Source organism: Pseudarthrobacter sulfonivorans (assembly GCF_024391045.1).
In the GTDB taxonomy this organism is placed as follows: Bacteria; Actinomycetota; Actinomycetes; order Actinomycetales; family Micrococcaceae; genus Arthrobacter; species Arthrobacter sulfonivorans_B.
The window spans coordinates 115,343-171,271 of the sequence record NZ_JANFCZ010000002.1 but is presented as its reverse complement, the minus strand read 5'-3'; the positions used below and the strand labels follow the sequence as shown (position 1 = coordinate 171,271).

Genomic DNA, 55,929 nt, shown 5'->3' with positions numbered 1-55,929 from the left:
GATGAGGCTCCAGACGATGGTGCCCACACGGGCGGCTGGCTGCTGCGGTGCGTCGGCCGCGGACTGGCCTGCCGCCGTCGTGCTTTCCGACTTGTGTGAATCCGGTGCCGGATCGAAGCTGCTCATGTCAGTTTCCTTCCTGGATGGTGATGTTGCTGAAGGTGCCGCCGATCTGGACGATCAGGCTGGCTCCGGGCTTGTCGGTGTTGTAGTTGCTTTCGCGGGTGGTGATTCCGCTGCGGCTGCCGGCGCCTTCATGGATGTTTCCCATGGTCATGTCGGCCCGCACCTTGACGGGGACGTCCTTCGGGATGACCACGGTGACGTTGCTGGCAGTTACGTCGAGGGGAACCACGACGTCGGACACCAGCGGGGCGGCGTGCAGACCGGTGAGGTCAAGGGTGCCGCGTCCCCCGGTGACGTTGTAGCCGTCCTCGGCCTGCGTGATGCTCGCCGGCGTCCAGCTCACGTCGGTGAAGCGGACCCTGTCGCCATTGCCCACGACGTTGAAGATGCCGCCGATGATGAGGGCCACCACGGCGAAAAAGCCGAGGATGCCGGACGTTCTTCCGCGGAGTCCCGCGATGAGGATGCCCAGGCCGATGACGGCTGCACCGCTGGCCCAGACGATGGCGTTGGCCGAGGCGCCGAGGTTTATCGCGTGCACGGCATCGAGGGCTTTCAGGCCGCCGCCCACCAGGAGCGCCGCACCGGCGGTGACCGCCACGGCAGGGGCGCCGGGGCCGGAGGGACGCACCCGGGGTGCCTGGGCGGGGCCCGGTGCCGGGTAGTTGCCACCGCCGCTGTAGCCGCCATAGGAGCCGGTGTCCGTCGCAGCGTCGTAGGGCGTGGTGTAGGGCGCCGTGGGGTAGGTGGTTCTCGGGTAGGGGGCCGTGAAGGCGGCATCTCCGCCCGGGCTGGCGGTCCGGGGCGCGGCATTCATGGGTGCTCCGTTCCTGGCTTTGTTCCGTTGGGTGAGGTAGTAGATGAGGTAAACGGCGCCGCCCACCCAGAAGACGGTCCAGAGGAATCCGCCGAAGCCGTCGTGGCTCCAGCCCCAGAAGCCGCCGCCGAGGCCGGTAAAGCCGAGCACGGTGGTGATCAGCGCGCCCGTCATGCCGCCCGACCAGCGGCCTGCGCCGGCCTCTTGGACGTGGATGCGCCCGTCGGGCTCGGGGAGGAAGGCCCAGGCCAGGCCGTAGAGGAGGACACCGATTCCGGCGAAGAGGGTCAGGACGATAAAGATGCCGCGGACGATCAGGGGGTCGATGCCCATCCGGTGTGCGATGCCGCTGGCGACGCCGCCGATCCAACGGTCCCGGCCGCGGTAGATGCCGTGGCTCCGGATCCAGGGGAAGAATTCAGTCGGCTGGCCGGGTGCCTGCGCCCCGGCGTACTGGCCTGCGGCCGGGGGCGGCGGCAGGAGGGGTTCGGTGGGCTGGTCCGGTCCGCCTGGTGGTACGGGTTCGGTGGACTGGCCGTCATCGGGGGTGGGGGTCTGCGAGTTCATACTTCGATCCTGCCGCCAGCGCGGCCCGGGCTCTACTGGGGAACACCCTGACTCGTCCCTGAGTGACCCCCGGTTCCGGCCGGAACCCGGCCCGGGGGACCCTGATCCGTGCTTGGATTGACTCATGACCACCGCATTTACCCGCCCTCCGCTGGTCCGCAGCACGGACCGCGTCATCGCGGGCGTGTGTGCCGGCCTCGCGGCTCATCTGGGCTGGCCGGTGCGAAGTGTCAGGATCGGCATGGCGCTCGCGACGCTCGCCGGCGGTGCCGGGCTGGCGTTCTATGCATGGCTATGGATCATGGTCCCCACCGCGGACGAAAGCGCCCGGCGGAATGCCCGGCGCCCGGCGTCGCCCATTGCCCCCGCGGTGAGCATCGCACCCGAGCCAGGAGCGGTGCCGCACTTTCCCGGCCATTCGCCGTCGGCGTCCCTGTGGGGAACGCCCGACGCCGGCGCTTCCGGGGCGCGGGTGCCTTTCGGCGCGGGGACGGCCGGTGCTGCTGTCCCGGCCTCTGCTGTCGCGCCCGCTGCGGCCCGGCCGCAGGCCGACCCCCGTGGGGCCGCCGACACGGCGGCCCCACGGCCGCCGTGGTTCAACGTCCGGGGCGTGCCCTATGGCAAGGAGATCCTGCTGGGCGCCGGGCTGCTTCTGGTTGCCGGCATCATGATTGCCCAGCTCCTCGGCGTGGATGTGCCGTTGGGGACGCTCATTCCCGCCGCCGCCGTGCTGGGCGGTGCAGCCATCGCCTGGATGCAGCTCGACGAAAGCCGGCGTGCGGGGCTGGTGGACAAAACCAAGGCGGACCAGGCCGGTGGCTGGGGGCGCCTTGCTGCCGGGCTGGCGCTGGTGGTCGCGGGTGTGCTGGTGATGGTTTCCGGCTCCGGATCATGGGAACAGACCTGGCTGGCGCTGCTGGCATCGGTGGCGGTCCTGGGCGGGGTGGTGCTGGTGCTGCTGCCGTGGGCATTGAAATTCTGGCGGGACCTGGAAGCGGAGCGCTCGGGCAGGATCCGTGAAACCGAGCGGGCCGAGATCGCTGCGCACCTGCACGACTCGGTGCTGCAGACCCTGGCCCTTATCCAGCGCCGCGCCGCCAATGAGCATGACGTGGTCCGCCTGGCCAGGGCGCAGGAGCGTGAACTGCGGGGCTGGCTGTTCCAGGATCCGGGCAAGGAAGCAGGCCAGCTCTCGGACCGGATTAAGGCGGCGGCCGCCGAAGTGGAAGACCTCCTTGGCAACGCCGTGGAGGTGGTCAGCGTGGGGGACACCGCCATGACCGAAGCCCACGAAGCCCTGGTCCAGGCCTGCCGCGAGGCGATGCTGAATGCCTCCCGGCACGGCGGTGGAACCGTTTCCGTGTACCTTGAGGTTTCGGACGGCCGCGCCGACGTGTTCATCAAGGACCGCGGACCCGGCTTCGACCTGAACGACGTTCCCGAGGACCGCCTGGGCGTCAGGGAATCAATCGTCGGCCGCATGAAACGCCACGGGGGGACCGCCGCCATCACCAGCACCCCCGACGGCACCGAGGTGCGTTTGGGCTTGCCGGCGCGTCAGCCGGACAAAGTGTTTCGGCCGGACAACGGAGAAGGAAGATAATGAACAACGCTCATGGCACCGGGACCAGCCGGCCGGCGCAGTCCGTACGGGTAGTGATTGTGGACGATCACGCCATCTTCCGGTCCGGGCTTAAAGCCGACCTCGACGCCAGCATCCAGGTGGTGGGCGAGGCCGCCACCGTGGAGCAGGCCATCGCGGTGATCGCCCGGGAACAGCCCGAGGTGGTGCTCCTGGACGTGCATCTCCCCGGCGGCCTGGGCGGCGGCGGGCGTGAAGTGATCGCCGGCTCCGCGGCGCTCCTGGGGTCCACCAAGTTCCTGGCGCTGAGTGTGTCGGACGCCGCCGAGGACGTGGTGGCCGTCATCCGTGCCGGAGCCCGCGGGTACGTCACGAAAACCATTTCCGGCGCCGAAATCACGGACGCCGTGTTCCGCGTAGCCGGGGGAGACGCCGTCTTTTCACCCCGTTTGGCCGGTTTTGTGTTGGACGCCTTCGGCACCGCCCCGGCTGACATCGCCGACGACGAACTCGACAAGCTCTCGGCCCGTGAACTCGAGGTAATGCGTCTGATCGCCCGCGGCTACAGCTACAAGGAGGTCGCCAAGGAGCTGTTCATCAGCATCAAGACCGTGGAAACCCACGTGTCCGCGGTGCTGCGCAAGCTCCAGCTTTCCAGCCGCCACGAGCTGACCAAGTGGGCCGCAGAGCGCCGCCTCCTCTAACCCTTTTAACCAAAAAATGCTCTATCACTTTTGGTCCCCATCTGACGTGAATGGGAACCAAAAGTGATAGAGCATCGGCTGGTTGGTGAGGGTTTACTGGGCCTTGCCGAGGAACTCCTGTAGCCGGCCCACACCGGTGGCCAGGTCCTCGTCGCCCAGGGCGTAGGAGAGCCGCAGGAAGCCGGAGGGGCCGAAGGCCTCGCCCGGGACCACGGCAACCTCGACCTCGTCCAGGATCAAAGCAGCCAGCTCGGCGGAGGTCGTCGGCGTGGAGGTGCCTGCCGCCGACGGGAATTCCTTCCCCAGCAGCCCGCGGACGTCCGCGTACACATAGAAGGCGCCCTTCGGCGTCGGGCACTCGACGCCCTCAATGGCGTTGAGCCCGGCGACGATCGCCTTGCGGCGGCGGTCAAAGGCCACCTTCATCTCGTCAACGGCAGTCAGCGGCCCGGACACGGCGGCGAGGGCGGCGATCTGCATGATGTTGGCGACGTTGGAGGTTGCGTGGGACTGCAGGTTGGTGGCCGCCTTGATGACATCGGCCGGGCCGATCATCCAGCCGACACGCCAGCCGGTCATGGCGTAGGTCTTGGCCACACCGTTGAGGATGACCACTTTGTCGCCGAGCTCCGGGGCTGCCGTAGCGATGGAGGTGAACGGCACGCCGTCGTAGGTCAGGTGCTCGTAGATCTCGTCCGTGACCACCCACAGCCCCTTGGAAGCTGCCCATTTGCCGATTTCGGCGACCTGCTCGGGGGAGTACACGGCGCCGGTGGGGTTGGACGGCGACACAAAGAGGAGAATCTTGGCCTTTTCCGTGAGCGCCGCTTCGAGCTGATCCACGGTGACCAGGTAGTCCTGCTCCGGGCCGGCGAAGACCTCTACAGGAACGCCGCCGGCGAGCCGGATGGCTTCGGGGTAGGTGGTCCAGAAAGGGGTGGGCACGATGACTTCGTCGCCCGGATCCACCAGCGTGGCGAACGTGTTGTAGACGGCCTGCTTGCCGCCGTTGGTCACCAGCACCTGGGACGGTTCAACGGAGTAGCCGGAATCCCGCAGGGTCTTTTCCGCGATGGCCTTCTTCAGCTCGGGCAGGCCGCTGGCCGGTGAGTAGCGGTGGTACTTGGGCTGGCTGGCTGCCTCAATGGCGGCCTTCACAATGTAGTCCGGGGTGGGGAAGTCCGGCTCGCCCGCACCGAAGCCAATAACCGGCCGGCCGGCCGCCTTCAGCGCCTTGGCCTTGGCGTCAACGGCCAGGGTTGCGGATTCGGCAATGGCGGATATGCGCTTGGAAACGCGGGCGGAAGACATGGCGGGTCCGTTCTTCGCTGGCAGCCCAAGGGCTGAATGATGGATTTCGACGTGATCTACTCTATGCTGTTCAGCGGATCGTTCGGATTTACCGGCGTGCATGTGACTACAGCGTTTTGGTCACCAGCCATGACGGGCTGAACGGTCCGGAAAATGAGGGCTGGTTCGACGTAAGCGAAGTTGTTGCGTAGACTGGTTCTCCGGTGTTGAAAACACGGACGATTGCCTGCGCCCCAGTGAAAGCTGGTCAACGCGGCAAGGATCGGGTTTTTGATCCATAGGGTAGTGGCGCAATTGGTAGCGCAGCGGTCTCCAAAACCGCAGGTTGCAGGTTCGAGTCCTGTCTGCCCTGCGCAAGCTGTTCCGGCGGAAAGCCGGAGCAAGCGCAGTAACCATGGTTCTGATCTGGACCGGGTAATCCAACATTGCAAAGATGAGCGAGGACCAGGTGACCGAAACAGCTGCCAGCAGCTCCAAGGGCCGCCCAGCTAAGAAGGCCGCCAAGGCGAATTTCTTTGCTCGCATTGCACTCTTTGTTCGCCAGGTCATCGGCGAACTGAAGAAGGTTGTTGCACCAACCCGCAAGGAACTGATCAATTACACGCTCGTGGTGCTGGTGTTCGTGGCCATCATGATGGTCATCGTCAGCCTGCTGGACATCGGTTTTGGAACCGTGGTCAGCTGGGTCTTTGGCGGGGTCGCTCCAGGGAACCGCTAAGGCGCACCGTCCGCAGGCCACGTTGGACCGACCGGAAAACCGGTAAGAATCCACGGGGTGTGCGGAATTGAGCCATTTAAATAGGCATGTTAGGCAATGAGGAAGCAGGAGACCAAGTGTCTGAGCAGGAGCTCGAGGTAACCGAGACTGAGCTGGAAGAGTCCACGGACAACACGGCGGCCCCCACGGTCGAAGCCGGTGAAGAGTCCGAGGTTGAGTCCGCTGCGCCCGAAACCGCCGACGACGACTCTGACGCTGCCGACGACTCCGCCACGGACGATGCCGCCGCGGACGAAGCCGCCGAAGCGGATGCTTCCGCGGAAGATGCCGACTCGGAAGGCGACAACGCTGAGTCCGACGCCCTCGCAGCAGCAGCCGCCAAGGCCGACGTCGACCCCGCCGAGGAATTCAAAGCCAAACTGCGCCGCCAGGAGGGTGACTGGTACGTCATCCACTCCTACGCCGGCTACGAAAACCGCGTCAAGGCCAACCTTGAGACCCGCATCCAGACCCTGGACATGGAAGATTACATCTTCGAAATCCAGGTTCCCATGGAAGAAGTCGTGGAGATCAAGAACGCCCAGCGCAAGATCATCAACCGCGTCCGCATTCCCGGCTACGTGCTGGTCCGCATGGACCTGACGGATGCCTCCTGGGGCGCCGTCCGCCACACCCCCGGTGTCACCGGCTTCGTGGGCAACGCCCACAACCCGGTGCCGCTGCGCCTCGACGAAGTCTTCTCCATGCTCGCGCCGGTCTTCGAAGAAGAGCAGGCCGAAAAGGGCAAGCCGGTCAACAAGCAGCAGCAGACCCCGGTTGACGTCGACTTCGAGGTCGGCGAGTCGGTCATCGTCAAGGAAGGCCCGTTCGAGACCCTCCCCGCCACGATCTCCGAGATCAAGGTCGAATCCCAGACGCTCGTGGTCCTGGTCTCCATCTTCGAACGTGAGACCCCCGTTACCCTGGCGTTCAACCAGGTCAGCAAGATCTAACAACCCGCACAGAATTCGTTCCAGGACTGCCCGCTTAGCAGCCCCGGAACGGCCGGCCGCCTCGCCATGGCGGCCAACAACCTGAGGCACGCTCCTGTGTCCCAGGAAGATATTGAGAGAAGGACCTTACATTGGCTCCCAAGAAGAAGGTCACCGGCCTCATCAAGCTGCAGATCCAGGCAGGTGCCGCTAACCCGGCTCCGCCGATCGGTCCTGCACTTGGCCAGCACGGTGTCAACATCATGGAATTCTGCAAGGCGTACAACGCTGCAACAGAAGCCCAGCGCGGCAACGTTATTCCCGTGGAAATCACGGTCTACGAAGACCGTTCATTCACGTTCATCACCAAGACCCCGCCGGCTGCAGAGCTCATCAAGAAGGCTGCAGGCGTTGCCAAGGGTTCATCCACCCCGCACACCGTCAAGGTTGCAAAGCTGACCCAGGCCCAGGTCAACGAGATCGCCACCACCAAGATGGAAGACCTCAACGCCACCAGCCTCGAAGGCGCAGCGAAGATCATCGCCGGCACCGCCCGCTCCATGGGTATCACCGTAGAAGGCTAGTCAGCCACGGCCACCCAGATTCGGGCAATTGACGACGACGGGCGGCACCGCCGGGGAACCGGCACCACCGAAACTGAAATGTTGGGAACCGGGCGAGGGTAACGAGCCCGTTCACCAACTGTGGCAGGGCCCAGCGCGGTCCGCAGACCACAACTGCACAAGGAGAAATAAGCAGCATGGCAAAGCGCAGCAAAGCATATGAGGCAGCAGCCGCCAAGATCGACGCGGAGAAGTTCTACGCGCCGTTCGAGGCAGTAACGCTCGCCAAGGACACCAACCCGTCCAAGTTCGACGCCACCGTTGAGGTTGCCTTCCGCCTGGGCGTTGACCCCCGCAAGGCTGACCAGATGGTCCGCGGCACGGTCAACCTGCCCCACGGCACCGGCAAGGTCTCCCGCGTCCTGGTTTTCGCAACGGGCGACAAGGCTGAGGCAGCAATCGCTGCCGGCGCCGACTTCGTTGGTTCCGATGACCTGATCGAAAAGATCGCAGCCGGCTGGACCGACTTCGACGCCGCCGTTGCCACCCCTGACCTCATGGGCAAGGTTGGCCGCCTCGGTAAGGTCCTGGGTCCGCGTAACCTGATGCCGAACCCGAAGACCGGCACCGTGACCGCTGACGTGACCAAGGCTGTCAACGACATCAAGGGCGGCAAGATCGACTTCCGCGTCGACAAGCACTCGAACCTGCACTTCATCATCGGCAAGGTTTCCTTCGACGCCGTCAAGCTGGCCGAGAACTACGCAGCAGCACTGGAAGAGGTCCTTCGCCTGAAGCCGTCCGCTTCCAAGGGCCGCTACATCCAGAAGGCCACCGTGGCCACCACGTTCGGCCCCGGCATCTCCGTTGACCCGAACGTCACGAAGGTGCTGACCGAGGTCTAATCCTCAACAGCGACTCCGCCGGTCCTGACCGGCACACGCAAGGACCGCCCGGCATTCTGCCGGGCGGTCCTTGCGTTTAAGCGACGCTCCACTGCGCGGCCCGGATGGCTAGGCTGGGGTGATGACCGCGCTGGCTATCACTCCGGTACTGATGCCCGGCTACCGGCGTCGGGGTTGGGGACGCACGCTCCTGGCGCACGCGGAAGCCGTGGCCACGGCACATGGCAGGACATCGCTGGACGCCTGCTGTGAGTTGCCCGCCGCCAAGGTGGAACAGGGCGGACGGCTTGTTCCAGCCAAATCGGGCGCCGGCGGACTTCCCGTAGATGATGCCGCCGTAGTTTTTGCCATCGCCTGCGGCTACGAACTGGAACAAGTGGAGAGGGCCAGCCGGCTGGCACTGCCGCTCCCGGCCGGCGAACTCCCGGAACTGGAGACCGCGGCCCGGGCCGCCGGCTACGCATTAGTGGCTTGGTCTGACACCTGCCCGGAGCAGCTTGTCGCCGAGTACGCCATCCTGAAGAACCGGATGAGCACCGACGTGCCCATTGCCGGACTCGGCTGGGAAGCCGAGGACTGGGACCCGGCCAGGGTGCGGCATGAGGCGCGGACCAGCAGCCGCGCAGGAGTGCAGGTGCAGGTCGCGGCCGCCCTGCACACGGCATCCGGCCGCCTCGTCGCCTATACGGTCCTCAACTGGCGGTCGGACGTGCCGGCGACCATGACCCAGCAGGACACCCTGGTTACCGCCGACCATCGGGGGAAGGGACTCGGGCTGCTGGTCAAGACCGCCAACCTGAGGGCCGCCCAAGGCCGCTGGCCCGCGGCGCATTCGGTGCTGACATGGAACGCCGTGGAAAACCGGCATATGCTGGCGATCAATACAATGCTTGGTTTCAAGCCTGCGGGTTATGAGGGTGAATGGCAGAAACGGCTGGGATGATGCCCTTTATGGCAAAAGACGTGCGGATCGAGCAGCTCTGGATCCCGGATTCCCTTGACGCCCCGGATGCAGCGGATTTCCTGGCTGCGGTGGAAGTGGGCCGCAAGGTGAGGATGCAGACGTGGGGGAGTGATGACCTCGCGTATACGCCGCTGGAAAAGCTCCTTGAGCTGGCCGACCCTTACGAGCGCCAGGTCATTCTCGTGGCCAAGGTGGACGGCGAGATCGTGGGCGCGGTGGACATTGCCCTGCCGCTGACGGACAACCTCGACCTCGCGGAGTTCACCCTGGACATCCTGCCCGAAATCCAGCGGCACGGTGTGGGCCGCAAGCTCCTCCAGGCTGCTGAGCACCTGGCCCGCAGTGAGGGCCGTACGCAGATCCTGGTGGACACCAACCACCCTGGCGCGTCACTGCATGAGTTCGAGAAGGCGCAACTGGTCCCGGGATCGGGGCAGGGGTTTGTGCCGCTGGAAAGCCGGGAAGTCGAGTTTGCCCGGAAGACCGGATACACCCTCCAGCACATCGAGCAGTTCAGTTCCTGCGCACTGCCGCTGGACACCAAACTGGTGGCTGACCTGCAGGCTGAGGCCGATGAAGCAAACAACGGCCGCTACCGGCTGCATCACTGGACGGACCGCTGCCCGGATGAGTGGCTGGAAGCGGTGGCCATGCTCGAGAACCAGGCGGGCGCCGTCGTCGACCCCTCCCTGGAACCCCCTGTCGAGCCGGATATGGTGTTCGACGGCGGGATCCTCCGCGAAGCGGAAGGGGTCACCATCGCGCAGGGGCGGCGGACGGTGGTCACCGCCGTCGAGCACCTCGCCAGCGGATCCCTCGTGGGTCTCACCACGATCAGTGTCCTGGCCCACCGGCCGGACGTGGTGTTCCAGGACGACACGTTGGTCCTGCAGGCGCACCGCGGAAACAAACTGGGCCTGCTGATCAAGGTGGCCAACATGGAGCGGCTCACGGAGCAGTTCCCCGACGCCCGCATCATCTACACGTGGAACGCGCCGGAGAACAGGTATCTGCTGACGGTCAACCAGCAGCTGGGCTTTACAACGGCGGGCGTGACGGGCATCTGGGAGAAGGAACTGCCCAGCCTGAAGTCAAGCGTCAGTTGAGGCAGCGCTGCCCCGATTTGGTCCAGGGGCGGGGCGTCCCGTAGGCTTGAACTACCAAAGACCGTCGGTTGTTGGAAATCCATTCTCCTGAACGCAACTCAACTCTGTAGTTGTGTGCCTGAGGCCCAGTGGATTTTCTGAACGAAGGCCCCTCAACGCAGGGCGGCCGGCGCAGGTGAACGAAGCAAACGCTCCACGGTACTAACCATGTTGAGCCAAGCCCCGTGCATCTGCGCGGGGCGTTTTTTGTTTTAGCGATCCTGAGGGGACCGTCGCATACCGGCACTATCCCCGGAAGGAGGGTTATGGCAACGCCTACAAAGGTTTCAGCAGTAGCTGAGATCGCTAACGATTTCAAGGAATCGAACGCCGCTGTCCTGACCGAATACCGTGGGCTCACCGTTGCACAGCTCAAGCAGCTGCGTGTTTCTCTCGGCCAGGACACCAAGTTCTCGGTCGTCAAGAACACCCTGACCGCCATTGCAGCCAAGGAAGCCGGCGTTGAAGCATTCAACGACCAGCTCTCCGGCCCCACTGCAATCGCGTTCATCAAGGGTGACGCAGTTGCAGCTGCCAAGAGCCTGACGGATTTTGCCAAGGCCAACAAGCAGCTGGTCATCAAGACCGGTTACTTCGAGGGCAAGGCACTGAACGCCGCCGAAGTTTCTGCTCTGGCAGCGCTCGAGTCCCGCGAGCTGCAGCTCGCCAAGGTCGCAGGTGTCCTCAAGGCACCCGCCGCCGCAGCTGCACGCATCATTGACGCACTGCGCCTGAAGCTTGAAGAAGAGAACGGTGCACCGGCAGCTGCCGAGGCTCCCGCGGCTGAAGAAGCTCCTGCAGCTGACGAAGCCCCCGAAGCAGCTGCAGAGGCTCCCGCCGAAGCTCCCGCTGCCGAAGAGAACTAGTTTCTCTTTACCCACCAGACTCCGGTGTGAAGGCAACGGCCCCGGCCGCCAAGCACCACCTATAGGAAGGACGCCACACCATGGCGAAGCTCACCAACGAAGAGCTCATTGAAGCTTTCAAGGAACTGACCATCATCGAGCTCTCCGAGTTCGTCAAGCTCTTCGAAGAGACCTTCGAAGTTACCGCAGCTGCTGTTGCTGTTGCCGGCCCCGCCGGTGGCGGCGCTGCTGAAGAAGCTGAAGAGAAGACCGACTTCGATGTCGTTCTCGAATCCGCTGGCGAAAAGAAGATCGCAGTCATCAAGGAAGTACGTGCCATCACTTCCCTGGGTCTGAAGGAAGCCAAGGACCTGGTTGACAGCGCTCCCAAGGCTGTTCTCGAAGGTGCAACCAAGGAAGCTGCCGAAAAGGCAAAGGAGCAGCTCGAGGCTGCCGGCGCAACCGTTACCCTCAAGTAACTCACGCTGCTTTCCGGAAAACCCCGCCCCGCTGCCAAGCAGTTGGGCGGGGTTTTCTGCGTCCGGGCTTAGGCCGGCTCGGAGATATCGGCGACCACCGCGCCGAGGGCCGAGGTGAGCTCGTCCGCTTCAACAAAGGCGCTGTAGCCGTGCTCACCGGCGCCCATCGAAATCCGCCGGCCCGTGATGGTGGCGTCCGCATATACCGGCCAGGCCGTGGTGCTCCCGAGCGGGGTGATGGTGCCGCGCTCGTACCCCGTTGCATCAAGGGCAACGTCGGCCGGCGGGAGCGACAGCTTGTTCACGCCCACCAGCGCACGCAGCTTGGGCCAGGAGATCTGCCGGTCGCCCGGAATCAGCGCAAACAGGAACGTGCCGTCCTTGTGCTTGACCACCAGCGATTTCACGATGTCCGCCGGCGTGATGCCCAGGATTCCGGCCGCCTCCTCCAGGCTGCGCGCGGCAAACCGCTCCACAACCTGGACGTCCAGACCGCGCGCCGCGGCGTCAGCAAGGAAACGCTGACGTCCGACGGCGGCGCTTCCGTTTTCGGGGTGCCCCGCCATTAGGTGCGCCCCACCTCAGTCGCGGTACAGCAGGAGGGCTTCGCCCTGGCCGCCGCCGCCACAGAGGGAGACCGCGGCCTTGCCGCTGCCCCGGCGCTTGAGTTCATGGGCTGCATGCAGGGCGAGCCTGGCGCCGGAGGCCCCGATGGGGTGGCCCAGGGCAATGGCACCGCCGTGGATGTTGCACTGCTCCAGGGGATAGTCCAGGTCCTTCAGGGACTGCACCGCCACCGAACCAAAAGCCTCGTTGATTTCGATGAAGTCGAGGTCCTTGGTGCTCCACCCCGCCCGCCCCAAGGCGTTCCTGATGGCGTTCGACGGCTGGGAATGCAGGGAGTTGTCCGGGCCGGCGACCTGGCCCGGCTTGCCCACCACAGCGAGGTATTCCAGGTTGTTGTCCTCGGCGAACTGGCGGGAGGCCAGCACCAGTGCGGCGGCGCCGTCGGAGAGCGGCGAAGAGTTTCCGGCGGTGATGGTCCCGTCCGTGACGAAGGCAGCCCGGAGGCCGGCGAGGGTCTCGATCGACGTGTTGGGGCGGACACCTTCGTCGGCGGCAACCACCAGGGGATCGCCCTTCCGCTGCTTGACGCTGATGGGGGCGATCTCGTCGTCGAAAATTCCGTCCTTGGCCGCCAGCGCGGCACGCTGGTGCGACTGGGCGGCCACGTTGTCCTGGGCTGTCCGGCCGATCCCCAGGGTCAGGTTCCGGGTTTCGGTGGACAAGCCCATGGACTGGCCGTCGAAGGCGTCCGTGAGGCCGTCGTGGGCGGCAACATCCAAAGCCTGGATGGCACCGTAGCTCCAGCCCTGACGGGAACCGGGCAGCAAGTGCGGTGCGCGGGTCATCGACTCCTGCCCGCCGGCCACCACCACGGTGGCGTCACCGCTGCGGATCATGCGGGCGGCGTCGATCACGGCCGTCAGGCCGGACAGGCACACCTTGTTGATGGTAACAGCGGGGACGTTCCAGCCGATGCCTGCGCCAATGGCGCTCTGCCGTGCCGGGTTCTGTCCCGCGCCGGCCTGCAGGACCTGGCCCATGATGACCGCGTCCACTTTGCCGGCGTCCACGCCGCTCGCGGTGAGCGCGGCCTTGATGGCGTGCGCACCGAGTTCGACGGCGGTGAAGCTCGCCAGTTGCCCGTTGAGGCGGCCTTGCGGGGTCCGCGATGCCGCCAGGATGACAACGTCGGTGTTGTTCATGGAGTTGCCCATTGTGATCTCTTCCGCTCTGTAACGTGTAAGCCAAGGCTATCGTGAGGCTCCTCACACGTTAATCCAACGCTGAACCGGTTCCCGGGATTCCGTCCGGTTGGCGTCAGGGCAGGGGAGAACTACCCATCGCCCCGATGTGCACCGTCCCGGCGCGGTGCGTAGGGTGGACGGCGAACGCAAAGCCTCACCGCAACGCAAAAACAGGGAGCCGAAATTTTGAAGAACATCCTCTCCGCGGCGGCGGCCGCCGCCTGCGTCGCCGGACTCGCGGCCTGCAGCGTCACCACGCCTGCGCCGAACGAGGCCACTTCGACGACTCCACCGGCGACGTCCAGCGCCGCACCCTCGCAGGCATCGCCGTCGCGCTCCACCGGCACCTCCGCTGCCCAGGCCGGAGAGGTGAAGGAAGCCTGCGAACTGTTCAATTCGCTCTTCGCCGAGTACCGGGCCAGCGAGCCCACGTCCAACGCCTACGAGGAGATCTACGCGAAGGCGTGGAAAGCCAAGGACGCGTACACGGGAAACCTCAGGGGACTGTTTTCGTCGCTGAGCGCCCTGACCATCAGCCACTCTGCCGTCGTCGAGAAGGGCGGCCAGCCGGATCAGGCCACCAGGGATGCCGTGCGCGACGCCGTCTTTGCGAACGCCGGCGCCTGCACGGCCGAGGGCGTGACGCTGACGCTCTGATGCCGGATTAGGGTGCCTGATACCTGCCGAAAAATCGGTGCTTGCAAAACGTGCGGTTGTGGGGTAGACACGTAATGGGTTTTGCCGTATCGTAGATATTTGCGTCTTCCCTGTTTACCTTCAGCCTTCATATAGCGGTGGGCTTTGCCTGGCAGCTGACCATCAACGTGCCGTCAACAACGTCATTGTATGGTCGGCCCCGGCCCCGGGTCATATAGCGGAACCGGATGGTAGCACTGCGAAGTCATTTCGCAGGGTGCACAGCGGGGGAGATCTGAAAACGCCTGAAGGTCTGTGGAAGGATCCCTCTTGGTCGCCTCGAGCACCTCTAATAACCAAACCGCTAACACCGCCGACAGCACTGATGGTGCCACTCGCCGGCTCTCATTCGCAAAGATTCACGAACCGCTTGACGTTCCGAATCTGCTTGCCCTCCAGACGGACAGCTTCGACTGGCTGGTCGGAAACGAACGCTGGCAGGCACGCGTAGCGAAGGCCGTTGAAGAAAACGACCTCAGCGTCGCCACCACGTCCGGACTGTCGGACATCTTCGAAGAGATCTCCCCGATCGAGGACTTCCAGGGCACCATGTCCCTGAGCTTCTCCGATCCGGAGTTCGCTGATCCCAAGTACACCATGGCCGAGTGCAAGGACCGGGACGCGACTTACTCGGCTCCGCTGTACGTCAAGGCCGAGTTCATGAACAACAACACGGGCGAAATCAAGCAGCAGACCGTGTTCATGGGCGACTTCCCGCTGATGACCGAGAAGGGCACCTTCGTCGTCAACGGCACCGAGCGTGTGGTCGTCTCCCAGCTGGTCCGTTCCCCGGGCGCCTACTTTGAGCGCACCGCTGACAAGACCAGCGACAAGGACATCTTCACCGCCAAGATCATCCCGTCCCGCGGTGCATGGTTCGAACTGGAAATCGACAAGCGCGACCAGGTCGGCGTTCGCCTCGACCGCAAGCGCAAGCAGTCGGTCACCGTTCTGCTGAAGGCCCTCGGCTGGACCGAAGGCCAGATCCTCGAAGAGTTCGGCCAGTACGACTCCATGCGTGCAACGCTGGAGAAGGACGCCACCGAAACCCGCGAAGACGCTTTGCTGGACATCTACCGGAAGCTGCGACCGGGCGAGCCGCCCACAGTCGAGGCTGCCCAGTCCCTGCTGGACAACCTGTACTTCAACTCCAAGCGCTACGATCTGGCCAAGGTTGGCCGTTACAAGATCAACCGCAAGCTGGGCATCGACCGCTCCCTTGGCGACAAGGAAGCTTCGGTCCTGCACGTTGAAGACATCGTGGCCATGATCAAGTTCCTGGTTGCCCTGCACGCCGGCGAGAAGACCCTCACGGGCAAGCGCGACGGCCAGGACCACGAGCTGCGCGTCGAGATCGATGACATCGACCACTTCGGCAACCGCCGCATTCGCGCCGTCGGCGAGCTCATCGAGAACCAGGTCCGCACCGGCCTGTCCCGTATGGAGCGCGTTGTCCGCGAGCGGATGACCACCCAGGACGTCGAAGCGATCACGCCGCAGACCCTGATCAACATCCGCCCCGTTGTTGCAGCGATCAAGGAGTTCTTCGGAACCTCCCAGCTGTCGCAGTTCATGGACCAGAACAACCCGCTTTCGGGTCTGACCCACAAGCGCCGTCTGTCCGCGCTTGGCCCGGGTGGTCTGTCCCGTGACCGTGCAGGCATGGAAGTTCGAGACGTTCACCCGTCCCACTACGGACGTATGTGCCCCATCGAAACCCCCGAAGGCCCGAACATTGGTCTGATCGGTTCGCTGGCATCCTACGGCCGCATCAACCCGTTCGGCTTCATCGAGACTCCTTACCGTCTCGTGTCCGAGGGCGTTGTCTCCGATGAGGTCCAGTACCTGACGGCCGACGACGAAGCTGAGGTCCTGATCGCACAGGCCAACGCTCCGCTGGACGAGAACAAGAAGTTCGCCGAAGAGACCGTCCTGGTCCGCGCCCGTGGTGGTGGAGGCGAGCCCGTGCTCGTTCCCGCCGCCGACGTCGAGTTCATGGACGTTTCCCCGCGCCAGATGGTGTCCGTGGCTACGGCCCTGATCCCGTTCCTCGAGCATGACGATGCAAACCGCGCACTCATGGGTGCCAACATGCAGCGCCAGGCCGTGCCGCTGGTCCGTTCCGAGGCCCCTTTCGTGGGCACCGGCATGGAGCGTGCAGCCGCTGTCGACGCCGGTGACGTCACCATCGCCAAGAAGGCCGGTGTGGTCACCGAGGTCTCCGCTGAGCTGGTCATCATGCTCAACGACGACGGTACGGAAACCAACTACCGCATCAACAAGTTCGCACGCTCCAACCAGGGCAACTGCTACAACAACCGCGTCCTGGTCAACGAAGGCCAGCGCCTGGAAGTTGGCGGCATCATCGCCGACGGCCCGGCAACGGACCAGGGCGAGCTCGCCCTCGGTAAGAACCTGCTCGTGGCATTCATGTCATGGGAAGGCCACAACTTCGAGGACGCCATCATCCTCTCGCAGCGCATTGTTGCCGAGGACGTCCTTTCCTCCATCCACATCGAAGAGCACGAGATCGATGCCCGCGACACCAAGCTTGGTGCCGAGGAAATCACCCGTGACATCCCCAATGTGTCCGAGGAAGTCCTGGCAGGCCTGGACGAGCGCGGCATCATCCACATCGGTGCCGAGGTTGAAGCCGGCGACATCCTGGTCGGAAAGGTCACCCCGAAGGGTGAAACCGAGCTGACCCCGGAAGAGCGCCTGCTGCGCGCCATCTTCGGTGAGAAGTCCCGCGAAGTGCGTGACACGTCCCTGAAGGTTCCGCACGGCGAGTCCGGCACCGTCATCGGTGTCCGCGTCTTCGACCGCGACAACGACGACGAACTGCCCCCGGGCGTGAACCAGCTGGTCCGCGTCTACGTGGCCGCCAAGCGCAAGATCACCGACGGCGACAAGCTCGCCGGCCGTCACGGCAACAAGGGTGTTATCTCCAAGATCCTTCCGATCGAGGACATGCCCTTCCTTGCCGACGGTACCCCCGTTGATATCATCCTGAACCCGCTGGGTGTTCCGGGCCGTATGAACGTGGGCCAGGTGCTCGAAACGCACCTCGGCTGGGTTGCGAAGACCGGTTGGAAGATCGAAGGCGAGCCCGAGTGGGTCAAGCAGCTGCCGAACCTGCCGCGCGAGAGTGGCCAGACCACTGTTGCAACGCCGGTGTTCGACGGCGCCCGTGAAGAGGAAATCACCGGTCTGCTGGACTCCACCAACGTGACGCGCGACGGCGACCGCCTGATCAACTCCTCAGGCAAGACCCGCCTGTTCGATGGCCGCTCCGGCGAGCCGTTCCCGGATCCGATCGCCGTGGGCTACATGTACATCCTGAAGCTCCACCACCTGGTGGACGACAAGATCCACGCCCGCTCCACCGGCCCGTACTCCATGATCACGCAGCAGCCGCTGGGTGGTAAGGCACAGTTCGGTGGCCAGCGCTTCGGTGAAATGGAAGTGTGGGCGCTCGAAGCTTACGGCGCCGCGTACACGCTCCAGGAGCTCCTCACGATCAAGTCGGATGATATCCACGGTCGTGTGAAGGTCTACGAAGCCATCGTCAAGGGCGAGAACATCCCCGAACCGGGCGTTCCTGAGTCCTTCAAGGTCTTGATCAAGGAAATGCAGTCGCTGTGCCTGAACGTGGAAGTGCTTTCCACGGACGGAACCACGATTGAAATGCGTGACTCTGATGACGCAGTCTTCACGGCTGCGGAAGAACTGGGCATTGATCTGTCTCGTGCAGAGCCCAGTTCCGTAGAAGAGGTCTAGCAGGGGGTTTACCGGGAATGGCAGGCGGCACCGCCGCAGTGACTATTCCCGGTAAGCCACCTCCCTCCTCCCGCAACCCAAGACTTCAGAATTTAGAGAACAAGAGAGAACAGGGACCATATGTCCAGCGAATCCTCCTTCGGCCTCATGCAGATCGGCCTCGCCACCGCGGATGACATCCGTGGCTGGTCTTACGGCGAGGTTAAGAAGCCGGAAACCATTAACTACCGCACGCTCAAGCCTGAGAAGGACGGCCTCTTCTGCGAGAAGATCTTCGGCCCGTCCCGCGACTGGGAATGCTACTGCGGCAAGTACAAGCGCGTGCGCTTCAAGGGCATCATCTGCGAGCGGTGTGGCGTTGAAGTTACCCGCGCCAAGGTCCGCCGTGAGCGCATGGGCCACATCGAGCTGGCCGCCCCGGTCACGCACATCTGGTACTTCAAGGGTGTTCCGTCCCGCTTGGGCTACCTCCTTGACCTGGCGCCGAAGGACCTCGAAAAGGTCATCTACTTCGCTGCCTACATGATCACCAGCGTTGACGCTGACGCCCGTCACGAGGAACTGCCCAACCTCCAGGTTGAGCACGACATCGAGAAGAAGCAGCTGATCGACAACCGCGACTCCGACATCGCCACGATCGCCCGTGACCTCGAAAACGAGATCGCGCGCCTCGAAGGTGAAGGTGCCAAGGCTGCCGACAAGAAGAAGGCCCGCGACTCCGCCGACCGCCAGATGGCGAACGTGCGTAAGCGTGCCGACGCCGAAATCGAGCGCCTCGAGCAGGTCTGGGACCGCTTCAAGAACCTCAAGGTCGCTGACCTCGAAGGTGACGAAGGCCTGTACCGCGAACTGCGCGACCGCTACGGCATGTACTTCGAAGGCTCCATGGGTGCCGAAGCCATCAAGAAGCGTCTTGAGAACTTCGACATGCAGGCCGAGTCGGACCTGCTGCGCGACATCATCGCCAACGGCAAGGGCCAGCGCAAGACCCGCGCCCTGAAGCGCCTGAAGGTGGTCAACGCGTTCCTGACCACCAACAACAGCCCGCTCGGCATGGTGCTGGACGCCGTCCCGGTGATCCCGCCGGAACTGCGCCCGATGGTCCAGCTGGACGGTGGCCGCTTCGCGACCTCCGACCTCAACGACCTCTACCGCCGCGTGATCAACCGCAACAACCGCCTCAAGCGCCTGCTTGACCTCGGCGCGCCGGAGATCATCGTCAACAACGAGAAGCGCATGCTTCAGGAAGCTGTTGACAGCCTCTTCGACAACGGCCGCCGCGGCCGTCCGGTCACCGGACCGGGCAACCGTCCGCTGAAGTCCCTGAGCGACATGCTCAAGGGCAAGCAGGGCCGTTTCCGCCAGAACCTCCTTGGCAAGCGTGTTGACTACTCCGGCCGTTCGGTCATCGTGGTCGGCCCGCAGCTGAAGCTGCACCAGTGCGGCCTGCCCAAGCAGATGGCTCTGGAGCTATTCAAGCCGTTCGTGATGAAGCGCCTGGTTGACCTCAACCACGCCCAGAACATCAAGTCGGCCAAGCGCATGGTTGAGCGTTACCGTCCGCAGGTCTGGGACGTGCTGGAAGAGATCATCACCGAACACCCGGTGCTGCTCAACCGTGCACCTACCCTGCACCGCCTCGGCATCCAGGCGTTCGAACCCCAGCTTGTTGAAGGCAAGGCAATCCAGCTCCACCCGCTGGTCTGTGGCGCCTTCAACGCTGACTTCGACGGCGACCAGATGGCAGTCCACCTGCCGCTGAGCCCGGAAGCCCAGGCTGAGGCACGCATCCTGATGCTGTCCTCGAACAACATCCTGAAGCCCTCGGACGGCCGCCCGGTTACCCTGCCGTCGCAGGATATGATCATCGGCCTCTACCACCTGACCACCAAGCGTGTCGGTTCAGCTGGCGAAGGCCGTGTCTTCTCCTCGGTTGCCGAGGCCATCATGGCCCACGACCTCCGCGAACTGCACCTGAACTCGCAGGTCAAGATCCGTCTTGAAGGCTTCGTTCCTTACGCAGGTTGGGAAGCGCCGGAAGGCTGGGAGCCCGGCCAGCCGGTGCTCGTCCAGACCTCCCTGGGCCAGGTTGTGTTCAACCAGACCCTGCCCGCGGACTACCCCTGGGTTGAGAACGTTGCTGACAAGGGCGAACTGTCCACGATCGTCAACGACCTCGCCGAGCGCTACCCGAAGGTGGTCACGGCGGCAACGCTGGATAACCTCAAGGATGCCGGTTTCTACTGGGCCACCCGGTCCGGCGTCACCGTCGCCATCTCGGACATCGAGGTACCCAAGGACAAGCCGCAGATCCTTGCCGGCTACGAAACCATGGCTGCCAAGATCCAGGGCCAGTACGACAAGGGCCTGATCGACGACGACGAGCGTCGCCAGGAACTGATCGAGATCTGGAACAAGGCAACGAACGAAATCGCCCAGGCGATGCGCGACAGCCTGTCCCCGATGAACACCATCAACCGCATGGTGTCCTCCGGTGCACGTGGTAACTGGATGCAGGTCCGTCAGATCGCGGGTATCCGTGGCCTGGTGGCCAACCCTAAGGGTGAGATCATTCCGCGCCCCATCAAGTCCTCCTACCGCGAGGGCCTGTCGGTGCTGGAATACTTCATCGCCACGCACGGTGCCCGTAAGGGTCTGGCTGATACCGCACTGCGTACCGCCAACTCGGGTTACCTGACCCGTCGCCTGGTGGACGTTTCGCAGGACGTCATCGTCCGTGAAGAGGACTGCGGCACCGAGCGTGGCCTGGTCACGCCCATCGCCGTCGCCGATTCCAATGGCGAGCTGGTTCTGGACGAGAACGTCGAGAACAGCGCCTACGCACGCACCCTGGCTGTCGACGTCGTCGATTCCAAGGGCAACGTGCTGGCCGCTGCCGGCACCGACTGCGGCGACGTCGTAATTGCTGAGCTGTTCGCAGCCGGAATCACCGAGGTCAAGGTCCGCTCCGTACTCACCTGTGAGTCCAGCGTCGGCACCTGCGCCCTGTGCTACGGCCGTTCCCTGGCCACCGGCAAGACCGTGGACATCGGTGAGGCCGTTGGCATCATCGCGGCACAGTCGATCGGTGAGCCCGGCACGCAGTTGACCATGCGTACGTTCCACACCGGTGGTGCTGTTTCCGCCGGCGGCGGCGACGACATCACCCAGGGTCTGCCCCGTATCCAGGAGCTCTTCGAAGCCCGTACTCCGAAGGGTGTCGCACCGATTGCTGAAGCAGCCGGCCGCATCGCCATCGAAGAGTCCGAGCGCCAGATGCGCCTGGTCATCACCCCGGATGACGGATCTGAAGAGATCGCCTACCCGGTACTGCGCCGTTCCCGCCTCCTCATTGAGGATGGCGAGCACGTCACGGTTGGCCAGAAGCTCATCAACGGTCCGGTGGATCCCAAGCAGGTTCTGCGCATCATGGGTCCCCGTGCCGCGCAGAAGTTCCTGGTGGACGAGGTCCAGGGCGTGTACCGCAGCCAGGGCATCGGTATCCACGACAAGCACGTCGAGGTTATCGTTCGCCAGATGCTGCGCCGCGTCACGGTTATCGAGTCCGGCGAATCCGATCTGCTGCCCGGCGAGCTCGCCGAGCGCAGCCGCTTCGAGGAGGCCAACCGCCGCGTTGTGTCCGAGGGCAAGGCTCCGGCTTCCGGACGTCCCGAGCTTATGGGCATCACCAAGGCGTCCCTGGCCACCGAGTCCTGGCTGTCCGCAGCTTCCTTCCAGGAGACCACCCGCGTCCTGACGCAGGCGGCCATGGAAGGCAAGAGCGATCCGCTGCTCGGCCTCAAGGAAAACGTCATCATCGGTAAGCTGATCCCGGCCGGCACGGGTCTCCCGCGCTACACCGAGGTCACAGTGGAGCCCACTGAGGAAGCGAAGGCCAACCTGTTCACCGGCCCCAGCGCATTCAGTGACTTCTCGTACGATTCCCTGGGCGGCGACGGAGCTCCTGAGTTCCACGCCATCCCGCTGGATGACTACGATCTCGGCAACGACTTCCGGTAGCCGTTACTGAAAGGCCCCGTCTCCCTCTGCTTCAATGGCAGAGGGAGGCGGGGCCTTTCGTATACACCCGATTAAGGCTCAGGATCAAGCCGTGCTAGAATTTTGGTAATTGTTCTGTGTGGCAGTGGATGAAGGCCGCCGCAGCATTCATTTTGGTTTTGTTCTCATGATGCTGGGTGTGAGCTTGTTTCCGGGTTGCGGGCTAGGTGCGCAACGAATGCCACTCTTTTGCACGCCTAGGTAAGGTTCGAGACGCCAGGGCTGCAGGGACAACGCCAAAACCGGTGCAGTGACGGCTGACGCCCGAATGTGCCGGTAGAGATCAAACCAACGGAGAACACGAGAGTGCCTACGATTAACCAGCTGGTCCGCAAGGGCCGCACGCCTAAGGTCAAAAAGACCAAGGCTCCTGCCTTGAACGGCAGCCCGATGCGCCGCGGTGTTTGCACCCGCGTTTACACCACCACCCCCAAGAAGCCGAACTCGGCTCTGCGTAAGGTCGCACGTGTGCGCCTCAACGGTGGCGTTGAAGTTACCGCTTACATCCCCGGTGTAGGCCACAACCTGCAGGAGCACTCCATTGTGCTCGTTCGCGGTGGTCGTGTTAAGGACCTTCCGGGTGTCCGCTACAAGATCGTCCGTGGCGCCCTCGATACCCAGGGCGTGAAGAACCGCAAGCAGGCGCGCAGCCGCTACGGCGCAAAGATGGAGAAGAAGTAATATGCCTCGCAAGGGTCCGGCCCCGAAGCGGCCGCTCGTACTAGATCCCGTTTACGGCTCCCCGCTGGTCACTCAGCTGATCAACAAGGTGCTGGTTGACGGCAAGAAGTCCACCGCAGAGCGCATCGTTTACGGTGCCCTCGAAGGCGCCCGCGCCAAGTCCGGCGGCGACCCCGTGGCAGCCCTCAAGAAGGCCATGGAGAACGTCAAGCCTTCCCTCGAGGTCCGCTCACGCCGCGTTGGCGGCGCCACCTACCAGGTTCCGGTTGAGGTCAAGCCGGGTCGCTCCACCGCCCTCGCACTGCGCTGGCTGGTTGGCTACTCCAAGGCCCGCCGGGAGAAGACCATGACCGAGCGCCTCCAGAACGAAATCCTGGATGCCTCCAATGGTCTCGGTGCCGCTGTGAAGCGTCGCGAAGACACCCACAAGATGGCCGAGTCCAACAAGGCCTTCGCACACTACCGCTGGTAATACTTCCCGGACGCCGCCGGCTCACCTGAGCCGGCGGCGAACGTGTAGTCCATCCGAAAGGGAGACACCGTGGCACAGGACGTGCTTACCGACCTTAGTAAGGTCCGCAACATCGGCATCATGGCCCACATTGATGCCGGCAAGACCACCACCACCGAGCGCATCCTGTTTTACACGGGTGTGAACCACAAGATTGGCGAAACGCACGACGGCGCTTCGACCACTGACTGGATGGAACAGGAAAAGGAACGCGGCATCACCATCACGTCTGCCGCCGTGACCTGCTTCTGGGAAAACAACCAGATCAACATCATCGACACCCCGGGCCACGTTGACTTCACCGTTGAGGTAGAGCGCTCACTGCGCGTCCTCGATGGCGCTGTCGCCGTCTTCGATGGTAAGGAAGGCGTTGAACCGCAGTCCGAGACCGTCTGGCGCCAGGCTGACAAGTACAACGTTCCGCGTATCTGCTTCGTCAACAAGATGGACAAGCTGGGCGCTGACTTCTACTTCACCGTCGACACCATCATCAGCCGCCTCGGTGCCAAGCCGCTGGTCATGCAGCTGCCGATCGGTGCCGAGAACGACTTCGTCGGCGTCGTTGACCTGCTGTACATGCGTGCACTGGTGTGGCCCGGCGACTCCAAGGGTGACGTCACCATGGGTGCGAAGTACGAGATCCACGAGATCCCGGCTGACCTCAAGGAAAAGGCCGAAGAGTACCGCGCAGCCCTCGTTGAGACGGTTGCAGAGTCCTCTGAAGAGCTCATGGAGAAGTACCTCGAGGGCGAAGAGATTTCGATCGACGAGCTCAAGGCCGGCATCCGCAAGATGACCATCAACTCCGAGCTCTACCCGATCTTCTGCGGTTCCGCGTTCAAGAACCGTGGCGTTCAGCCGATGCTCGATGCAGTTGTCGACTACCTGCCGAACCCGCTCGACGTCCCGCCGATGGTCGGTCACGATCCCCGCGACGAAGAGAAGGAACTGACCCGCAAGCCGTCCGCCGACGAGCCGTTCTCGGCCCTGGCGTTCAAGATTGCTGCACACCCCTTCTTCGGCCAGCTCACCTTCATCCGCGTGTACTCCGGTCACGTGGAAGCAGGCGCGCAGGTGGTCAACTCCACCAAGGGCAAGAAGGAGCGCATCGGCAAGCTGTTCCAGATGCACGCCAACAAGGAAATGCCCGTTGAGGGCGCTACCGCCGGCCACATCTACGCAGCGATCGGTCTGAAGGACACCACCACCGGTGACACCTTGTGTGACTCCGCCAACCAGATCGTTCTCGAGTCCATGAGCTTCCCGGAGCCCGTGATCTCTGTTGCCATCGAGCCGAACACCAAGGGTGACCAGGAGAAGCTCTCCACGGCCATCCAGAAGCTCTCCGCTGAGGACCCGACCTTCCAGGTCTCCCTCAACGAAGACACCGGCCAGACCATCATCGCCGGCATGGGCGAGCTCCACCTGGACATCCTGGTGGACCGCATGCGCCGCGAGTTCAAGGTCGAAGCCAACGTCGGCAAGCCGCAGGTTGCTTACCGCGAAACCATCAAGCGCGCTGTAGAGCGTCACGACTACACGCACAAGAAGCAGACCGGTGGTTCGGGTCAGTTCGCGAAGATCCAGATCGCGATCGAGCCGATGGACACGTCCGAGGGCGAGCTGTACGCGTTCGAGAACAAGGTCACCGGTGGCCGCGTTCCGCGCGAATACATCCCGTCCGTTGACGCGGGTATCCAGGATGCGCTGAACGACGGTGTCCTGGCCGGTTACCCGGTTGTTGGCATCAAGGCAACGCTGATTGACGGCGCTTACCACGATGTTGACTCCTCGGAAATGGCGTTCAAGATCGCCGGCCGTATGGCTTTCAAGGAAGCCGCACGCAAGGCGAACCCTGTTCTGCTCGAACCGCTGATGGATGTCGAAGTCCGCACCCCTGAGGAATACATGGGTGAAGTTATCGGCGACATCAACTCACGCCGTGGCCAGATGCAGTCCATGGAAGATGCACAGGGTGTCAAGGTCATCCGTGCGCACGTCCCGCTGTCCGGCATGTTCGGCTACATCGGTGACCTGCGTTCGAAGACCCAGGGCCGCGCTGTGTACTCCATGACGTTCAACAGCTACGCCGAGGTCCCGAAGGCAGTTGCCGACGAGATCATCCAGAAGACCCGCGGCGAATAGTCCTTCGGACTTTCACAGCGACAAACTCGGGTGCGTTTCCGGTCGACGGAAGCACGCCTGGTGCGGATGGCCGGAACACGGTCGGATGCTATCCGGTCAGCCGGGTTGCGGCCATCTGCACGAACAGGCACTAGGCACTAGTATTAGTTCCTGAATCTGCAATTTCACCAATCCAAAGCCCCCCAAGTAGACTTACCTGAGTTTCTGCCGCGATAAGCGCGGTTGAAGGGTAAGCCATTTGAAAACGTTCTAGGAGGAACCTGTGGCAAAGGCAAAGTTCGAGCGGACTAAGCCGCACGTTAACATCGGCACCATTGGTCACGTTGACCACGGTAAGACGACGTTGACGGCCGCCATTTCCAAGGTGCTGTACGACAAGTACCCGGATCTCAACGAGAAGCGTGACTTCGCGTCCATTGACTCTGCTCCCGAAGAGCGTCAGCGCGGCATTACCATCAACATCTCCCACGTTGAGTACCAGACCGAGAAGCGCCACTACGCACACGTAGACGCTCCGGGTCACGCTGACTACATCAAGAACATGATCACCGGTGCTGCCCAGATGGACGGTGCAATCCTCGTGGTTGCCGCCACTGACGGCCCGATGGCTCAGACCCGCGAGCACGTTCTGCTCGCCCGCCAGGTTGGCGTTCCCTACCTGCTGGTCGCGCTGAACAAGTCCGACATGGTTGACGATGAGGAACTGCTGGACCTCGTTGAAATGGAAGTTCGTGAGCTCCTGAGCTCGCAGGGCTTCGATGGCGACGAAGCACCGGTTGTTCGCGTTTCCGGCCTCAAGGCCCTGGAAGGCGACCCGGAGTGGGTCAAGTCCGTTGAGGACCTGATGGCTGCAGTGGACGAGTCCGTTCCGGACCCCATCCGCGACCGCGACAAGCCCTTCCTGATGCCGATCGAAGACGTCTTCACGATCACCGGCCGTGGCACCGTTGTTACGGGCCGCGCCGAGCGTGGAACCCTCGCCATCAACTCCGAGGTCGAGATCGTCGGCATCCGCCCGGTCCAGAAGACCACGGTTACCGGTATCGAGATGTTCCACAAGCAGCTCGACGAAGCATGGGCCGGCGAGAACTGTGGCCTGCTGCTCCGCGGTCTGAAGCGTGATGACGTAGAGCGTGGCCAGGTTGTCGTCAAGCCGGGTTCCATCACCCCGCACACCGACTTCGAGGCCAACGTCTACATCCTTTCCAAGGACGAAGGCGGACGTCACAACCCGTTCTACTCGAACTACCGCCCGCAGTTCTACTTCCGTACAACGGACGTAACCGGCGTTATCACCCTGCCGGAAGGCACGGAAATGGTTATGCCTGGCGACAACACTGAGATGACCGTTGCGCTCATCCAGCCCATCGCTATGGAAGAGGGCCTCGGCTTCGCTATCCGCGAAGGCGGCCGCACCGTTGGTTCAGGACGCGTTACCAAGATCATCAAGTAATTACTTGCTGACCTTGTGTCAGCAGGCTGTTTGACGGTCTGCCGGCACTTATCAACAGCCCCGCAGCGTATCTACGCTGCGGGGCTGTTGTTTGCTATTATTAGTCCAATCACTGGATTAATTGTGCACCCCTGTTCTGCCTGGAGGTAACACCGTGAGGGACGAATCGTATGAGGCGGGCTACCGCGCCGGTCATCTCCAAGGGTGGATCGACGCCGTGGCCAAACTCCAGGCGCAAGGCGAGCCGGATGCGGCGCTTCGCCGGCCGCCGGGAACTGCTCCCACCGAGCCGATTCCAACCTGGCCGATTCCAGGGGAACGCACGACGACGGCACGCGCCGGTGTGCCTGCGCCGGCGCCGGTTCCCGCCGTCGCTGTCCCCGTTTCGTTGGTGCCGCCGTCTCCGCTAACCGTCCAGGCCCCGGTCGCAGCTCCGGGGGCGGCTCAGTCGCGGGCGGCGGCGATGGTCCGGCCTCCGGCCCTGGCGCAGGGCTCTCCGCCGCTGCCGCCGCAGTCCCCGGCCGCGGCCTTCCGGGACTACCCGGAGTCGCCGGCCGAGCGGCAGATGCGGCGGGAAAAGCGTGACCGGCAGAACATCAACATCACCCTGTACGTGGCCAGTCTTTTGCTCGTGGCCGCAGCTGCACTGTTTATTGGCACCAGCCTCCCGCCCATGATGCGGTTCGCGGGGGTCGTCACGGTCACGGCGCTGTTCTACGGCGCGGGCTTTGTCCTTCATTCCCGGGTGCCGCGGCTCCGGCCGGCGGCGGTGGCTTTCAGCGGCACCGGCCTTGCCCTGGTACCTGTGACCGGCCTGGCGCTCTACAACTTTGCGCTGCCGAACGGCCCCACAGCCTGGCTGTTGACATCATTAGTGGGCACCGTCGCCTACGTCGCTGCGGCCGTCCGGCTGGAGAGCCGGGTCTTGGTATACCTGTCCCTGACCTTCCTCGCGTCCACGGCGTTTTCCGGTGTCTCCGTCCTCGGGGGTGCCTTGGTCTGGTACTTCGCATCGTTGATCGGTGTTGCGGCAGTGCTTACGGTCCTGGCCCTGGCGCGGCCGGGTTGGCTGCCGCCCGTCTATGTCAGGCCACTGATGGTGCTCCACCCCTATGTGGTTCCGGCAGTGGCCGCCGCCGCAACCTGCGTCCCCCTGTACCTGACCAAGGCCGAGTACGCGCTGATCATTGCCCTGTGCGGGGTCTACTTTGCATTGATGGCCGTTGTCGCCGGGCCATGGCGGCTCCGCAACTTCCATGCCGCCCGGGCTGCCCTGACAGTTGCGGCCTCCGTGGCGGTCTGGAACTGGACCGGCCGGGGGAGCGACGCCTTGCTGACGGTCAGCGTCCTGCTTGCCGTGCAGGCACTGGGCCTGGCCTTCTACTCAGCCCGGTTAACCGTGGCATTTGCCGAGACCAAGATTTCCGGCCAAGGCACGGACGTTCCCCGGGCGGCTGACCAAGGGGACCCCGCCGGTGCTGACAGCGGTGCGCGCTCCGGTGCTTCCAATGGGGCTGCCGGAACCCGCTGGCAGACTGATGCCCTAGTCACTTTTGGGCTGCAGTTGGCGGCCACGGTGGCATTCGGGGTCGCCCGGGAAATCGCCAGTTTTGTCCAGGGCTTTGTCAGCAGGACCCTGGCGGACACGGAGCTGGCGGTGCCGCTGTGGATTCCGGTGGCATGCGCACTCGGGACAGGCCTGGTGCTGGCAGCCAGATGGCGTGGCCGCACCGAGTGGGCGCCGGTAGCCGCCCTTGCCATGGCGGGGCTTGCCAGCGGACCAATGGGCATGTGGCCACTGGCGGCAATGCTGTTCCTCGCCTCGGGATATTGGGCGGCGCGAGCAGCCTTCTCAGCAGGAGTAACCCGCGGACGTCATGTCCTGGGCGCCCGTGTAGCGCTCACACTGGCCGTGCCCGTGACGGTGGCGGCCGTGGTCGGACACGGTCCGGAGCGGGACGAAGCCTTCGCGTTCGCACTGTTGCTAGCACTGGTGTGCCAGCAACTCCTCACGGCCATCCTGCAGCGTTCCGGAGTGCCGGCCTTTGCACCACAGGCGACGCTGGGGGCCCTGAGCACCGCCGGAGCGTTGGTCCTGATGGGGCTGCCGTTCCTCGAGCCTTCATCGGACCACGCACTGACGGCCGCTGCCCTCTTCATCCAGCTCATCGCAGCCATCGCAGTCGGGGCGATCACGCTTCCGCGGCCTGCGGTGGAAAAGGACTGGTCCAAATCCATGTGGGAAGCCGTTCCACTTGGCATGGCCGTGGTTGCAGTAACGGTCGCATTCCAGGCGGTGTCACAGACTGCCGCCAACGTGGCCCTCGTGTTGGTGGTGGCCTACCTGGTGATCACGGCGATGCGCCTGCCCTTGCGTCTGCACCGCTGGGCCTATTGGTGGCTTGCCCGGGCCGCGTCAACGGTCCTCGTCCTGACCTCCTTCCACCAGCTGCAACGTGACGACGGCCCCGTGGTCATCGCGGACGAGGTGGTGCGCCCCGCCACGATCCTCGTCACGGCACTGGCACTCCAGCTGTGCCTGCCGCTGTTGGCGGCCATCCGACGTCGTGCTCCGCGCGGGATTGCCGCAGACGCTGCCGCGGTGGTCCTCCTTCAGCTGGTGGCCGCGGCCACCTTGGCGCAGGCCGGATCCGCAGAATGGCAGCACACCGTTGCTGCCGTACTCGCCGCCGTGGGTGCTGCTGCGTCGGGCTACTTCCTTCGCCGTGAGGCAGGGGCGGTCTGGTTGGCCCCGTTCACCCTCGGCGCTCTCTTGGCCGTTAGCCATGGAAGCCTCCTCACGGTGGAGCTGAGCCTGGGCATCTTCGCCGTCTACGCCACCCTGATGGTGGTGGCCGAGCCACAGCGTGCCTGGAAAGGTTGGTACTTCGTTGCAGCACGGGTCCTGACCGCGGGACTGGCCCTGGCACTGAGCTACGACCTCACCGCTTCGGCTACCGCGGTCTCGGTGACCTTCGCCCTTGTTCTGGCCGCCCAGCACGTTATCCGGTGGATGATGCGGGCACGGCTGGCCGAGGTGCCGTTCCAGCAGGCTGCAGTCTGGATCACACTGGCGGGGCAAACCATCCTGCCGCTCGTGTATGTCGCGGGGCAACGTTCCGCCGGGCTGTCAGGGCAGCATGGTGACGGCGGCCGCTGGGTGGTGCTGTTCGAGCTGCTCTTGCTTCTTGTCGCCGCGGCTGTGGCCCGCCGGCTGTTCAATGCACGGGGTGCCCTTTACTTCGCGGTGTACGCGGCAGTCTTCGGCGTCCTCGCGCTCGGACCACTGATCACTTTCGGCGGGACGTTCCTCGTCGCCGCGGTGCTGAGCCACACCGGGACCGCCGCGGTGTTGTTGGCCGTCGCGCTGATGGCAGTGGCGGCAGGGATCGTTCGGCGGCGGCGGAACCAGGATGCTGGCGGCGTCGAGCACTGGCTCTGGCTGGCCACCGCGGGCTCCTTCGCTGGCGTGGGTCTGCTGATCTCGTCGCTGGGGGATGGCTGGGTGCCGGGAGCTGCGGTCCTGGTTCTCGCCGTGGTGCTGTTTGCGGCTTCGCACGTCGAAGACTGGGCCGTGCTGCATCCGCTGGCAGTGTTGGCAACGCAGTGGGGCGCGATTGCTCTCGCAACGGAGGTCCTCCCGAAAGCAACCGGCGCCTGGGGCGGATTCCTGCCCTGGCTGGTAGGCGCCGGCTCGGCGTCGGTTGCCCTCTATGCTGTGCGGCTGATTCGGGCCGACGCCTTGGATGCCCGCCGTTTGGATGCCGGCAGGTTGGATGACTCGGGTGCCGGGCGGTTGGATGCCGCTCGGGTGGAGACCGCCCGGACGGCAGGCGATCCGGTGCGTCGCTGGTCGCTTGCGGGAGGCGCTTTCCTCGGTCTGGTCCTGGTGGCCATGGCCGGGGTACGGCACGATGCCACCTCCTGGACCGCGGCAGCCGTCCTGGCTGCCGCCGTCGGAATCGCCTACCGGGAGGCCCCCGGCAAGGCGCGGAGGGTTGCCTTGGAGGTCGGCGCCCTGGTTCTGACGGCAGCGGCCCAGCGCGCCGCCATCTTTGACTTTGATGCGCCGGGCCGCCTGACCGGCCGAACGCTTGGCGGGCTTCCGGATCCGTTCTGGGTGGCTCAATGGTACGTGGCCCTGGGCGCTGTCCTCGGCGGCTTGCGGTATGTCTCCGGCCATCAGCGCGCCGGGCGGTTGCTGGTGGGTGTCGCTGCCGGTCTGCTGTCCCTCGGCGGGCTGGGTGTCGTCTTCAGCGGCTCCGGGGCGCAGCAGTTGTGGGTTCTGGTCCTGCTGGCGCTGCTGCTGGTGGCCGGGCTGGTTGTCGGGGAGCGGCTGTTTGTCTGGTGGGGTGCGGCCGGTGTGGCCGTCTGCATTCTGTGGGCGATGAGGCACTACACGTTCCTGCTCCTTGCGCTGATTGCCGTGGGACTTATCGCCTTTGCACTCTGGCGCCTGAATCGTGGGCCGGCCGGCCAGTCTGGACCGGCACCCGGCGAAGCACCCGGGCCGGAAGCCGGGCCCCAAGTCATGGCCGGCCCCTGGCCCGGACACGCCAACGAACAATCAGCCGCTGATGGAGGCCTACCCGTGGAAGCAGCGGAGCAGCCGGAGGCCGCTGATAGTGTTGCTAGCAGGGAGAGGAGTACATCATGGGATGGTTAATTTTTCTGGTCGTCGTGGCTGCCGTGGTCGCCGGAGTGTTCTGGGCCAGGAAGTATTTCCGCCACGAGATCGACCGCGCCAAGCGCATAAACCGCGCCAACAAGAACCAGTAGCGGGCTTACCAGTAGCGGGCCTAGCCGGCCAGCAGTTTCCGGGCCCGGCTAAGCGCCCTGTACCAGTAGAAGGATTCCTTGGGGGTGCGCTCGAGGGTGTCAAAATCCACGTGCACCAGGCCGAAGCGCTGTGAATATCCGGCTGCCCATTCGAAATTGTCCATCAGGGTCCACACGTAGTAGCCACGAAGGTCGACGTCTTCGGCGATGCCGCCAGGGGCTGTTGCTTCCAGTGCGTGGTGCAGATGGCCCGCGAGGTAGCTGATCCGTTGTGCGTCATCAATCGGTCCGGTCACATGCTCGGGTTCGGGGAAGCTGGCTCCGCTTTCGGTGATGTAGAGCGGGGGCAGCGCGTCCCGGTAGCGGTCCTTCAGTTCGCGCAGCAGGATGCCCAAGTGGTCCGGGGCCACCGGCCAGCCAAATCCGGTGGTGCCGTATTCGGCGAAAGGCACCTGGTGGGCCGGGATCCGGACCATCGCTTCGGCCGGTACCGCCAGGTTTTCGTGCGGACCCTGGCCGGCAGCAACCTGGACCGGCTGATAGTAGTTCAGCCCGTAAAAGTCGAGCGGCTGGTGAATGGTCAGAAGGTCCTTGTCCGGGATCCTGCCGAAGGACCGCATCCAGGGCTTGGCGAAAACCAGGGATGCCGGGTAGCGGCCATTCAGGATCGGATCGGCGTAGATCCGGTTCAGCATGATGTCGAACACCGCAGCCGCGGCCCGGTCACGTAGCTTGCGTGTCGCCGGCCGGACGGGGGAGTGCAGGTTGGTCACCCCGATGCCGCCCCGCACGCTCTCGGCGCGCAGTGCCTGGACGGCCAGTCCGTGGGCCAGCAGTTGGTTGTGGACCGCCGGGAAGGCTTCAAACAGGAGGTCCTGGCCCGGGGCGTGCGTGCCCAGGGCATAGCCGTTCAATACGACGGAGGCGGGTTCGTTGAGCGTGACCCACTGCGCCACCCGGTCGCCGAAGCGGCGCCCCGCGGCGGCGCAGTACTCCGCGAAGCGTTCCGCCGTGGCCCGGTTCATCCAGCCGCCGCTGTGTTCCAGCGGCAGGGGGGTGTCCCAGTGATACAGCGTGGCCATGGGGGAGATTCCGGCTTCGAGCAACTGGTCGATCAGGCGGTCGTAGAAGTCCAGGCCCTGTTCGTTGAATGTTCCACGGCCGTCCGGTTGGATCCGCGGCCAGGAGAGGGAGAAGCGGTACGAGTCCACGCCGAGTTCCCGCATCAGGGCAACGTCCTCGGCGGAGCGGTTGTAATGGTCACATGCCACGGCCGGTGAGTGGCCGTCGATGATGGCTCCCGGCTTTTCGGCGAAGGCGTCCCAGCCTGATGGTCCGCGACCGTCCGCGGACAACGCTCCTTCGATTTGGAAAGCGGCCGCGGCCACGCCTAACGTGAAGGAAGGTGGCAGGAGGCCAGCCAAATTCTGGATGGAAACGTCATTTTCGACCGTCATTAACCCATCATCCATTCGGATGTTGCCGAAGGCAATGAGTCCCAACTGGGTAGCAGCAGGTGTCCTTCTGAACCGTCGTAACGACATCTGCTGGCACTTAGTTGGGGGAGCCGGCGGCAGATTCGCTTCTCCGGATAATATCCGGCATACTAGATGAGTTGTTCAAGCGCTTCTTCGTGTCCCGATCCGGATAATGCCGGGTGTCAGGGTCCAAGTGGAAGACCAAACATAACCCACTCCCCATGGAACTGCGGATTTGTATGCGTGCTAAGCGCGACACGCCCGACCGCGGGGGTCGGTTACGTCGGCAGGTTGAGGAACCCGGATTCTTCCGGATTCAGCTTGTGCGGCGGGTGGTAGTTCAGACTTCAAATGCTTCGGCAGCCACATGCAACACGAATAGTGAACAGAGCGGCCCTACTCGGTGCAGCACTAACTGAAAGAGAGTCAGGCGACATGGCGGGACAAAAAATCCGCATCCGGCTGAAGTCATACGACCACGAGGTCATTGACGTTTCAGCCCGGAAGATCGTTGAGACGGTCACGCGCGCAGGCGCAACGGTAGTTGGCCCCGTGCCGCTGCCGACGGAGAAGAACGTTTACTGCGTTATCCGCTCTCCGCACAAGTACAAGGACAGCCGCGAGCACTTTGAAATGCGCACGCACAAGCGTCTTATCGACATCATCGATCCCACGCCGAAGGCTGTTGACTCGCTTATGCGCCTCGACCTGCCGGCCGACGTGAACATCGAAATCAAGCTGTAGGGAGGTGCTGAGAGACTATGACCGCAACCCGTAACGTAAAGGGCCTGCTGGGCACGAAGCTCGGCATGACCCAGGTCTGGGACGAGAACAACAAGCTCATCCCCGTCACTGTGGTCCAGGCAGATTCGAACGTCATCACCCAGCTGCGCAACGCAGACACTGATGGCTACGTAGCTGTACAGATCGGCTACGGCCAGATCGATCCCCGCAAGGTCACCAAGCCGCTGGCTGGTCACTTTGAAAAGGCAGGCGTCACGCCTCGCCGCCACGTCGTCGAACTGCGCACCGCAGATGCTGACACTTACGAGCTGGGCCAGGAGCTTTCTGTTGAGCTCTTCGAAGCCGGCCAGAAGATCGACGTTATCGGCACCACCAAGGGTAAGGGCTTCGCCGGTGTTATGAAGCGTCACGGCTTCCACGGCGTTGGAGCTTCCCACGGTGCCCACAAGAACCACCGTAAGCCCGGTTCAATCGGTGGCGCATCCACCCCGAGCCGCGTCTTCAAGGGCATGAAAATGGCCGGCCGCATGGGCGCCGTTCGTCACACCACGCTGAACCTCACGGTTCACGCAGTTGACGTCGAGAAGTCGCTGCTCCTGATCAAGGGTGCCGTCCCCGGCGCCCGCGGCCAGGTCGTACTCGTACGCACCGCCGTGAAGGGAGCCTAGTTCAATGACTAGCACTGTCAAGGTTGACCTGCCTGCAGAGATCTTCGACGTTCAGACCAACGTGCCGCTGCTGCACCAGGTCGTCGTTGCCCAGCTCGCTGCTGCTCGCCAGGGTACCCACAAGACCAAGACCCGCGCCGAGGTTTCCGGTGCAGGTCGCAAGCCGTTCAAGCAGAAGGGCACCGGCCGCGCCCGTCAGGGTTCAATCCGTGCACCTCACATGACCGGCGGTGGCGTTGTCCACGGTCCCACACCGCGTGACTACAGCCAGCGCACCCCCAAGAAGATGATTGCTGCTGCACTTCGCGGCGCACTGTCTGACCGGGCACGCAACGGTCGCATCCACGTTGTTGCTGAACTGGTGGAGGGCACCAAGCCGTCCGTCAAGACCGCACTGGCAACGCTGCGCGGAGTTTCCGAGCGCAAGAACCTGCTGGTTGTCATCGAGCGCGCCAACGATGTTGCAGCACTTTCCGTGCGCAACCTCGCCGGTGTTCACGTTCTGTACGCAGACCAGCTGAACACCTACGACGTACTCGTCTCTGACGACGTTGTCTTCACCAAGGCTGCCTACGAAGCATTCGTTGCTGACAAGGCAGTGGCAAAGAACGAGGAGGATGCCAAGTGAGTGCAGCCACCATCAAAGACCCGCGCGACGTCGTGCTTGCACCCGTCGTATCGGAAAAAAGCTACGGCCTGATCGATGAGGGCAAGTACACCTTCCTGGTGGACCCCCGCTCGAACAAGACCGAGATCAAGCTGGCCGTGGAGAAGATTTTCTCCGTCAAGGTCGAATCGATCAACACCATCAACCGTGCCGGTAAGCGCAAGCGCACCAAATTCGGATGGGGTACCCGCAAGAGCACCAAGCGTGCAATTGTGAGCCTCAAAGAAGGCACCATCGACATCTTCGGCGGTCCGCTCTCGTAGCGGAGACCACTTTAACGAGGAAATAAATTATGGGAATCCGTAAATATAAGCCGACTACCCCGGGCCGTCGTGGCTCGAGCGTAGCGGACTTCACCGAAATCACGCGGTCGACGCCGGAAAAGTCGTTGGTACGTCCGCTGCCCAAGAAGGGCGGCCGTAACAACACCGGTAAGATCACCACCCGTCACAAGGGTGGTGGCCACAAGCGCCAGTACCGTCTGATCGACTTCCGTCGCCACGACAAGGACGGCGTCAACGCCCGCGTTGCCGAAATCGAGTACGATCCGAACCGCACGGCTCGCATCGCCCTCCTGCACTACGTTGATGGCACCAAGCGTTACATCATCGCCCCCAACAAGCTCTCCCAGGGTGACGTCGTTGAGGCAGGTGCCGGTGCTGACATCAAGCCCGGTAACAACCTGCCCCTGCTCAACATCCCGGTGGGTACCGTAATCCACGCAGTTGAACTGCGTCCGGGTGGCGGCGCCAAGATGGGCCGCTCCGCCGGCGCATCGATCCAGCTTGTTGCAAAGGAAGGCCGCTTCGCCCAGCTGCGTCTGCCTTCCGGCGAAATCCGCAACGTTGATGTGCGCTGCCGCGCAACCATCGGCGAGGTCGGCAATGCCGAGCAGTCGAACATCAACTGGGGCAAGGCCGGCCGTATGCGGTGGAAGGGCGTTCGCCCGACCGTCCGTGGTGTCGCCATGAACCCGGTTGACCACCCGCACGGTGGTGGCGAGGGTAAGACGTCCGGTGGACGTAACCCCGTCAACCCGAACGGTAAGCGTGAGGGCCGCACCCGCCGCCCGAACAAAGAGAGCGACAAGCTTATTGTGCGTCGTCGTCGTACTGGCAAGAACAAGCGATAGGAGCCTGGACACATGCCACGCAGCCTGAAAAAAGGTCCTTTCGTTGACCAGCACCTCTTTGTGAAGGTGGACAGGGAAAACGAAAAGGGCACCAAGAACGTCATTAAGACCTGGTCACGCCGTTCGATGATCATCCCCGACATGCTCGGGCACACGATCGCCGTACACGACGGACGCAAGCACATCCCCGTGTTTGTCACTGAGTCGATGGTCGGGCACAAGCTCGGCGAATTCGCTCCCACGCGGACATTCCGCGGCCATGTCAAGGACGACCGTAAGGGCAAGCGCCGCTAGGCGCCTGCACTTACGTCAAAGACGAGAGAAGGAAAGCAATGGAAGCCAAGGCAATTGCGCGTCACATCCGCGTAACGCCTATGAAGGCCCGGCGCGTCGTCAACCTTGTTCGTGGTAAGCAAGCGAATGAGGCTCTGGCAATTCTGAAGTTTGCCCCGCAGGCAGCTTCGGAGCCGGTATTCAAGGTAGTTCAGTCGGCAATCTCCAACGCCCGTGTCCTCGCGGACCGCGACGGCGTTGCGTTTGACGAAGGTGACCTCATCATCAGCGAAGCGTTTGTTGATGAAGGCCCGACCATGAAGCGGTTCCAGCCGCGCGCCCAGGGTCGTGCATTTCAGATCAAGAAGCGCACGAGCCACATCACCGTGGTAGTCGCTACCCCGGAGAAAGAGGAGGCTCGCTAAGTGGGACAGAAAGTAAACCCGCACGGGTTCCGACTCGGCATCACCACCGATCACGTATCGCACTGGTTTGCTGACAGCACCAAGTCCGGCCAGCGGTACAAGGACTTCGTTCGCGAAGACATCCGCATCCGTCAGCTCATGTCCACGGGCATGGAGCGCGCCGGTATCGCCAAGGTCGAGATCGAGCGCACCCGTGACCGTGTCCGCGTGGATATCCACACGGCACGTCCCGGCATCGTTATCGGCCGCCGCGGCGCTGAAGCAGACCGCATCCGCGGCGAGCTTGAGAAGCTGACGGGCAAGCAGGTCCAGCTGAACATCCTCGAGGTCAAGAACCCCGAGATGGAAGCCCAGCTTGTTGCCCAGGGTGTTGCTGAGCAGCTGACTTCCCGCGTGGCTTTCCGCCGTGCGATGAAGAAGGCCATGCAGTCCGCGCAGCGTGCAGGTGCCAAGGGCATCCGTATCGCCTGCTCCGGTCGACTGGGTGGCGCTGAAATGTCCCGCTCGGAGTTCTACCGCGAAGGCCGTGTGCCCCTGCACACCCTCCGTGCGAACATCGACTATGGCTTCTACGAGGCCAAGACCACCTTCGGCCGCATCGGCGTGAAGGTCTGGATCTACAAGGGTGACCTCACCGCCAAGGAACTGGCACAGCAGGCAGCTGCTGCTCCGTCCCGCGGACGCGGCCCCAGCGATCGCCCGGGCCGCCCGGGTGGCGCTGACCGTGGTGACCGCCGCCGTCGTAACGACCGTCCGGCAGCAGAGGCAGCCCCGGCTGCCGAAGCACTGGCAGTTGATGCTGCACCCGCTGCAGTAGAAGGAGGACAGGCTTAAATGCTTATCCCACGTCGAGTCAAGCACCGTAAGCAGCACCACCCGGGTCGTTCCGGCGCTGCTACGGGCGGCACCAAGGTCTCCTTCGGTGAGTACGGCATCCAGGCCCTGAGCCCGGCATACGTCACCAACCGTCAGATCGAGTCTGCCCGTATCGCGATGACCCGCCACATCAAGCGTGGCGGCAAGGTCTGGATCAACATCTACCCGGACCGTCCGATCACGAAGAAGCCTGCCGAAACCCGCATGGGTTCCGGTAAGGGTTCGCCGGAGTGGTGGGTCGCTAACGTCAAGCCGGGACGGGTTCTCTTTGAGATCTCCGGCGTCGAAGAATCGGTAGCTCGCGAGGCCCTGCGCCTGGCAATCCACAAGCTCCCGTTGAAGGCACGCATTTTGCGTCGCGAAGGTGGTGAATAGAAATGGCAGTAGGATCCAAGGAACTTGCATCCGCACAGCTGGACACGTTCGACAACGAGCGCCTCGTTGAAGAACTCCGTAAGGCTAAGGAAGAGCTGTTCAACCTGCGTTTCCAGTCCGCCACCGGTCAGCTGGAGAACCACGGTCGTCTGCGCGCGGTAAAGAAGGACATCGCACGCATCTACACCGTTCTCCGTGAGCGCGAGCTGGGCATTCGTGCCGAGGTTGCCGCACCGGTTGTGGAAGCCCAGGAAGAGAAGAAGTCCAAGAAGGCTGCAACCAAGAAGGCTGAAAAGGCTGAAACGGTTGAGACCGAGGAGGATGCCAAGTGAGTGAAAAGGACGAGAACGTGACGGAAACTGTTTCCGCAGCAGCTACGGCTGGCGAACGCGGTTACCGTAAGACGAAGCGTGGCTACGTGGTCTCGGACAAGATGGAAAAGACCATCGTTGTCCAGGTAGAAGACCGCGTGAAGCACGCTTTGTACGGCAAGGTCATCCGCCGCAACACCAAGATCAAGGCTCACGACGAAGAGAACAGCGCCGGCATCGGCGACCTCGTGCTCCTCGCCGAGACCCGCCCGCTGTCCGCTACCAAGCGGTGGCGCCTGGTCGAGATCCTCGAAAAGGCCAAGTAACACCAGTTACTGCAGCAGAAACCCCCGTTCCCACTTGGGAGCGGGGGTTTCCGCGTTAACGGGTGAGTGCGCGAGCGTCGCCCGAAATGGCGCATCAACTGAGAGAGCGTCCGACGCCGGCGGGCCGGGTTTGCGGGGGAGCGGCACCCGCGGCGGGCCGATTGCATGCGGTGCGTGACGCCGTCGTCCGTCTTGCGGGGTGAGCGCTGCTGGTGATATGGGTGCTGGCCCAAAATGTGCTAAGATTTTGAGTTTGTATGGCGCCGTTCGTGCGTCGACATCAACCTCGTAAACAATCGTGCCACGGCATAGTGCCCCCTCGCGCTTCGGACCCGTCCGAAACCACCTGGGATGCAAATGTTTTTGGCACGGGAGTTTAGGCCTGGTCTGGCAAAATCCAGGCAGGTCAAGAGACACCCCGATCAACCGTTCCGCAAGGCTCATTCCGTAGCAAGATCTCGGCCTGAGAACCGGCGCGACGCAAGGAGTAAATAGTGATTCAGCAGGAGTCGCGACTCAAGGTCGCCGACAACACGGGTGCTAAGGAAATCCTTACCATTCGCGTTCTCGGTGGATCTGGCCGTCGCTACGCAGGCATTGGCGACGTCATCGTCGCTACCGTCAAGGACGCAATTCCGGGCGGCAACGTAAAGAAGGGCGATGTTGTCAAGGCAGTCATCGTCCGTACCAAGAAGGAACGCCGCCGTGCGGATGGTTCCTACATCAAGTTTGACGAGAACGCAGCTGTGATCCTGAAGGCTGACGGTGACCCCCGCGGTACCCGTATCTTCGGACCGGTTGGTCGTGAACTCCGTGACAAGAAGTTCATGAAGATCGTTTCTCTGGCTCCGGAGGTGCTCTAGTCCATGGCTAAGATCAAAAAGGGTGACCTCGTTCAGGTCATCACTGGCGCCAAGGCTGAGCGCGGCGGCGACCGTGGCAAGCAGGGCAAGGTTCTGCGCGTATTCCCCGAGACCAACCGCGTGTTGGTTGAAGGCATTAACCGCGTAACCAAGCACACCAAGGTCGGTCAGTCGCAGCGCGGCACCAAGACCGGTGGCATCGAGGTCGTAGAAGCTTCGATCCACATCTCCAACGTGGCTCTGGTTGACCCGTCCACCAAGAAGCCCACCCGCGTCGGTTTCCGCACCGAGACCGTTGAGCGCGATGGCGTGAAGCGCGAAGTGCGTGTCCGCGTGGCCAAGAGCTCCGGGAAGGACATCTAATGACTGAGACTCTCGAGACTCCGGCAGCGAAGATCGTTCCTCGTCTGAAGACCAAGTACGCCGATTCCATCAAGAGCACGCTCATTGAGGAATTCAAGTACGAAAACGTCAACCAGGTTCCCCGCCTGGTGAAGGTCGTTGTGAACATGGGTGTTGGAGATGCCGCCAAGGACTCCAAGCTGATCGACGGCGCTGTCCGCGATCTCACCGCCATCACCGGCCAGAAGCCGCAGGTAACCAAGGCCCGCAAGTCGATCGCACAGTTCAAGCTGCGCGAAGGCATGCCCATCGGCGCACACGCAACTCTGCGTGGGGACCGCATGTGGGAATTCCTGGATCGTCTGGTCACGCTGGCTCTGCCCCGTATCCGCGACTTCCGCGGCCTCAGCGGCAAGCAGTTCGACGGCAACGGCAACTACACCTTCGGTCTGACCGAGCAGGTTATGTTCCACGAAATCGACCAGGATTCCATCGACCGCACCCGCGGCATGGACATCACGGTTGTGACCACTGCCAAGACCGATGACGAAGGCCGCGCGCTGCTGAAGGCGCTTGGTTTCCCGTTCAAGGCCGAAGACTAATCTAACTACGTAACAGGTCCTTCGCCGAGGCTTCACGCCGCGGCGAGGAAACCGTTATGAGGAAGGGCAAGAGCCCACCATGACAATGACAGATCCTGTCGCAGACATGCTTACGCGTCTGCGCAATGCAAACTCGGCATACCACGATTCCGTGACCATGCCGTACAGCAAGCTCAAGGCACGCGTTGCCGACATCCTGAAGGCCGAAGGTTACATCGCCTCCTGGAAAGAAGAAGACGCTGAAGTTGGCAAGAAGCTGACCCTCGAGCTCAAGTTCGGTCCGAACCGCGAGCGTTCAATCGCTGGTGTTCGTCGTATTTCCAAGCCGGGCCTGCGTGTTTACGCAAAGTCCTCCAACCTCCCGCACGTGCTCGGTGGCCTGGGTGTCGCAATCCTGTCCACCTCTTCCGGCCTCTTGACTGATAAGCAAGCCGGCAAGAAGGGCGTGGGCGGCGAAGTCCTCGCCTACGTCTGGTAACGGGAAAGGAAGAGAATAATGTCACGTATTGGACGTCTCCCCATCACCGTTCCCGCCGGCGTTGAGGTCAAGGTTGACGGCTCTGTCGTCAGCGTCAAGGGTGCCAAGGGCGAGCTGAACCACACTGTGGCCAGCCCGATCGAGGTTTCCCTGGAAGCAGAGACCCTGACCGTCGCCCGCCCGAACGACGAGCGCGCCTCCCGTTCACTCCACGGCCTGACCCGCACCCTGATCTCCAACATGATCGAGGGCGTTACCAAGGGCTACGAGAAGAAGCTTGAAATCGTTGGTACCGGTTACCGCGTTCAGGCCAAGGGATCTGACCTGGAGTTCGCTCTCGGTTTCAGCCACCCGGTAAATGTCTCCGCACCGGAGGGCATCACCTTTGCAGTTGAGACCCCGACCAAGCTCTCTGTTTCAGGAATCAACAAGCAGCAGGTCGGCGAGGTTGCTGCCAACATTCGCAAGCTGCGGAAGCCGGACCCCTATAAGGGCAAGGGCATTCGCTACGCAGGCGAAGTCATCCGCCGCAAGGTCGGAAAGGCTGGTAAGTAACCATGGCCATCTCAATTAACAAGAAGCGCACGAACAAGAGCAAGTCTGCTTCGCGCAGCCGCCGCCAGCTTCGTATCCGCAAGCGCATCTCCGGTACGGCTGTACGTCCTCGTCTGGTCGTCAACCGTTCCGCACGCCACGTGTTCGTCCAGGTTGTCGATGACACCAAGGGCCTGACCGTAGCAAGCGCCTCCACGCTGGAAGCCGACCTTCGTGCATTCGAAGGCGACAAGACCGCCAAGGCCAAGCGCGTTGGCGAGCTCGTTGCCGAGCGTGCGAAGGCTGCCGGTATCGAAGCAGTTGTCTTCGACCGCGGTGGTAACAAGTACCACGGCCGGATTGCTGCTGTCGCTGACGGCGCACGTGAAGGTGGGCTGTCACTGTGACGGAAGCAAACAAGGAAAAGGACACTGTGTCTGCAGATCAGAAGGCGACTGAAGCCGTAGCTGCTCCGGCCACTGAGACCACTGCTCCCGCAGCTGCCGCTGACGACCGCCGTGGTGGCGCTCGTCGTGGCGAGCGTGGAGACCGTGGCCAGGGCCGCGGCGACCGTGGTGGCCGTGGTGGCCGCGACGGCGGCCGTGAAGCTGAGAAGAGCCAGTTCGTAGAACGCGTTGTCACCATCAACCGCGTTTCCAAGGTGGTCAAGGGTGGTCGTCGCTTCAGCTTCACCGCTCTGGTCGTCGTTGGTGACGGTAACGGTATGGTCGGCGTTGGCTACGGCAAGGCTAAGGAAGTTCCTGCCGCAATCGCGAAGGGCGTTGAAGAGGCCAAGAAGTCCTTCTTCCGCGTACCCCGCATTGGCAACACCATCCCGCACCGCGTACAGGGTGAGGCTGCTGCAGGCGTTGTTATGCTGCGTCCGGCTTCCGCTGGTACCGGTGTTATCGCCGGTGGTCCGGTCCGTGCAGTACTGGAGTGCGTGGGCATCCACGACATCCTCTCCAAGTCGCTCGGTTCCGCAAACGCCATCAACATCGTTCACGCGACCGTTGATGCCCTGAAGCGTCTCGAAGAGCCGGCAGCAGTGGCAGCACGCCGCGGCCTGCCCCTCGACGAGGTTGCTCCGCCGGCAATGGTGAAGGCAATCCTGAACCAGAAGGCGGGTGTCTAAGTCATGGCTAAGAACCTGATTCCCTCCGACTCCCAGTTGGAGATCACCCAGATCAAGGGCGTCATTGGCGCCAAGCAGAACCAGCGCGACACCCTGCGGTCACTCGGCCTGAAGCGGATCGGACACACAGTTGTCCGCACCGCCGACGCCGTCACCGTGGGAATGCTCAACACGGTTCCGCACCTCGTGAATGTAGAGGAGGCGAAGTAATGGCAGAGAACAAGACCGCCGCAGAGTCTGCTGAGAAGCAGAACGCTCTGAAGGTCCACCACCTGCGTCCCGCCCCGGGTGCCAAGACCGCCAAGACCCGTGTGGGTCGTGGTGAAGGTTCCAAGGGTAAGACCGCTGGCCGCGGTACCAAGGGTACGAAGGCCCGCTACCAGGTCAAGGCTGGCTTTGCCGGCGGCCAGCTGCCGCTGCACATGCGCCTGCCGAAGCTTCGCGGCTTCAAGAACCCGTTCCGGGTTGAGTTCCAGGTTGTAAACCTGGACAAGCTCAACGAGCTGTTCCCGGAAGGTGGCGCCGTCACCGTGGAAAACCTGGTCGAAAAGGGCGCCGTTCGCAAGAACCAGCCCGTCAAGGTGCTGGGCACCGGCGACATCACCGTCAAGGTTGACGTCACCGCCCACGCATTCTCGGCCAGCGCCGCAGAAAAGATCGCCGCAGCGGGCGGAAGCACCACCGCGCTCTAAGGAGCCGGTGGGCGGAAGTCCGTTGTTGACTCCCGGTGTGCAGGACCCCAGGGCCCTGCACGCCGGGAGTTTTTTCACATCCGCACACCGAATAATTCCTGCCGTCCGTCGCGCGATTGGCCCCGCGGATTATTCGCATGGCCAATCCACCCGTTAGACTCGGTTGTTGGGATTATTGACACCCATCACACCACCCCATTTACAACACAGGAGGACGCTTGCTTAGCGCATTTGGCCGGGCCTTTCGCACGCCTGATCTGCGACGCAAGTTGTTGTTCACGCTGGGAATCATCACAATCTTCCGCTTGGGTGCCTTCATTCCCTCGCCTGGTGTGAACTACCAGAATGTCCAGCAATGCTTGCAGAACGGTCAGACCGCGGGCGGGCTCTACCAGCTCGTCAACCTGTTCAGCGGCGGCGCCTTGCTTCAGGTGTCCATCTTCGCCCTGGGCATCATGCCGTACATTACGGCCAGCATCATCGTCCAGCTGCTCCGGGTGGTCATTCCCCGGTTCCAGCAGCTGTACGAGGAGGGCGCCTCAGGGCAGTCCAAGCTCACCCAGTACACCCGGTACCTCACCATTGCCCTTGGTTTGCTCAACGCCACGACGCTGGTGTCGTTGGCCCGCTCAGGCCAGCTGCTGCCGGGCTGTGCGCTGCCGATCATCCCCGATAACAGCATCGTCACCACGATCCTGATTATCATCACGCTCACCGCCGGTACCGGACTCATCATGTGGATGGGCGAACTGGTCACGGAAAAGGGTGTCGGCAACGGTATGTCGCTGCTCATCTTCACCTCCATCGCCGCGCAGTTCCCCACCTCCCTGGGTGCGATCTGGACCTCGCAGGGTCCGGGAACGTTCTTCCTGGTCCTCGCCATTGGACTGGTGACAGTTGCCCTGGTGGTCTTCGTGGAGCAGTCCCAACGCCGTGTTCCGGTGCAGTATGCCAAGCGCATGATCGGCCGCCGTACCGTGGGCGGCACCAGCACCTACATCCCCATCAAGGTGAACATGGCAGGCGTGATCCCTGTGATCTTCGCGTCCTCCATGCTGTACCTGCCGGGGCTGATTTCACAGTTCAACCAGCCCAAGAACGGCGAGCCGCTGCAGCCGTGGGTTGAGTGGATCAACAACAACCTGACACGAGGAGATCACCCGATCTACATGGTGCTGTACTTCGCCATGATCGTGTTCTTCACCTACTTCTACGTCGCGATCACCTTCAACCCTGAAGAGGTCTCCGACAATATGAAAAAGTACGGCGGTTTCATTCCGGGTATCCGTGCCGGTAAACCGACCGCGGACTACCTGCAGTACGTGCTCTCAAGGATCACGCTCCCCGGGGCCTTTTACCTGGGCTTCGTGGCGCTCATTCCGCTGATTGCATTGGTACTGATCAACGCGAACCAGAACTTCCCGTTCGGTGGCACCTCGATCCTGATCATGGTGGGTGTTGGCCTTGAAACCGTCAAGCAAATAGATGCGCAACTACAGCAACGTCACTACGAAGGGCTATTGCGATGACTAAAATGTTGATTATTGGGCCGCCCGGCTCCGGTAAAGGAACCCAAGCGGAACGTATCTCCGAGCGCCTCGGTGTCGTGGCGATCTCCACCGGCGATATCTTCCGAGCCAATGTGAAGGGCGAAACGCCCCTTGGCATCGAGGCCAAGAAGTACATGGACGCCGGCGACTTCGTTCCGGACAGCGTGACCAACAAGATGGTCCGTGACCGGCTCGGCGAGTCCGACGTCGAAAACGGCTTCCTCCTGGACGGGTACCCGCGCACCACCGCGCAGGTGGATTACCTCGACGGGATCCTCGCCAGCAGCGAGGAAAAGCTCGACGTCGTCCTGCAGCTGACTGCAGACGATGAGGAACTCGTGGCACGCCTCCTGGGCCGTGCCAAGGAAACCGGCCGGAGTGACGACAACGAAGCCGTTATCCGTCACCGACTGGACCTCTACCACGAGCAGACCGAAGCCGTTGTGGCCAAGTATGCCGACCGTGGCATCCTGACCCGGGTTGACGGCATCGGCGGCATCGACGAGGTCACCGACCGCGTCATGGAAGCCATCAAGGGAGCGCAGGCCGCCTGAACAGGCAACTAAGTTATTCGAGGCTCCTCCCGGATTCCGGGAGGAGCCTCAGCCATTGAAAGGACACACCATGGCTTTCGGCCAGCCCCGTATCGAATACAAGACCAACGCCCAGATGCGCACCATGCACGAGGCCGGCCTGGTCCTGAGCCGTGCCCTGGACGCGGCCGTGGCCGCGGCCGTGCCCGGCGTCACCACCAAGCACCTGGACGACGTCTTCGCCGCGGTGCTGAACGAGGCAGGTGCCAAGTCCAACTTCCTCGGCTACCACGGCTTCCCGGCGACGGTCTGCACGTCCGTGAACGAGGAAGTGGTGCACGGGATTCCCGGCAGCAAGGTCCTGAAGGACGGAGACATCATCTCCATCGACGGCGGCGCGATCGTTGACGGCTGGCACTCGGACTCTGCCCGGACGGTAATTGTTGGCACGGCGGATCCCGAGGACCAGCGCCTCTCGGACGTCACGCAGGCCGCCATGTGGCACGGCATCGCGGCACTGGCCAAGCGAGGCCACGTGGGCGACGTCGGTGCAGCCATCGATGACTACGTCTCCTCGGTGCCGGGCAAGCCGCTGGGCATCCTGGAAGACTACGTGGGCCACGGCATCGGTTCCGAAATGCACATGGCACCGGATGTCCTGAACTACCGGACCAACCACCGCGGCCCCAAGGTCAAGGCAGGCCTGTGCCTGGCCATCGAGCCCATGCTGGTCCGCGGCAGCATTGACACCGCCGTGCTGGCGGACGACTGGACCGTGGTGACCACCGACGGCAAGCGCTCCTGCCAGTGGGAACACTCGGTGGCCGTCCACGACCGGGGGATCTGGGTCCTTTCAGCGCCCGACGGCGGCGCGGAGCACCTGGTCCCGCTCGGCGTCACCCCCGTCCCCATTCCGTAACCGCTGCTTAAACCCAACTGGGTCGCAGTTGATGCTGTTATGAGGGCTCATAACGACATCTACTGCGACCCAGTTGGGTGGGGGCCGCAGCGGTGAGCTTCCCGCCGCGGCCCACCGGCTGGCACGGAAGTCAGGCCTTGAGCTTGGGCTTGACGTCCTTGGTGTAGATTCCCTCGAGCGTTGCCTTCAGCTCGGTCATGGTGGCCTTGACATCGCCCTGCTGGGTCAGGATCTTGGCGGCCGCCTTGGCCATTTCCTGGTCGGCGCCGGGCAGGAACGCACGGGCGTTGTCCTGCACTTTGGTGACGGCCAGCTGGTCCATGGCGATCTTGATCTGCGGGGTCTGGGCCAGCACCGCGGTCATGTCAGCCGAGGTCCGGGTGGGCATGTAACCGGTGGCGGCCGAGAACGCGGCCGTGTTTTCCGGCTCGGTCATGAACTGCAGGAACATGGCGGCGGCGAGCTGTTCCTCCTTGGTGACGCCGCTGGGGATGCCCAAGCCGGCGCCGCCGGTGGGGCACACCCCGGTCTTTTCCTTGGAGCCGCCCGGCAGGAACCCGACGCCTACGTTGAACTTGGCGGACTTCAGGATGCCGATCAGCGAACCGGTGGACGACAGGGTGGCCGAAGCCAGGCCTGCGGCGAAGTCGTCGGCGGATTCCTTGGAGGAGACGCCGGCCCAGGCGTCCTTGTATACGGAGTCCTGGGCAGCCTGCAGTGCCGCCACGGATTCGGCTGAATCACAGGTGATGTCCCAGCCCTTGGACCAGCTGCCGCCTTCGCCCCAGAGGTTGTTCTGCAGGGTCCAGCCCGCGTAACCGGCCAGGGCGGGGTGCATAAAGGCGTACTGCGCGCCTGACGCAGCCTTGAGCTTGGGGGCCCAGTCGGCGAACTCCTGCCAGGTGGCGGGGGCGCGGTCCGGGAGGCCCGCTGCGGCGAAGTGGTCCTTGTTGTAGTAGAACAACGGGGTGGACCGGCCGTAGGGGAGGGCCCACTGCTTGCCGGCGTACTTGTAGTCATCCACCAGCGAGGTGCGGAAGTCGCCCAGCTTGATGTCCAGCTGCTTGACCAGCGAGTCGATGGGGATAATGCTCTCGTTCAGGTAGTAGCGGAACCACCAGACGTCGGAGAGGACCACCAGCGAGGGCAGGCCTGACTTGGCGGCCTGGGCGGTCTGGAACTTCTGCGCGATTTCCTCGTAGTTCGCGCCCGCGGTCACCAGGTTCACCTTGATGTCCGGGTACTTTGCGTGGAACTTCTCGATGATGCTCTTTTCCACGTCCTGCGACTTGCCGGGGTGGTTGGACCAGAAATCGATGGACGCGGCGGGCTTCACGCCGCTGAAGTCGATATCGGCGGCGGTGGTGGTGGCCGCGCCGGGGGTGGTGGACGGGCCGCCGCAGGCTGCCAGTGCGGTGGCTCCTGCTCCGGCCCCGGCCAGGGTGAGGAAAAACCGTCGATCAAGGGTGAACGTCATGGTACTGCCTTTCGTTTGGTGCCTCGGTGATGCTGGATGCGGTGGATGGTTTGGAATGGGCGCACGACGGCGCCGCCGGACGGGGTGCCCGACGACGGCGTGGGTGCGGGCTCTAGCCGGTGACGCTGCCCTGGGTCAGGCCGGCCACGATGTAGCGCTGGAGCATGGCGAAGACGATGAGGATGGGGATGATCACCAGGACGGCGCCGGCCATCATGATTCCCCAGCCGGCTCCGTTGCTTTCGGAGTTCTGCAGGAGCGTCAGCCCGACGGGCAGCGTCATGCTTTCGGGTTTGTCCGTGATGATCAGCGGCCAGATGTACTCGTTCCATTCGCTGACCACGGTGACCAGGGCAACCGTGGCGATTGAGGGGACGGACACCGGCACCACAATCTGCCAGAGCCGCCGCCAGTGCCCGGCGCCGTCGATCTCGGCCGATTCGAGGATGGAACCGGGCAGGGTGAGGAAGTGCTGGCGCAGGAGGAACGTGCCGAATGCTGTGCCCAGGCCGGGCAGGATGATGCCCCAGAGGGTGTTCTTTCCGCCCATCCCGGCGATCAGGATGTAGTTCGGCAGGATGGACACCTGGGGCGGGACCATGAGGGCCACGAGGATCAGGACGAAGATCAGGTTCTTGAACGGGAAGCGCACAAACACCAGGGCGTAGGCGGTCAGCAGGGCAAGGATCACCTTGATGCCGGACCCCACCACGGTGACGATGGTGCTGTTGAGGAAGAACTGCCCGAACGGCACGGTGGTCATGGCCACCCGGTAGTTCTCCGGGTCAAGGGCGGCCGGGAGCACCTTCAGGTCCACGGTGACGATTTCACCCGGCTGCTTGAAGGAGCTCAGCACCATCCAGAGCAATGGCAGGAAGACCACCAGGACGGCGACAACCAGGGGCACATAGCCGCCCACCACCGTCTGCAGCAGATTGGCACGGGAGAATGGCCGCTCGCGGCGCGGGACGGCGTCGGGCGTTGCACCGTCGCCTGGGGACGAACCGGGGCTGACGACGGGGGCGGGAGCACTCACGAGTAGTGGACTTTCTTTTCGACGAACCGCAGCTGCAGCACCGTGATGACCAGCAGGATGACAAAGAGGACCACGGAGATCGCGGCGGAGTAGCCGGCCCGGTTGTAGGCACCGAAGGCCTGCAGATACGCCTCGTAGATGAGCGTGCTGGTGCCGGCGCCGAGCGGCGTCATGATTCGGATGAGGTCGAAAGCCTGCAGCGAGCTGAGCATGGTGGTGATCAGCAGGAAGAACGTGGTGGGGGAAAGGAGGGGCAGGGCCATGCTGACGAACCGCCGGAAACTGCCGGCACCGTCGAGGGAGGCCGCTTCCATCACGTCCTTCGGCAGCGACTGGAGCCCCGCGAGGAATACGACGGCACAATAACCGAGGTTCTTCCAGACGTACACGATGATCACCATCACCAGGGAGAGCTGGGGATCGTTGATCCACTGCGGGCTCGGCTGCCCGAAGCCCCGGAGGATCCAGGCGAGCACACCGTAGCCGGGGTCGAAGATAAACAGCCACACGAGTCCCACACCCACACCGGAGAGGACATAGGGTGCGAACACCGCCGACCTGGCGAACGTGGTGCCGCGGACCTTCGAGTTCAGCGCCAGGGCAATGAGCAGGCCTAGCACCATGGAGCCGCCCACCGTGGCGGCCGTGAACACGGCGGTGGTGCCCAGCACCCGAGCGGCGTCGGCGCTGGTGAAGAACGTGACGTAATTTTCCAGGCCGACGACGGCGGCTGAGGCTGACCCGAGCGTCCAGTTCAGCGTGGAGTAGTAGATGTTGTTGATCAGCGGGAGGTAGGTAAACACCGCGATGAGCACAAGGTTGGGCAGCGCCAATGCGAGGAAGACAAGGAAATCGCGGCGGGACCTGCTGGACCAGCGCTTCCGGTTCGGGGAAGTCGCGGTTCCCTGGTGCTTCGCGCTGCCGGCGGCCTCGGATGCCGCGGAACTGCCGGGCTTGGCCGTGAGCTGTGGAGTCATGGATCTCAATCGGGAGGCCTGCGGGGGCAGGGCTGGGGAGGATTTGAGACCACTCCATCACATCGTCCGGGCAGGTCAGGGCCGGATCCGGCTCCGCAGCGGATTGTTGGCCAAGGCTTCGGGACCCGTTCACTAACAGTTCGGCTTGCGCGCCCGAATCGGATAACCGGCGACGCCGCAGGGCAGAATGGAGCGCATGGGAGCCATTACCGACGTACCCGGAATCCGGGTGGGGCACGTGCAGAAGAACGACGACGGCTGGCTCACCGGGGCGACGGTGGTCCTGCCGCCGCCCGGGACAGTGGGGTCGGTGGACGTCCGCGGCGGCGGGCCCGGCACCCACGAGACCGACGCCCTGGATCCCACCACCCTGGTAGCCACCGTGGACGCCGTGGTCCTCACCGGCGGCAGCGCCTACGGCCTGGTCACCGCCCACGGTGCGCAACGCTGGTGCGAGGAAAACGGCAGAGGCTTCCCGGTGGCCGGGGGAGTGGTGCCGATCGTCCCCGCGGCGGCCATCTTCGACCTGGGCCGCGGCGGCGACTTTTCAGCGCGCCCGACGGCAGACATGGGCTACGCGGCAACGGCCGCCGCCGCCGCGCAACCGGAAGGCCACGACGTCGGACGCGGCAACGTGGGTGCCGGCACCGGTGCTGTCATCGGGCGGGGCCGGTTCAAGGGAGGGGTTGGCTCGGCTTCGGTCACGCTTGAGAACGGCGTTGTTGTTGGAGCGCTGGCCGTCGTGAACGCGTTGGGTCTGCCGGTTTCCGACGGTGGGCAGGGCCCGCAACCCTCCGCGCGCTCGGTCGTTCCTCCCTTAGACGCGCGCTTCCGGGTTCCGGAACCTGCCCACCGAGAGGCGCAGGTCCAACTCCCCGAGCCTCCGTCAGCGACTGACGGAACCCCGCCTCTAAACACGACACTTGTCGTGGTGGCAACGAACGCCTTACTTGACCCTGCCGAGTGCTATCGGACGGCTTCTGCTGCACATGCCGGGTTGGCGCGGGCACTCAACCCGAGTCACACGTTGGCCGATGGGGACACTGTTTTTTGTTTGGCTACTGGTGAGGTGCCTTTGGACCGGAGCACTGAGACTGTGCGGCAGGTAAGTCTCATCACGCTCCAGAGTGCGGCAGCCGACGTCGTACGTTTGGCCATCCTCGATGGCGTGCGGAGCGCTGCGGCGGTGAGCACTCCTGCCGGCGAATTTGGTGCCTACGGCGGTTAGTGGGTTACTATGCCCGATTTAACTTTTACCCGGATACAGGGTAGTGTTGCTTGTTGGTTGTCTGCCCTGCTGTGCCCTGTTTGGGGCCAGAGGTGACAACCGATCCAACAAAAACGTTCGTGGTCATGTCCGGTGCAATCCGGCAGGGCCGCGGCAACAACAGTTAGCGGAGGGTATGGCCAAGAAGGACGGGGTCATTGAGATCGAAGGCGTTGTGACTGAGGCGCTGCCTAACGCGATGTTTCGCGTTGAGTTGACCAACAAGCACATCGTACTCGCGCACATCTCAGGCAAGATGCGCCAGCACTACATCCGGATTCTCCCTGAGGACCGCGTAGTGGTGGAACTGAGCCCGTATGACCTCACTCGGGGTCGTATCGTCTACCGCTACAAGTAAATTCTGGGCAGCTTCAGCATGAGCTGAACGCTGCTCCAGTTGATCAACTGCCACACGCAAAGGAATGCCATGAAGGTCAAGCCGAGCGTCAAGCAGATCTGCGAAAAGTGCAAAGTGATCCGCCGTAATGGCCGGGTCATGGTGATCTGCGAGAACCCGCGCCACAAGCAGCGCCAGGGCTAATTTCCTTCTCCTGAAGGAAACCCTGGGTTGCTAACCCACGCAAGTAAATAAAGGCAGCACAAGCTGAACTGGGACGCATGAGCCCGGACAGCTAACCCCCGGTCGGAGGCTGGGGCCGCACAGAACGTGCGGGTGTACTGCCTACGACCTCCGGTTTATTCAAGGAGTACTGCCAATATGGCTCGTCTCGCTGGCGTAGACATTCCCCGCGAAAAGCGGTTGGAAATTGCGCTTACTTACATCTACGGCGTGGGCAAGACCCGTGCACACGAAACCCTGGCTGCCACTGGCATCAGCGCTGACGTCCGAGTTAAGGACCTCACCGATGCCCAGCTGGTTGAACTGCGTGATTACATCGAAGGCAACTACAAGGTTGAGGGTGACCTTCGCCGCGAAGTAGCAGCTGATATCCGCCGCAAGGTTGAAATCGGCAGCTACGAAGGTATTCGCCACCGTAAGGGCCTGCCCGTCCGCGGGCAGCGTACGAAGACCAACGCCCGTACCCGCAAGGGTCCGAAGCGCACCGTCGCAGGCAAGAAGAAGGCCCGTTAAAATCCCCGCCGGGATTAACGGAACTTTCCCCAATAACTTTCTGTAGGAGAAAATAATGCCCCCAAAGACTCGTGGCGCGGTTCGCAAGCCGCGTAAGAAGGACAAAAAGAATATCGCGCTGGGCCAGGCGCACATCAAGAGCACCTTTAACAACACCATCGTTTCCATCACGGATCCGAGCGGCGCTGTTATCTCCTGGGCTTCCTCAGGTGAGGTCGGCTTCAAGGGCTCACGTAAGTCCACCCCGTTCGCAGCCCAGATGGCTGCCGAAGCTGCTGCCAAGCGTGCCCAGGAGCACGGCATGCGCAAGGTTGACGTTTTCGTCAAGGGCCCGGGTTCCGGACGCGAGACCGCAATCCGCTCGCTGCAGGCCGCTGGCCTCGAGGTTGGCTCCATCCAGGACGTCACCCCCGCAGCGCACAACGGCTGCCGTCCGCCGAAGCGCCGCCGCGTCTAAGCCTTTCCAGCAGTTGAGCTTGCCCGGACCGTTGCGGTCCGGGCAAGCCCAGCCGCGTTAAGTCTTCAGACCGAATTTCCACCACCTGTGTTGCGTCATATAGCGGATGCTCGCCGAAAGGAAACCTAAGTGCTCATTGCACAGCGCCCCACCCTCTCCGAAGAGGTAGTCTCCGAAAACCGCTCGCGTTTCATCATTGAACCGCTGGAACCGGGCTTCGGCTACACCCTCGGAAACTCCCTCCGCCGTACCCTGCTCTCCTCCATCCCCGGTGCCGCTGTAACCAGCATCCGGATCGATGGCGTGCTGCACGAGTTCACCACGGTTCCTGGTGTCAAGGAAGATGTCACCGAGATCATCCTGAACATCAAGAGCCTGTCGGTCTCCTCCGAGCACGACGAGCCGGTTGTTGCTTACCTGCGCAAGCAGGGCCCCGGAGTCGTCACCGCCGCGGACATTGCTCCGCCGGCCGGCGTCGAATTCCACAACCCGGATCTGCACATTGCCACGCTGAACTCGAAGGGCAAGTTCGAACTCGAACTGACCATCGAGCGCGGCCGCGGCTACGTTTCGGCAGCTCAGAACAAGTCCGGCGACGCCGAGATCGGCCGTATTCCGGTCGACTCGATCTACTCGCCGGTGCTGAAGGTTACTTTCCGCGTGGAAGCAACCCGTGTTGAGCAGCGCACCGACTTCGACAAGCTCATTGTCGACGTCGAGACCAAGCAGGCCATCGCCCCGCGCGATGCTGTTGCGTCCGCAGGCACCACCCTGGTGGAACTCTTCGGTCTGGCACGCGAGCTGAACACCGCAGCTGAAGGTATCGAGATTGGCCCGTCGCCGACGGATGCTGCCCTGGCAGCGGACATGGCACTGCCGATCGAGGATCTGGACCTCACCGTCCGTTCCTACAACTGCCTCAAGCGTGAGGGCATCCACACCGTGGGTGAACTCGTTGCCCGCTCCGAGGCTGACCTGATGGACATCCGTAACTTCGGTGCCAAGTCCATTGACGAAGTCAAGGCAAAGCTGGTTGAACTGGGCCTGTCCCTCAAGGATTCGCCTCCCGGTTTTGACCTCGCAGCACGCGCAGCAGCAATTGAAGAGGACGACGCCGCCTTCGGCGACGACGAACTCTAAAACAGATCTTGGCCGGCGGGCACCATGGTGTGCCCACCACCGGCTTCCATATGAGGAGAAACAATTATGCCTACCCCCACTAAGGGTCCGCGCCTCGGAGGCGGCCCGGCTCACGAGCGTCTCATGCTCGCGAACCTGGCAGCAGCACTGTTCGAGCACAAGCGGATCACCACCACGGTGACCAAGGCCAAGCGCCTGAAGCCGTACGCCGAGCGTCTGGTGACCTTCGCCAAGCGTGGCGACCTCGCTTCCCGCCGCCGTGTCCTCGGCCTGATCAGCAACAAGGGCGTTGTCCACGAGCTGTTCACCGACATTGCACAGGCAGTGGAGAACCGCGACGGCGGCTACACCCGTATCACCAAGATCGGCAACCGCAAGGGCGACAACGCTCCCATGGCTGTCATCGAACTGGTTCTCGAGCCGGTTTCCGCCAAGCAGGCTGTTGTGGCCGAAGCTACCTCCGCTGCCAAGCGCGATGCTGAGAAGGCTGCTCCGGCCGCCGAAGAAGCTCCCGCCGAGGCCGAGGTTGCCGAGACCGAAGCTGCCGAGGCTCCGGCTGCCGAGGCTGCTGAAGCCAAGTACGCCGGCTCCAAGCCTGCTACGGCTGACAACGTTGCCCCCGAGGGCTTCGAGGTCAAGGGCAACGAGGACTCCATGAAGTACCACGTTCCCGGCTCACGCTGGTACGACGCCACCACGGCTGAGGTCTGGTTCGACTCTGCCGAATCCGCCGCAGCTGCAGGCTTCGCGCCTGCCGGCGGCGAGGCTGCACAGGCCACCGAAGCTGAGTAATCAGCCTCTGTCGCTCCAGTAGACTTAGGTCTATGAACGACCAAAAACCCGCGGCCCCCGTATCAGGGGGCGGCGGGTTTTTGCGTGTGCGGCTTGATTTGTCGTACGACGGCGGTCCCTTCAGCGGGTGGGCGCTGCAGCCGGGCCTGCGCACCGTCCAGGGAGTCCTGGAGGAGGCGCTGGCCTTGCTGGTCCGCCGGCCGCTCCGGGTCACCGTGGCCGGCCGGACTGACGCGGGCGTGCACGCCCGCGGCCAAGTGGTCCACCTTGACCTGACCGAAGCCGAGTGGCTGGGGCTGCCGCGCGGGCACGAACTGGATCCCGGCGTCGCGCTTTTGCGTCGTATCCGGGGTGCGCTGAGCCGGGGTTTGGGCGACCTGTCCGGTGCCGTCGAAATCCATCAGGTGTCGCTGGCTCCGGCGGGGTTCGACGCCCGCTTCTCGGCCCTGTGGCGGCGGTACAGCTACCGCATCGCCGACGGCCCTGGTCTGTGGGATCCGCTGGAACGCTACTTCACGCTGTGGCACAAGAACCCCCTGGATGTTGACCTGCTGAACGAGGGCGCGGCGAAGCTGCTGGGCCTGCAGAATTTCCTGGCGTACTGCAAGCCGCGGGAAGGCGCCACCACCATCCGTGAGCTGCAGCGGTTCGAGTTCCGCCGCGGCGAGGACGGCGTCATCGTGGCCACCGTCCGGGCGGACGCTTTCTGCCACAACATGGTCCGGTCCCTGGTGGGTTCGGCTCTGTTTGTGGGGGAGGGCGCGGAGGAACCGGGCTGGCTGTATGAGCGGCTGCTGGCGCAGAAGCGTGACGCCAAGTCAGTCCTGGCCGCGCCACACCCCCTGGTCCTGGAGGAAGTGGCCTATCCGTCCGACGACGAGATGCTGGCCCGCGCCGAGCTGACCAGGGCCGTGCGGAAGCACTGACGCCCTGCCCATCGAGGCTGCGTTAGAACGACGGCGGCGGGCCGTCCGCCGGGAGCGTCACCGTAAACGTGCTGCCTTTGCCCTGATCACTGGCGCACGCCACCCTGCCGCCGTGGCGTTCCACGATCATCTTGGTGATGGACAGGCCCAGACCCGCCCCCGGGATGGCTGCCTTCCGGGCGGAGTCGGTGCGGAAGTAGCGGCGGAAGACCTTGGCGGCGTCGTCCGT

At 63.4% G+C, this 55,929-nt stretch carries 59 protein-coding genes, 1 tRNA gene and 1 pseudogene (2 of these 61 only partly in view); 51 read left to right on the top strand and 10 right to left on the bottom strand.

The features are described 5' to 3' along the window. Window positions 1–126, bottom strand: the 5' portion of a protein-coding gene (locus NQJ30_RS02125; RefSeq protein ID WP_255768070.1) for a hypothetical protein. It extends 168 nt beyond the left edge of the window; only the first 126 of its 294 coding nucleotides appear in the window; the start codon lies at window positions 124–126; its stop codon lies beyond the left edge, outside the window. A gap of 1 nt (window position 127) precedes the next feature. Next, window positions 128–1,510, bottom strand: a complete 1,383-nt coding sequence (locus NQJ30_RS02120) for a PspC domain-containing protein (RefSeq protein WP_255768069.1) — start codon at window positions 1,508–1,510, stop codon at window positions 128–130. 124 nt (window positions 1,511–1,634) lie between these two features. Here NQJ30_RS02120 and NQJ30_RS02115 point away from each other — a divergent pair, with 124 nt between their 5' ends. Both NQJ30_RS02115 and NQJ30_RS02110 read left to right on the top strand, forming a co-directional pair. Next, on the top strand, window positions 1,635–3,113 hold the full coding sequence (locus tag NQJ30_RS02115) for an ATP-binding protein (protein WP_255768068.1): 1,479 nt from the start codon (window positions 1,635–1,637) through the stop codon (window positions 3,111–3,113). After that, a complete protein-coding gene (locus tag NQJ30_RS02110; RefSeq protein WP_255768067.1) occupies window positions 3,113–3,796 on the top strand; it encodes a LuxR C-terminal-related transcriptional regulator in 684 nt (227 codons plus the stop codon). The genes NQJ30_RS02115 and NQJ30_RS02110 overlap by 1 nt, the downstream gene beginning before the upstream one ends. Window positions 3,797–3,889: 93 nt before the next feature. Here NQJ30_RS02110 and NQJ30_RS02105 read toward each other — a convergent pair whose 3' ends face one another. Beyond that, the gene (locus tag NQJ30_RS02105) at window positions 3,890–5,107 is read right to left on the bottom strand and encodes a pyridoxal phosphate-dependent aminotransferase (protein ID WP_255768066.1); all 1,218 of its coding nucleotides are present in this window, start codon (window positions 5,105–5,107) and stop codon (window positions 3,890–3,892) included. Window positions 5,108–5,386: 279 nt separating this feature from the next. Here NQJ30_RS02105 and NQJ30_RS02100 point away from each other — a divergent pair. The 9 genes from NQJ30_RS02100 (at window position 5,387) to rplL (ending at window position 11,697) form a co-directional block, all read left to right on the top strand. Further along, a tRNA-Trp gene (locus tag NQJ30_RS02100) sits at window positions 5,387–5,459 on the top strand. An 81-nt stretch (window positions 5,460–5,540) separates the two neighbouring features. After that, window positions 5,541–5,825, top strand: a complete 285-nt coding sequence (gene secE, locus NQJ30_RS02095; RefSeq protein WP_255768065.1) for a preprotein translocase subunit SecE — start codon at window positions 5,541–5,543, stop codon at window positions 5,823–5,825. A 116-nt stretch (window positions 5,826–5,941) separates the two neighbouring features. Then, window positions 5,942–6,817, top strand: coding sequence for a transcription termination/antitermination protein NusG (nusG, locus tag NQJ30_RS02090; protein WP_255768064.1), 876 nt, complete (start codon window positions 5,942–5,944; stop codon window positions 6,815–6,817). 131 nt (window positions 6,818–6,948) lie between these two features. Then, window positions 6,949–7,380, top strand: a complete 432-nt coding sequence (rplK, locus tag NQJ30_RS02085; RefSeq protein WP_255768063.1) for a 50S ribosomal protein L11 — start codon at window positions 6,949–6,951, stop codon at window positions 7,378–7,380. Between the two features lie 176 nt (window positions 7,381–7,556). Next, a complete protein-coding gene (gene rplA / locus NQJ30_RS02080; RefSeq protein WP_255768062.1) occupies window positions 7,557–8,264 on the top strand; it encodes a 50S ribosomal protein L1 in 708 nt (235 codons plus the stop codon). A 121-nt stretch (window positions 8,265–8,385) separates the two neighbouring features. Beyond that, complete coding sequence (locus NQJ30_RS02075; RefSeq protein ID WP_255768061.1) at window positions 8,386–9,207, top strand: GNAT family N-acetyltransferase; 822 nt, start codon at window positions 8,386–8,388, stop codon at window positions 9,205–9,207. 8 nt (window positions 9,208–9,215) lie between these two features. Further along, window positions 9,216–10,334 carry a GNAT family N-acetyltransferase gene (locus tag NQJ30_RS02070; protein ID WP_255768060.1) on the top strand — a complete coding sequence of 373 codons (1,119 nt, stop codon included), beginning with the start codon at window positions 9,216–9,218 and terminating at the stop codon, window positions 10,332–10,334. Window positions 10,335–10,639: 305 nt separating this feature from the next. After that, window positions 10,640–11,239, top strand: coding sequence for a 50S ribosomal protein L10 (gene rplJ / locus NQJ30_RS02065; protein WP_255768059.1), 600 nt, complete (start codon window positions 10,640–10,642; stop codon window positions 11,237–11,239). 80 nt (window positions 11,240–11,319) lie between these two features. Further along, the gene (gene rplL / locus NQJ30_RS02060; protein ID WP_255768058.1) at window positions 11,320–11,697 is read left to right on the top strand and encodes a 50S ribosomal protein L7/L12; all 378 of its coding nucleotides are present in this window, start codon (window positions 11,320–11,322) and stop codon (window positions 11,695–11,697) included. A 68-nt stretch (window positions 11,698–11,765) separates the two neighbouring features. Here the strand turns inward: rplL and NQJ30_RS02055 are convergent, their stop codons facing one another. Continuing rightward, the gene (locus tag NQJ30_RS02055; protein WP_255768057.1) at window positions 11,766–12,263 is read right to left on the bottom strand and encodes an aminoacyl-tRNA deacylase; all 498 of its coding nucleotides are present in this window, start codon (window positions 12,261–12,263) and stop codon (window positions 11,766–11,768) included. Window positions 12,264–12,278: 15 nt separating this feature from the next. Beyond that, entirely contained in the window at window positions 12,279–13,478 is a 1,200-nt protein-coding gene (locus NQJ30_RS02050; RefSeq protein WP_255768056.1) for an acetyl-CoA C-acetyltransferase, read from the bottom strand. Between the two features lie 216 nt (window positions 13,479–13,694). On the opposite strand from NQJ30_RS02050, the gene NQJ30_RS02045 reads away from it, so the two are divergent. The 9 genes from NQJ30_RS02045 (at window position 13,695) to NQJ30_RS02005 (ending at window position 31,612) form a co-directional block, all read left to right on the top strand. Continuing rightward, window positions 13,695–14,165 carry a hypothetical protein gene (locus tag NQJ30_RS02045; RefSeq protein ID WP_255768055.1) on the top strand — a complete coding sequence of 157 codons (471 nt, stop codon included), beginning with the start codon at window positions 13,695–13,697 and terminating at the stop codon, window positions 14,163–14,165. 309 nt (window positions 14,166–14,474) lie between these two features. Beyond that, window positions 14,475–17,984 carry a DNA-directed RNA polymerase subunit beta gene (rpoB, locus tag NQJ30_RS02040; protein ID WP_255768054.1) on the top strand — a complete coding sequence of 1,170 codons (3,510 nt, stop codon included), beginning with the start codon at window positions 14,475–14,477 and terminating at the stop codon, window positions 17,982–17,984. A gap of 120 nt (window positions 17,985–18,104) precedes the next feature. Further along, the gene (locus tag NQJ30_RS02035; protein ID WP_255768053.1) at window positions 18,105–22,004 is read left to right on the top strand and encodes a DNA-directed RNA polymerase subunit beta'; all 3,900 of its coding nucleotides are present in this window, start codon (window positions 18,105–18,107) and stop codon (window positions 22,002–22,004) included. 345 nt (window positions 22,005–22,349) lie between these two features. Then, window positions 22,350–22,724, top strand: coding sequence for a 30S ribosomal protein S12 (rpsL, locus tag NQJ30_RS02030; protein WP_011692814.1), 375 nt, complete (start codon window positions 22,350–22,352; stop codon window positions 22,722–22,724). A gap of 1 nt (window position 22,725) precedes the next feature. Next, on the top strand, window positions 22,726–23,196 hold the full coding sequence (gene rpsG, locus NQJ30_RS02025) for a 30S ribosomal protein S7 (RefSeq protein ID WP_011692813.1): 471 nt from the start codon (window positions 22,726–22,728) through the stop codon (window positions 23,194–23,196). Between the two features lie 69 nt (window positions 23,197–23,265). Beyond that, window positions 23,266–25,380, top strand: coding sequence for an elongation factor G (fusA, locus tag NQJ30_RS02020; RefSeq protein ID WP_255768052.1), 2,115 nt, complete (start codon window positions 23,266–23,268; stop codon window positions 25,378–25,380). Between the two features lie 262 nt (window positions 25,381–25,642). Continuing rightward, window positions 25,643–26,833 carry an elongation factor Tu gene (tuf, locus tag NQJ30_RS02015; RefSeq protein WP_255768051.1) on the top strand — a complete coding sequence of 397 codons (1,191 nt, stop codon included), beginning with the start codon at window positions 25,643–25,645 and terminating at the stop codon, window positions 26,831–26,833. A gap of 154 nt (window positions 26,834–26,987) precedes the next feature. Beyond that, the gene (locus NQJ30_RS02010; protein WP_255768050.1) at window positions 26,988–31,499 is read left to right on the top strand and encodes a hypothetical protein; all 4,512 of its coding nucleotides are present in this window, start codon (window positions 26,988–26,990) and stop codon (window positions 31,497–31,499) included. After that, the gene (locus tag NQJ30_RS02005; protein ID WP_255768049.1) at window positions 31,487–31,612 is read left to right on the top strand and encodes a hypothetical protein; all 126 of its coding nucleotides are present in this window, start codon (window positions 31,487–31,489) and stop codon (window positions 31,610–31,612) included. The genes NQJ30_RS02010 and NQJ30_RS02005 overlap by 13 nt, the downstream gene beginning before the upstream one ends. A 20-nt stretch (window positions 31,613–31,632) precedes the next feature. Here NQJ30_RS02005 and NQJ30_RS02000 read toward each other — a convergent pair whose 3' ends face one another. Continuing rightward, the gene (locus tag NQJ30_RS02000) at window positions 31,633–33,069 is read right to left on the bottom strand and encodes a GH1 family beta-glucosidase (RefSeq protein ID WP_255768048.1); all 1,437 of its coding nucleotides are present in this window, start codon (window positions 33,067–33,069) and stop codon (window positions 31,633–31,635) included. 456 nt (window positions 33,070–33,525) lie between these two features. On the opposite strand from NQJ30_RS02000, the gene rpsJ reads away from it, so the two are divergent. The 23 genes from rpsJ to map all read left to right on the top strand — a co-directional run bounded on the left by rpsJ (window position 33,526) and on the right by map (window position 46,535). Further along, window positions 33,526–33,834, top strand: coding sequence for a 30S ribosomal protein S10 (gene rpsJ / locus NQJ30_RS01995; RefSeq protein ID WP_003803825.1), 309 nt, complete (start codon window positions 33,526–33,528; stop codon window positions 33,832–33,834). Between the two features lie 17 nt (window positions 33,835–33,851). Next, window positions 33,852–34,502, top strand: coding sequence for a 50S ribosomal protein L3 (rplC, locus tag NQJ30_RS01990; RefSeq protein ID WP_108599010.1), 651 nt, complete (start codon window positions 33,852–33,854; stop codon window positions 34,500–34,502). 4 nt (window positions 34,503–34,506) lie between these two features. Beyond that, a complete protein-coding gene (gene rplD / locus NQJ30_RS01985; protein WP_190987323.1) occupies window positions 34,507–35,130 on the top strand; it encodes a 50S ribosomal protein L4 in 624 nt (207 codons plus the stop codon). Continuing rightward, window positions 35,127–35,432, top strand: coding sequence for a 50S ribosomal protein L23 (gene rplW, locus NQJ30_RS01980; protein WP_090950936.1), 306 nt, complete (start codon window positions 35,127–35,129; stop codon window positions 35,430–35,432). The genes rplD and rplW overlap by 4 nt, the downstream gene beginning before the upstream one ends. Window positions 35,433–35,461: 29 nt before the next feature. Continuing rightward, on the top strand, window positions 35,462–36,301 hold the full coding sequence (rplB, locus tag NQJ30_RS01975) for a 50S ribosomal protein L2 (RefSeq protein ID WP_255768047.1): 840 nt from the start codon (window positions 35,462–35,464) through the stop codon (window positions 36,299–36,301). Between the two features lie 12 nt (window positions 36,302–36,313). After that, entirely contained in the window at window positions 36,314–36,595 is a 282-nt protein-coding gene (gene rpsS / locus NQJ30_RS01970) for a 30S ribosomal protein S19 (RefSeq protein ID WP_011692805.1), read from the top strand. Window positions 36,596–36,633: 38 nt separating this feature from the next. After that, window positions 36,634–36,999, top strand: a complete 366-nt coding sequence (rplV, locus tag NQJ30_RS01965; RefSeq protein WP_003803798.1) for a 50S ribosomal protein L22 — start codon at window positions 36,634–36,636, stop codon at window positions 36,997–36,999. Further along, on the top strand, window positions 37,000–37,833 hold the full coding sequence (gene rpsC, locus NQJ30_RS01960; protein WP_255768046.1) for a 30S ribosomal protein S3: 834 nt from the start codon (window positions 37,000–37,002) through the stop codon (window positions 37,831–37,833). It abuts the gene before it with no gap. Further along, on the top strand, window positions 37,834–38,250 hold the full coding sequence (gene rplP, locus NQJ30_RS01955; protein ID WP_190987321.1) for a 50S ribosomal protein L16: 417 nt from the start codon (window positions 37,834–37,836) through the stop codon (window positions 38,248–38,250). Window positions 38,251–38,252: 2 nt separating this feature from the next. Then, entirely contained in the window at window positions 38,253–38,582 is a 330-nt protein-coding gene (gene rpmC / locus NQJ30_RS01950; protein WP_255768044.1) for a 50S ribosomal protein L29, read from the top strand. Further along, window positions 38,579–38,887: a 30S ribosomal protein S17 gene (gene rpsQ / locus NQJ30_RS01945; RefSeq protein WP_255768043.1), complete on the top strand. Its 309-nt coding sequence runs from the start codon at window positions 38,579–38,581 to the stop codon at window positions 38,885–38,887. Before rpmC ends, rpsQ begins: the two co-directional genes overlap by 4 nt. A gap of 494 nt (window positions 38,888–39,381) precedes the next feature. Continuing rightward, window positions 39,382–39,750: a 50S ribosomal protein L14 gene (rplN, locus tag NQJ30_RS01940; protein WP_024366126.1), complete on the top strand. Its 369-nt coding sequence runs from the start codon at window positions 39,382–39,384 to the stop codon at window positions 39,748–39,750. A 3-nt stretch (window positions 39,751–39,753) separates the two neighbouring features. After that, window positions 39,754–40,113 (top strand): 50S ribosomal protein L24, encoded by a 360-nt coding sequence (gene rplX / locus NQJ30_RS01935; protein WP_066436866.1) that lies wholly within the window; start codon window positions 39,754–39,756, stop codon window positions 40,111–40,113. Beyond that, on the top strand, window positions 40,113–40,694 hold the full coding sequence (gene rplE / locus NQJ30_RS01930; protein WP_255768042.1) for a 50S ribosomal protein L5: 582 nt from the start codon (window positions 40,113–40,115) through the stop codon (window positions 40,692–40,694). Before rplX ends, rplE begins: the two co-directional genes overlap by 1 nt. A 79-nt stretch (window positions 40,695–40,773) precedes the next feature. Then, window positions 40,774–41,172: a 30S ribosomal protein S8 gene (rpsH, locus tag NQJ30_RS01925; protein WP_255768041.1), complete on the top strand. Its 399-nt coding sequence runs from the start codon at window positions 40,774–40,776 to the stop codon at window positions 41,170–41,172. Between the two features lie 18 nt (window positions 41,173–41,190). Further along, a complete protein-coding gene (rplF, locus tag NQJ30_RS01920; RefSeq protein ID WP_255768040.1) occupies window positions 41,191–41,727 on the top strand; it encodes a 50S ribosomal protein L6 in 537 nt (178 codons plus the stop codon). 2 nt (window positions 41,728–41,729) lie between these two features. Beyond that, window positions 41,730–42,113 (top strand): 50S ribosomal protein L18, encoded by a 384-nt coding sequence (gene rplR, locus NQJ30_RS01915; RefSeq protein WP_058931720.1) that lies wholly within the window; start codon window positions 41,730–41,732, stop codon window positions 42,111–42,113. Then, complete coding sequence (gene rpsE, locus NQJ30_RS01910) at window positions 42,110–42,841, top strand: 30S ribosomal protein S5 (RefSeq protein WP_255768039.1); 732 nt, start codon at window positions 42,110–42,112, stop codon at window positions 42,839–42,841. The genes rplR and rpsE overlap by 4 nt, the downstream gene beginning before the upstream one ends. Window positions 42,842–42,844: 3 nt before the next feature. Further along, on the top strand, window positions 42,845–43,051 hold the full coding sequence (gene rpmD / locus NQJ30_RS01905; RefSeq protein ID WP_255768038.1) for a 50S ribosomal protein L30: 207 nt from the start codon (window positions 42,845–42,847) through the stop codon (window positions 43,049–43,051). Continuing rightward, the gene (gene rplO, locus NQJ30_RS01900; RefSeq protein WP_255768037.1) at window positions 43,051–43,533 is read left to right on the top strand and encodes a 50S ribosomal protein L15; all 483 of its coding nucleotides are present in this window, start codon (window positions 43,051–43,053) and stop codon (window positions 43,531–43,533) included. The genes rpmD and rplO overlap by 1 nt, the downstream gene beginning before the upstream one ends. A gap of 218 nt (window positions 43,534–43,751) precedes the next feature. Beyond that, on the top strand, window positions 43,752–45,062 hold the full coding sequence (gene secY / locus NQJ30_RS01895; RefSeq protein WP_255768036.1) for a preprotein translocase subunit SecY: 1,311 nt from the start codon (window positions 43,752–43,754) through the stop codon (window positions 45,060–45,062). A gap of 5 nt (window positions 45,063–45,067) precedes the next feature. Beyond that, on the top strand, window positions 45,068–45,637 hold the full coding sequence (locus NQJ30_RS01890; RefSeq protein WP_255768196.1) for an adenylate kinase: 570 nt from the start codon (window positions 45,068–45,070) through the stop codon (window positions 45,635–45,637). Between the two features lie 70 nt (window positions 45,638–45,707). After that, window positions 45,708–46,535: a type I methionyl aminopeptidase gene (gene map / locus NQJ30_RS01885; protein ID WP_255768035.1), complete on the top strand. Its 828-nt coding sequence runs from the start codon at window positions 45,708–45,710 to the stop codon at window positions 46,533–46,535. A gap of 340 nt (window positions 46,536–46,875) precedes the next feature. On the opposite strand, the pseudogene NQJ30_RS01880 reads toward map, so the two are convergent. From NQJ30_RS01880 to NQJ30_RS01870, 3 genes and pseudogenes are all read right to left on the bottom strand, one after another. Further along, a pseudogene (locus tag NQJ30_RS01880) lies at window positions 46,876–48,012 on the bottom strand (ABC transporter substrate-binding protein); the annotation flags it as partial. Between the two features lie 112 nt (window positions 48,013–48,124). Beyond that, window positions 48,125–49,048 carry a carbohydrate ABC transporter permease gene (locus tag NQJ30_RS01875; RefSeq protein WP_255768033.1) on the bottom strand — a complete coding sequence of 308 codons (924 nt, stop codon included), beginning with the start codon at window positions 49,046–49,048 and terminating at the stop codon, window positions 48,125–48,127. Further along, a complete protein-coding gene (locus NQJ30_RS01870) occupies window positions 49,045–50,025 on the bottom strand; it encodes a carbohydrate ABC transporter permease (protein WP_255768032.1) in 981 nt (326 codons plus the stop codon). The genes NQJ30_RS01875 and NQJ30_RS01870 overlap by 4 nt, the downstream gene beginning before the upstream one ends. 196 nt (window positions 50,026–50,221) lie before the next feature. Here NQJ30_RS01870 and NQJ30_RS01865 point away from each other — a divergent pair, with 196 nt between their 5' ends. From NQJ30_RS01865 to NQJ30_RS01830, 8 genes are all read left to right on the top strand, one after another. Beyond that, window positions 50,222–51,253 (top strand): P1 family peptidase, encoded by a 1,032-nt coding sequence (locus NQJ30_RS01865; RefSeq protein ID WP_255768031.1) that lies wholly within the window; start codon window positions 50,222–50,224, stop codon window positions 51,251–51,253. A gap of 175 nt (window positions 51,254–51,428) precedes the next feature. After that, window positions 51,429–51,650 carry a translation initiation factor IF-1 gene (gene infA, locus NQJ30_RS01860; protein WP_009358723.1) on the top strand — a complete coding sequence of 74 codons (222 nt, stop codon included), beginning with the start codon at window positions 51,429–51,431 and terminating at the stop codon, window positions 51,648–51,650. 69 nt (window positions 51,651–51,719) lie between these two features. After that, complete coding sequence (gene rpmJ / locus NQJ30_RS01855; RefSeq protein ID WP_009358722.1) at window positions 51,720–51,833, top strand: 50S ribosomal protein L36; 114 nt, start codon at window positions 51,720–51,722, stop codon at window positions 51,831–51,833. A gap of 177 nt (window positions 51,834–52,010) precedes the next feature. Then, entirely contained in the window at window positions 52,011–52,385 is a 375-nt protein-coding gene (rpsM, locus tag NQJ30_RS01850) for a 30S ribosomal protein S13 (RefSeq protein WP_028275004.1), read from the top strand. Window positions 52,386–52,440: 55 nt separating this feature from the next. Further along, window positions 52,441–52,842 carry a 30S ribosomal protein S11 gene (gene rpsK, locus NQJ30_RS01845; RefSeq protein WP_018760435.1) on the top strand — a complete coding sequence of 134 codons (402 nt, stop codon included), beginning with the start codon at window positions 52,441–52,443 and terminating at the stop codon, window positions 52,840–52,842. A 129-nt stretch (window positions 52,843–52,971) separates the two neighbouring features. Beyond that, window positions 52,972–53,982: a DNA-directed RNA polymerase subunit alpha gene (locus NQJ30_RS01840; RefSeq protein ID WP_013601812.1), complete on the top strand. Its 1,011-nt coding sequence runs from the start codon at window positions 52,972–52,974 to the stop codon at window positions 53,980–53,982. A 66-nt stretch (window positions 53,983–54,048) separates the two neighbouring features. After that, complete coding sequence (gene rplQ, locus NQJ30_RS01835) at window positions 54,049–54,774, top strand: 50S ribosomal protein L17, sunset domain variant (RefSeq protein WP_255768029.1); 726 nt, start codon at window positions 54,049–54,051, stop codon at window positions 54,772–54,774. A 32-nt stretch (window positions 54,775–54,806) separates the two neighbouring features. Continuing rightward, complete coding sequence (locus tag NQJ30_RS01830; protein ID WP_255768028.1) at window positions 54,807–55,700, top strand: tRNA pseudouridine synthase A; 894 nt, start codon at window positions 54,807–54,809, stop codon at window positions 55,698–55,700. Between the two features lie 22 nt (window positions 55,701–55,722). On the opposite strand, the gene NQJ30_RS01825 is transcribed toward NQJ30_RS01830, so the two are convergent. Continuing rightward, window positions 55,723–55,929, bottom strand: the 3' end of a protein-coding gene (locus NQJ30_RS01825; protein ID WP_255768027.1) for a sensor histidine kinase. 1,461 nt of this gene lie beyond the right edge of the window; the window shows 207 of its 1,668 coding nt (coding positions 1,462–1,668); its start codon lies beyond the right edge, outside the window; its stop codon occupies window positions 55,723–55,725.

Coding starts and splice junctions, on each gene's coding strand:
- NQJ30_RS02120 (WP_255768069.1), bottom strand. CDS start 1,510: ATGAACTCGCAGACCCCCACCCCCGATGACGGCCAGTCCACCGAACCC.
- NQJ30_RS02115 (WP_255768068.1), top strand. CDS start 1,635: ATGACCACCGCATTTACCCGCCCTCCGCTGGTCCGCAGCACGGACCGC.
- NQJ30_RS02110 (WP_255768067.1), top strand. CDS start 3,113: ATGAACAACGCTCATGGCACCGGGACCAGCCGGCCGGCGCAGTCCGTA.
- NQJ30_RS02105 (WP_255768066.1), bottom strand. CDS start 5,107: ATGTCTTCCGCCCGCGTTTCCAAGCGCATATCCGCCATTGCCGAATCC.
- secE (WP_255768065.1), top strand. CDS start 5,541: ATGAGCGAGGACCAGGTGACCGAAACAGCTGCCAGCAGCTCCAAGGGC.
- rplA (WP_255768062.1), top strand. CDS start 7,557: ATGGCAAAGCGCAGCAAAGCATATGAGGCAGCAGCCGCCAAGATCGAC.
- NQJ30_RS02075 (WP_255768061.1), top strand. CDS start 8,386: ATGACCGCGCTGGCTATCACTCCGGTACTGATGCCCGGCTACCGGCGT.
- NQJ30_RS02070 (WP_255768060.1), top strand. CDS start 9,216: ATGGCAAAAGACGTGCGGATCGAGCAGCTCTGGATCCCGGATTCCCTT.
- rplJ (WP_255768059.1), top strand. CDS start 10,640: ATGGCAACGCCTACAAAGGTTTCAGCAGTAGCTGAGATCGCTAACGAT.
- rplL (WP_255768058.1), top strand. CDS start 11,320: ATGGCGAAGCTCACCAACGAAGAGCTCATTGAAGCTTTCAAGGAACTG.
- NQJ30_RS02055 (WP_255768057.1), bottom strand. CDS start 12,263: ATGGCGGGGCACCCCGAAAACGGAAGCGCCGCCGTCGGACGTCAGCGT.
- NQJ30_RS02050 (WP_255768056.1), bottom strand. CDS start 13,478: ATGGGCAACTCCATGAACAACACCGACGTTGTCATCCTGGCGGCATCG.
- NQJ30_RS02035 (WP_255768053.1), top strand. CDS start 18,105: ATGTCCAGCGAATCCTCCTTCGGCCTCATGCAGATCGGCCTCGCCACC.
- rpsG (WP_011692813.1), top strand. CDS start 22,726: ATGCCTCGCAAGGGTCCGGCCCCGAAGCGGCCGCTCGTACTAGATCCC.
- NQJ30_RS02005 (WP_255768049.1), top strand. CDS start 31,487: ATGGGATGGTTAATTTTTCTGGTCGTCGTGGCTGCCGTGGTCGCCGGA.
- NQJ30_RS02000 (WP_255768048.1), bottom strand. CDS start 33,069: ATGACGGTCGAAAATGACGTTTCCATCCAGAATTTGGCTGGCCTCCTG.
- rpsJ (WP_003803825.1), top strand. CDS start 33,526: ATGGCGGGACAAAAAATCCGCATCCGGCTGAAGTCATACGACCACGAG.
- rplC (WP_108599010.1), top strand. CDS start 33,852: ATGACCGCAACCCGTAACGTAAAGGGCCTGCTGGGCACGAAGCTCGGC.
- rplD (WP_190987323.1), top strand. CDS start 34,507: ATGACTAGCACTGTCAAGGTTGACCTGCCTGCAGAGATCTTCGACGTT.
- rplB (WP_255768047.1), top strand. CDS start 35,462: ATGGGAATCCGTAAATATAAGCCGACTACCCCGGGCCGTCGTGGCTCG.
- rpsS (WP_011692805.1), top strand. CDS start 36,314: ATGCCACGCAGCCTGAAAAAAGGTCCTTTCGTTGACCAGCACCTCTTT.
- rplV (WP_003803798.1), top strand. CDS start 36,634: ATGGAAGCCAAGGCAATTGCGCGTCACATCCGCGTAACGCCTATGAAG.
- rplP (WP_190987321.1), top strand. CDS start 37,834: ATGCTTATCCCACGTCGAGTCAAGCACCGTAAGCAGCACCACCCGGGT.
- rpmC (WP_255768044.1), top strand. CDS start 38,253: ATGGCAGTAGGATCCAAGGAACTTGCATCCGCACAGCTGGACACGTTC.
- rplX (WP_066436866.1), top strand. CDS start 39,754: ATGGCTAAGATCAAAAAGGGTGACCTCGTTCAGGTCATCACTGGCGCC.
- rplE (WP_255768042.1), top strand. CDS start 40,113: ATGACTGAGACTCTCGAGACTCCGGCAGCGAAGATCGTTCCTCGTCTG.
- rpsH (WP_255768041.1), top strand. CDS start 40,774: ATGACAATGACAGATCCTGTCGCAGACATGCTTACGCGTCTGCGCAAT.
- rplF (WP_255768040.1), top strand. CDS start 41,191: ATGTCACGTATTGGACGTCTCCCCATCACCGTTCCCGCCGGCGTTGAG.
- rplR (WP_058931720.1), top strand. CDS start 41,730: ATGGCCATCTCAATTAACAAGAAGCGCACGAACAAGAGCAAGTCTGCT.
- rpmD (WP_255768038.1), top strand. CDS start 42,845: ATGGCTAAGAACCTGATTCCCTCCGACTCCCAGTTGGAGATCACCCAG.
- rplO (WP_255768037.1), top strand. CDS start 43,051: ATGGCAGAGAACAAGACCGCCGCAGAGTCTGCTGAGAAGCAGAACGCT.
- NQJ30_RS01890 (WP_255768196.1), top strand. CDS start 45,068: ATGTTGATTATTGGGCCGCCCGGCTCCGGTAAAGGAACCCAAGCGGAA.
- map (WP_255768035.1), top strand. CDS start 45,708: ATGGCTTTCGGCCAGCCCCGTATCGAATACAAGACCAACGCCCAGATG.
- NQJ30_RS01870 (WP_255768032.1), bottom strand. CDS start 50,025: ATGACTCCACAGCTCACGGCCAAGCCCGGCAGTTCCGCGGCATCCGAG.
- NQJ30_RS01865 (WP_255768031.1), top strand. CDS start 50,222: ATGGGAGCCATTACCGACGTACCCGGAATCCGGGTGGGGCACGTGCAG.
- infA (WP_009358723.1), top strand. CDS start 51,429: ATGGCCAAGAAGGACGGGGTCATTGAGATCGAAGGCGTTGTGACTGAG.
- rpmJ (WP_009358722.1), top strand. CDS start 51,720: ATGAAGGTCAAGCCGAGCGTCAAGCAGATCTGCGAAAAGTGCAAAGTG.
- rpsM (WP_028275004.1), top strand. CDS start 52,011: ATGGCTCGTCTCGCTGGCGTAGACATTCCCCGCGAAAAGCGGTTGGAA.
- rpsK (WP_018760435.1), top strand. CDS start 52,441: ATGCCCCCAAAGACTCGTGGCGCGGTTCGCAAGCCGCGTAAGAAGGAC.
- rplQ (WP_255768029.1), top strand. CDS start 54,049: ATGCCTACCCCCACTAAGGGTCCGCGCCTCGGAGGCGGCCCGGCTCAC.
- NQJ30_RS01830 (WP_255768028.1), top strand. CDS start 54,807: ATGAACGACCAAAAACCCGCGGCCCCCGTATCAGGGGGCGGCGGGTTT.